Consider the following 57671-nt stretch of genomic DNA (forward strand, 5'->3'; position numbering starts at 1 on the left):
CCACGGTGAAGCTGACCGATCCGCCGCCGGCCAGCAACGTGATGCTGCTCGCCGTGCCCAGCTTCGAGGTGCTGATGCAGGTGTTCGCTGCGTTCCGTGCGCGGCTGCAGCTGCAGGCCTTCGAGTTCTTCACCGCGCAGGCGCTCAGGCATGTGCTGGCCCATGGTGCGCAGGCGCCGTTCGACGAGGTGCATCCGTATTACGTGGTGACCGAATTCGCCGCCGGGGACGAAGCGCAGGAGGCGGCGGCGATGGCGGCGTTCGAAGACTGCATGGGCAATGGCTGGGTCATCGACGGCGTGATCAGTGCCAGTGACGCCCAGGCCGCGCAGTTGTGGCGCCTGCGCGAGGGCATCACCGAGGCGGTCGCACGTTACAAGCCGTACAAGAACGACGTATCGGTGCGGATCTCGGCGATGCCGGCGTTCCTCGCTGAGACCCAGGCGCTGATCACCCAGGCTTACCCGCAGTTCGACGTCGTGTGGTTCGGCCACATCGGCGATGGCAACCTGCACATCAACGTGCTCAAGCCCGATGACACCGGCGATGCGGAGTTCCTGCAGCAGTGTGAGCAGGTAACCAAGCTGCTGGCGCAGGTGCTGGCACGTTTCGATGGCAGCATTTCCGCCGAGCACGGCATCGGGCTGGTCAAGAAAGCCTACCTGGACAGCACCCGCGGGCCGGCCGAAATCGGCTTGATGAAGGCGGTCAAGCGCGCGTTTGATCCGCAAGCCCGGCTGAATCCCGGCAAGGTCTTTGATCTCTGAGCTGCCGTTTGCGTCAGGGGTCGGGTACGCTCTGCACGATCCCTTCACGAGTAGACCGATGATGACCCGACTGCCTTCGCTGCTGGTTCCCTTCGCGCTGTCCCTGCTGGCGCTGCCGCTGGCTGCCGGTGCTTCCAGCTTCGCCGGAACTTCGGCGGGCTCGGCCTCCGGTGCCTCGTCCAATTCGTCGGGCAGCAGCTCCGGCGATGACAAGGTGATCCTGGCTGCGCGCGATGATGCAGCCGCCTTCGTTGCCAGCGATGGCCAGATCCGTGGCGCCCGCCTGCAGGCGGCGCTGGTCCATCTACGTGAGCAGGATGCGGCGGCCCGCGCAACCAGCGACCTCGCGCTGGCCCAGGCGCTGCTCGCGCGCTGATGACGATGCGCCGCCACGCGTGGTTGGCGTGGTGGCTGCTGTGCCTGGCACCTGCCGCGCAGGGGTTCGAGCTGGTACCTGACCTGCACGGGCTGGACGCTGACGAACGCGCCCGTGCCGAGCGCGCCGTGGATGCCGTGGCCCAGCGCCTGCCTGGCACGCTGCGCGCGGCGCTGCCACCGCAGGTGCCGGTGCGCTGGGTCGATACGCTACCTACGCATGTTGCCGGCCGCGCGTTCGCCGGCGACATACAGCTGCAGCGATCTCTGCTTGATGGCCATGGAGACGCGGCTGGCCGTGTGCTGCAGGCCGCGCTGATCCACGAACTGGTGCACGTGGCTGATCGCGCGCAGGCCGGTGGATGGTCGGGCCAGGCGCGCTTGCGCGAACTGGCCGGATGGCAGCGCCGTCCCTGGAAACTGGGGCGCAGCGCGAATCGTTTCAGTGACCGCAGCCCGGACGACTACGAGCGCAAGAGTGCCGCCGAATACCTGGCGGTCAATGCAGAGCACTGGTTGCTGGATGCGGACTTCGGTTGCCGCCGTCCGGCGCTGGCGACCTGGCTTTCCGCGACGCTGGGCCCGACGCCACGGCAGGCGGACTGCGATGCCGGCGTGCCACTTCTCCAGGCCGGTGCGGAGGAAGGCCTGGTTGAACTGATGCGATTGGATCCGGCGCGCGTTTACGCGGTGGATTACCTGTTCGCCGAGAGCGGCGACGTACCGATGAGCCGCTGGGGCCACAGCATGCTGCGGCTGGTGATCTGCCGCGAGGGCAGGGTGCCCGGACCGGCCTGCCGGCTGGACCTGGACCAGCACCGGGTGCTGTCGTTCCGCGCGTTCGTGGGTGATGTCGAGCTGTCCAGCTGGCGTGGCCTGACCGGTGGCTACCCCTCACGCCTGTTCGTGCTGCCGCTGCAGCAGGTAGTGGATGAGTACACCAAGGTGGAACTGCGCGGCCTTGCCTCGCTGCCGTTGCAGCTCTCCGCGCAGGAGATTGCCGGCCTGCTCGAGCGCAGCGCGCAGGTGCACTGGAGCTACGACGGTCGCTATTACTTCATCGGCAACAACTGCGCGGTGGAAACGGCCAAGCTGCTGCAGGCGGGCGTGCCTGCGCTGCAGGAGGCCGGCATCGAACGCATCAGCCCACGCGGGCTCCGGCGCAGGCTGGCGCGGCTGGGCAGGCTGGATGAAAGCGTGCTGGATGACCGCGCCGCGGCGATCCGCGAGGGCTACTACTTCGAATCCAGCGACCAGCACTACGACCTGCTGTTCGCGGCGGCGCGCGAGGAACTGTTGCTGCCGGCGCGTGATGCGCAGGCATGGCTGAAGCTGGACGCCGCAACGCGTACGCCGTGGCTGCAACGTGGCGGGCTGCGCGCCACTGCCGGCCTGCTGCTGCTGGAGCAGGCCGCGTCCGCACGCGCCGAGCTGCGTGCGCGCGACACATTGAAGCGTGCCCTGCTGTCAGAACGTGACAGCGACGGGGCGCGGCAGTTGCAGACGTTGCTGGAGCAGGCAGGGCAATGGCTGCAGCCCGGCGCGTTGCTGGGTGGGCCGGGGTATGGACTGCCGCAGGCCGATGAGCTCGCCGCGTTGCAGCCACGGCTGCTGGCAGCATCGACGCAGGCACCGCAGGCCTGGAAGCAGTTGCGACAGCAGATGCGCGTGCAGCTGCCAGTGCAGCAGCGGCAGGAGCTGGACACGTTGGATGCCAACCTGCATGCACTCCGGACGCATCTGCGTGCGCAGGCCGCCACGCCGGCTCCGGCGGGAATCTGAACGCCACGCCTGGCGTTTCCCCTCGCGTTGACGGTGCGGATGTTAGCGTGGTGTGCTGTTGAATGATGTCGAGGAGCGCACATGCGTCCATCTTTTTTCCTGCTGCCCACCGTGCTGGTGGTTGCCTTGGCCGTCGCCTGCCAGCCTGCGGCGGATCCAGAACCGAACCGCGAGGCCGCCGCTGCTGGGCCTTCCGATGCGCCGGCGGCGGTTGTTGCTCCGGCCGCTGAGGGGCGTTCCTCCGACGCCTTCCGCGCGACCGGCAACGAGCCGGGCTGGTTGGCTGAAGTCGCCGCAGGTGGTGCTTCGGCGCTGCGCGTGGAAGTGGATTACGGCCAGACACGGTACGAGGTGGTTGCCCCCACACATGGCCCGGACGGCTGGGCCGGCGCGGCTGCCGATGGCACGCCGATCAAGTTGAGCGTGCAGCGGGTGCCGTGCCAGGACGATATGAGTGGCAAGACCTTCGATGCGAAGGCGATGCTGACCGTGGGCACGCGCCAGCTGCACGGCTGCGGGAGTTTCAGCGCGGCGCAGTGAGCTGCGCGCAGGGTAGCGCCGAGCCATGCTCGGCGGCTCCTTGCTGACGCGGTCTGATGGATTCCGCCGAGCATGGCTCGGCGCTACAGCTTTTTTTCTCCCCCACCCTCGGCTGGCGCCACCGGAACCTGTCCGGCCCAGTCCACGCACGCCACCGCGAAAATAACTATCTCGACACTCAGTCGGCGCGGCCGCCGAATTCGCCGGTGGCGGTGTTGACCAGCACGCGTTCGCCGTTGGCGATGTACTCCGGCACCATGATTTCCAGGCCGGTGCTCAGCTTGGCCGGCTTCGGTCGCTTGGTGGCGGTGCCGCCCTTCATCTCCGGTGGGGTCTCGACCACTTCCAGCACGACGCTGGTCGGCAGCTGGATCGCCACGGGCTGATCGTCGATCACCTGCACGTAGATGCCGGCCAGGCCGTCGGTGATGTAGCCGGCGTCATCGCCGATCACGTCTGCATCCAGGGTGTAGGGAGTGTAATCCTCGTCGTCCATGAACACGAACGCTTCGCCATCTTTGTACGAGTAGGTCGACAGGCGGCGCAGCAGTTCCACTTCCGGCAGGTTGTCATCGGAATCGAAGCTGGCGTCGAGCTTGTTGCCGCCCGGCACGCTGTACATGATGAAACGGAAGCGGACATTGCCGCCGCGGCCCTGCGGCGAGCTGCGTTCGATGTCGCGGATCTGGTACACGCCGTTGTTGTATTCGACGACGTTGCCCTTCTTGATATCGCTGGCTTTCATGGTGGTGTAGGTCGGTTGGGGGAGGGCGCCGTCCCGGCGCCCGGGGGAATCACTTCGGAGCGAGCCGGGTGGCGCCGTCCAGGCGGATGGTCTCGCCGTTGATATAGGTATTGCCGAGAATGTAAGCGACCAGGCTGGCAAAGTCTTCCGGCTTGCCCAGTCGCGACGGGAACGGGATCGAGGCGGCCAGCGATTCCTGCACGGCCGGCGGCATGCCGTCGACCATCGGCGTCCAGAACACGCCGGGGGCGATGGTGTTGACGCGGATGCCGAAGCGCGAGAGTTCGCGGGCCATCGGCAGGGTCATCGAGACCACGCCGCCCTTGGAGGCGGCATACGCGGCCTGCCCGATCTGCCCTTCATAGGCGGCGATGCTGGCGGTGTTGATGATCACCCCGCGCTCGCCGTCCGGACCGGCGTCGTTGTGCTGGATGCGGTTGGCCGCGGCCTTGGCGAGGTTGAAGCTGCCGACCAGATTGACCATCACCGTACCCTGGAAACCGGCCAGCGGCATCGGGCCTTCCTTGCCCAGCACGCGGCCGGCGCCGAGGATGCCGGCGCAGTTCACTGCCACGTTGAGTCCGCCGAGGAAGGCGTGGGCCTGTTCGATGGCTTCGGCCACGGCGGCCTCGTCGCTGACGTTGACCTGCTGGTAGGACGCGTTCGCCTGTCCCAGGGCAGCGACGGCGGCGGCGCCTTTTTCATCGTTGAGGTCGAACAGCGCGACCTTGCCGCCGTGGGCGACGAGGTGTTCGGCCACGGCCAGGCCGAGGCCGGAAACACCACCGGTGATGACGGCACGTACGTTGGACAACTGCATTGCACGGTCCTGCTGGTTCAAGAGTCCGCGATTCTAGCGGAAGGCGCGTGCGGGGCCGTTGTGCAGTGCGTTGGGATGGGGGTATGGATGCCGGGCTTGCAGCCCGGCGCCTGCGTTCTGGAGCAACGGCTAACGTCAAAAGCCGCGGGGCTGTGTGTTGGCGGGGCGGGGTGGGTTGGCGGGGGACGGCAAAGACTGCATCCATGCGGGCCTTGTTTCGCGCCATCCATGGCGCTCAACACCCCCGCCAACCCACCCCGCCCCACCTTCGACAGGTTCACGGCGGCCCTGGTAGCGCCGACCCATGGTCGGCGGATGGTGGGGGGGATGGGCTCTGATGGGTTCCGCCGACCATGGGTCGGCGCTACCGCTCTTCTTTTTTCCCCCGTGCGGTGGCGGCGCACGACAACTGCCCGGCCCAGCCAACAAATCCCGCCTCTGCTCCACCACCGCAAAAAAACCTACTTCAACTTCCTCACGAACTCTTCCGGCGTCAGCCCCGGGGCGAACAGGAAACCTTGGCCGACATTGACCCCCAACCCCATCAGATAGCGGCGCTGGGCTTCGGATTCGATGCCTTCGGCCACCACGCCCAGCCCCAGGCTGCGTGCAATCCCGCAGATGGCTTCGCATACCGCCATGTCCGAACGGTCACCGGGCACGCCCTCCACGAACAACTGGCTGAGCTTGAGCCCGTGGATCGGCAGCCGGCGCAGGTAATTCAACGCGCTGTAGCCCTCGCCGAAATCATCGATGGCCAGCATCACGCCCATCTCGCGCAGCCGGGCGAAGGTGCGCAGGGTGTCCGGGGCGTCCTCGATCAGCACGCGCTCGGTGAACTCCAGCTCCAGTGCGGTGCCGGGAAGATGGAACTCATCCAGCGCCTGGCGCACCTTCAGTGCCAGGTCGTCGCCGGTGAACTGGCGGTAGGACACATTGACCGCCACCCGCACCAGGCCGAGGCCTTCGTCCTGCCATTGGCGGACCTGGCGGCAGGCCTCGCGCAGCGCCCATTGGCCGATCCGCACGATGTCACCAGTGCTCTCTGCGTGGGCGATGAACAGGTCCGGGCGCATCTCGCCCAGCTGCTCGTTCTGCCAGCGGATCAGCGCCTCGGCGGCGATCACCTCGCCGGTGCGCAGATTGACCTGCGGCTGATACACCAGGCGGAATTCATCGGCTTCCAGTGCGCGGTGCAGCCGGCTTTCGATCTGCAGCCGGTCGTGCTGGGCCTGCGCCAGCGCGGGTGAAAACACCTGCCAGCCGTTGCGGCTGCGGCGCTTGCAGTCATACATCGCGGTGTCGGCGTTCTGGATCAGCTGTTGCGGGCGCAGGCCGTCGCGCGGCGCGCACGCGATGCCGATGCTGGCAGTGACCACGAACTCGTCGTTGCCGAATGCAAACGCAGGTTCGAACGCAGCGGTGATGCGCTGGGCCAGCCGTTCGGGCTGGTCGGGCTGGTCGCGGGTATCGCAGATGACCAGGAACTCATCACCACCAAAGCGCGCCAGCAGCCCTTCGGTGCCGATTGCGTGGGCGATCCGGCGGGTGGCCTCCACCAGCAGTTCATCGCCTGCGCTGTGGCCCAGCAGATCGTTGACCGTCTTGAAACGGTCCAGGTCGATGTACAGCACCGCAACCTTGCAGTGGGTCGGATTGGACAGCCGCACCCCCAGGTCGCTGAGCACCGCATCGCGGTTCATGATGCCGGTCAGCGGATCGGTACGCGCCTGGATGCGCAGGGTTTCCTCGGCCTGCTTGCGCTCGGTGATGTCCTGCACGGTGCCGGCGATGCGCGCGGCGTCCACGTCGCCTTCCGACACCTCGCCGATCATGCGCACCCAGAAGGTGTGGCCATCGGCGCGTTGGCCGCGCAGTTCCAGGGTGAAGCTGCTGCGCGCCTCCACGCTGGCCGCCAGCGCCTGCTGCAGGGCCAGCCGGTCATCGCTGCGCAGGCACTCCATCAGCTCGGGCATGTCATCCAGCGGCAGATCCTGGCCGAGGATCCGGCGCGCTTCGTCGGTCAGGTACAGGCGCGCCAGGCCGCGATCCCACTCCCAGCCGCCGATGTGGGCCAACGACTGGGCGCGGTCGAACAGCGCGTTGTTGCGCTTGAGTTCGGTGATGTCGCTGAACATCGCGAACACATGGTCGGCGTGGTCGCGCCCGTTGCCGAACACCGGCACGTTGGTGATCGACAACCACAGCATGCGGCCGCGCGGTCGGTGGTACAGCCCGACGATGGTGCTGCGGATGACCCGGCCCGCCTGGAAGCAACGGTTGGCCGGCCATTGGTCATGGCCCAGCAGGTGCCCGTGTTCGTCCACCACGATCCAGTCGCGCGGGTCGAGCAGGGTCTGCAGGCTGGAACCGGTGCCGGCCGTGCCCAGGATCCGGTGCGCGGCCGGGTTGGCCGATAGCACGTGCAATTCGCGATCGAACAGGATCACGCCCTTGTCGATGGATTCCATCAACAGGCGATAGCGGGACTCGGCCTGCCAGCGCCCGCTCAGGTCGCGCGCCACCGCCACGATGCACGGTTCGCCCTGCAGTTCGAAGCCGGCCGAGTGCACCTCCACCGGGAACCGGCTGCCGTCACCGCGCATGTTGGTGACTTCGATGACATAGGTGTCGCCGCGTTGCAGGGCGGCCCAGACCGGTTCCAGGTGATCGCTGGGCAGGTCCGGGTTCAACAGTTCGATCGGCTGGCCGACGATGGCCTCGCGCGGGCGGCCGTAGGCGCGCACACCGGCGCGGTTGAGGTCCATCACCACCCCGGTCGAACTGAGGATGCTGACCGGGTCGGGCACCGCATCGAACAGGGCGGCATAGCGCTGCTCGGCGTCCTGCCGCTGCTGCATCGCTTCGTCCAGCGCCTGACGGGCCTGCTGCAGCAGTGCGTGCTGTTCGGCACGATGGGGCTGGGAAAGGGCGTGGTCCAGTGCGGCCCGTGCGTCGCTCTGCGTGGCGGGGTGTCCGCCAGCGGCCAGGTCGTCGCACGGGCCGCGGCGGCTCATGTCGGTGCCATCGCCTTGCCGACGCGGCTGCCGGTGGGCCGGCCCAGCAGCGCCGACAGCCAGCGGCCGATCCCGGCCAGCGGCTCCAGCTCCACGCCGGTCCGCATCCCCATCCCGTGCAGCAGGTACACCGCATCTTCGCTGGCCACGTTGCCGCTGGCGCCCTTCGCATACGGACAGCCACCGGCGCCGGAGACCGCGCTGTCGACCACGCGCACGCCGGCCTCCACGCAGCTGGCGATGTTGGCCACGGCCTGGCCGTAGGTGTCGTGGAAATGCACGGCCAGCGCATGCATCGGCACCTCGGCAGCGACTGCCTGCAGCATGGCCCGCGCCTTGCGCGGCGTGCCCACACCGATGGTGTCGCCGAGCGATATTTCGTAACAGCCCATGCCATGCAGGGCGCGCGCCACGCGCACTACCTCGCTGACTGCAACCTCTCCCTGATAGGGGCAGCCGAGCACGGTGGACACGTAGCCGCGCACGCGCACGCCATCGTCGGCGGCACGCCGCAGGATCGGTTCAAAGCGCGCCAGCGATTCGTCGATGCCGGCATTGGTATTGGTGCGGTTGAACGTTTCCGAAGCGGCGGTGAACACCGCTACTTCCTGCACCCCCGCCGCCAACGCGCGGTCGTAGCCCTGCTCATTGGGAACCAGCACCGGATAGGCCACGCCCGGTGCACGCTGGATGCCGGCGTACACCTCGGCGGCATCGGCCAACTGCGGCACCCAGCGCGGGCTGACGAAGCTGGTGGCTTCGATGCTGCGCAGGCCGGTGGCCGACAACCGGTCGATCAAGGCAATCTTGTCAGCCGTGCTGACCGGCTGTTTCTCGTTCTGCAGGCCGTCACGCGGGCCTACTTCGACGATGCGGACGTAATCAGACATCCCTGCGCCTCCCGTGGGTGGGGCGGGCGGCAGGGCAGGCAAGGGCAGGGCAGCAGGCAACGATCACGGAACGTCCTGTAGATGAAGTGGCGCACGCAGGGGTGGCCACGAGAGAGATATACGCGGGCCGTCGCAGCAACCGGCCAGCCCGCAGCATGAACGGCTTCACCAGACGGGGCGGATGCGCGCAGCATCGGCCCGGCCCAGCCGCCGCGGCGTGAAGGCGTCGGGTCAGGTGAGGGCAGCCCACCCCGGCGGACGCTTGTCGAGGAAGGCGCCCAGTCCTTCCTGGCCCTCAGCCGATACCCGCAGGCGGGCGATCAGCTCGGCATTGGCCTGGTCGCGCGCATCGGCGTCGGGGTTGGCCAGCACATCACGGACCAGTGTCTTGGCGCTTGCGGTGGCGATCGGTCCGGCCGCCAGCAGCAGGTCCAGCTGCTGCTTGACCGCGGCATCCAACTGGTCGCCCGCCACCACGGCGTGGACCAGGCCGATGCGCAGCGCCGTGGCGGCATCGAAGTGCTCGCCGGTGGCAAACCAGCGCCGCGCCTGGCGCGGGCCGATGGCGGCGATGACGTAGGGGGAGATGACCGCCGGCAGCAGGCCCAGCCGGCTTTCGGTCAGCCCGAAGCGTGCGCTGTCGGCGGCAATGGCGATGTCGCAGCAGGCCACCAGGCCCACGCCGCCGCCGAATGCCGCTCCGTGCACCCGTGCGAGCGTCGGTTTGGGCAGTTCGTCCAGGGTGCGCATCAACCGGGCCAGCGCCAGCGCATCCTGACGGTTTTCCGATTCGCTGGCTGCAGCCATGCCGCGCATCCAGTGCAGGTCGGCGCCGGCGGAGAACGAGGCACCTTCGCCGGCCAGCACGACCGCGCGCACCGAAGGGTCGCGTCCGGCCTGCGCCAGCTCACCGGTCAGTTGGGCGATCAGGCCGTCGTCGAAGGCATTGTGCAGCGCCGGGCGGTGCAGGCGCAGGGTAAGCAGGGCGCCAGAGCGCTCGACCAGCAGGGGATCCGTCATAAAGTCCGCAAATACTCGATACCTGTATGGATCATAGCGGCCCAAAGGTCATGGGCCATGACGCGGCGCGGCGATGTTAGAATTGATAACCATTCTTATCACTGGAAAGTGCGCGAGTGACGCTGTCCGATCTGCCCTTGCAAACCAACGCCGTGGTCGAAACCGTCCATGACACGCACGCCAACGACACCATCGCCCGTCGCCTGAGGGAGCTTGGCTTCGTCCAGGGCGAGTCCGTGCGTCTGGTGGCGCGTGGCCCGGTCGGTGGCGAACCCCTGCTGGTGCAGGTCGGCTTCACCCGCTTTGCGCTGCGCCGCAGTGAAGCCGCTCGCGTCCAGGTCAGCGCTGAACAGGGAGTGCCGGCATGAGCGCGGCGAGCCTGCCACTGCGCGTGGCCCTGGTCGGCAATCCGAACAGCGGCAAGACCGCGCTGTTCAACCAGCTGACCGGCAGCCGGCAGAAGGTCGCCAATTACACCGGCGTGACCGTGGAGCGCAAGGAAGGCCGGATGCGCGCGCCATCTGGCCGCGAGTTCGCCATCCTCGACCTGCCGGGCGCCTACAGCCTGCAGCCGGCCAGCCTGGACGAGGCGATCACCCGTGACCTGTGCCGTGGTTTCTACCCCGGCGAGGCGGCACCGGACGTACTGCTGTGCGTGATCGATGCGACCAACCTGCGACTGCACCTGCGCTTCGCGCTGGAACTGCGTGAGCTGGGCAAGCCGATGGTGGTGGCCCTGAACATGGTCGACGCGGCCGAGCGTCGTGGCATCAGGATCGATGTGCCGGCGCTGGAACGTGCGCTCGGCGTGCCCGTGGTGGAAACCGTGGCGGTGCGCAAGCATGGCGCACAGGCACTGGTGGAGCGGCTGGATGCGATGGTGCCGCACCTCGGCGCACCGGTGGCGGCCGTGGAAGGACAGGGCATCGACTACCACGCGCAGGTACGCGGGATCCTCGATGCCGCCGTCAGCATGCCCACCCGCACCGCCAAGATCGATGACGCGCTGGACCGCTGGCTGCTGCATCCGGTGTTCGGCCTGGCCACCCTGGTGGTGGTGATGTTCATGATCTTCCAGGCGGTGTTCGCCTGGGCGACGCCGATGATGGATGGTATCGAGGCGCTGTTCGGCTGGCTCGGCGAGCAGGCCGGCGCGGTGCTGCCGGAAGGTCCGCTGTCCAGCCTGGTCACCGATGGCATCATCGCCGGCTTGGGCGGAGTGGTGGTGTTCCTGCCGCAGATCCTGATCCTGTTCGCCTTCATCCTGGCGCTGGAAGAGTCCGGCTACCTGCCGCGTGCGGCGTTCCTGCTGGACCGGATGATGGCCTCGGCCGGGCTGTCCGGGCGTTCGTTCATCCCGCTGCTGTCCAGCTTCGCCTGCGCGGTGCCCGGCATCATGGCCACGCGCAGCATCCAGGATCCGCGTGATCGCCTGGCGACCATCCTGGTGGCCCCGTTGATGACCTGCTCGGCGCGCCTGCCGGTGTATGCGCTGCTGATCGGCGCGTTCATTCCCGATGGGAAGGTCGGCATCTTCAACCAGCAGGGCCTGGTGCTGTTCGGCCTGTACGTGGCCGGCATCTTCAGCGCGCTGCTGATGTCCTGGGTGATGAAGAAGTGGCGCCGCGACAAGAGCGAGCACCCGCTGATGCTGGAGCTGCCGTCATACCGCATCCCGCACCCGCGCGACCTGGCGGTGGGCCTGTACGAACGCGGCATGATCTTCCTCAAGCGCGTCGGTGGCATCATCCTGTCGCTGACCATCCTGCTGTGGTTCCTGCTTTCCTTCCCCGGTGCGCCCGCCAATGCGACGATGCCGGCCATCGACTACAGCTACGCTGGCCAGCTCGGCCATGCGATGACGGCCATCTTCGCCCCGCTCGGCTTCAACTGGCAGATCTGCATCGCGCTGATCCCGGGCATGGGCGCGCGCGAAGTGGCGGTGTCCTCGTTGGCGACCATCTATGCGCTGTCGGCGCCGGACGACGATGCGGCGATCTCGGCGCTGACCCCGATCGTCAGTGACGGTTGGTCGCTGGCCACCGGCCTGTCGCTGCTGGTGTGGTTCATCTACGCCCCGATGTGCATCTCCACGCTGGCCACGATCAAGCGCGAAACCAATTCGTGGAAGCAGGTCGGCTTTGCCACCGTGTATCTGTTCGCCGCGGCCTATATCGCAGCTCTGGTCACCTACCAGGTGACCGTGGCGCTGGGAGGCGGTTGATGGAGGCCGGCCTGCTGCTGCAGTACCTGATCGTCGCGGTGGCGGTGCTGGCCAGTGCGTGGGTGGTGCTGAAGAAGCAGTTCCCCGGGACGGTACGCAAGGCGCGTGGCGCGTTGGCGCTGAGCCTGCTGCGCTCCGGCCGGCCGGGTTGGCGGCAGTCGCTGGGCCGACGCATCGCACCGCCAGCCAGTGGCGGCGCGGGTGCCTGTGGTGGGTGTGACAGCTGCGGGCCGACGCCGCCGAAGGCGCACTGAGCGGGTCGGGCGTGTGACGGCCGGCGGCCGTCACTACTGGTGCGATGAACCGTGCCGTGCCGTGCCGTGCCGTGCCGTGGTAGCGCCGAGCCATGCTCGGCGAGCGCAGCGGTAGAGGCATCCACCGCGAGCGATGGGCCCGTGCCCCCTGTGCAAATGCATGGCCAGCCGCTAGCCTTCCCGGATGAACCAGACTCCCCTGCGATTGCTCATCCATGGCGCTTCCGGGCGCATGGGCCAGGCCCTGCTGCGGCTGGCCGCCGAACATACCGATACGCTGATCGTGGTGGGGGCCTACACCGGCCGCGCGCCTGCGCAGCGGGTGGTGGACGGCATCCCGCATTTCGCCGCCAAGGAACTGCACGGCGCTCCGCCGTTCGATGTGGCCATCGACTTCAGCCTGCCCGAAGGCTTCGATGCGATCCTGGCGCTGTGCGTGGAGCGCGGCGCGGGGCTGGTTTCCGGCACCACCGGCATCAGCCAGGCGCAGCGCGATGCACTGGATGCGGCGGCCAAGGCGATACCGCTGGTGTGGGCGTCCAATTTCAGCCTGGGCGTGGCGGTGCTGGATGAACTGGTCGAGCGCGCCGCACAGGCATTGGCTGGATGGGATTGCGACATCGTCGAATCGCACCACACCCGCAAGCTGGATGCGCCTTCGGGCACCGCGCTGACGCTGGGGGCTGCGGCCGGGCGTGGCGGGGCTACGCCGCAGTATGCCAGCCTGCGCGCCGGCGACATCGTCGGTGAGCACCTCGTTCAGTTCACCGGGCTGGGCGAGCGGATCGAGCTGGTGCACCGGGCGACCAACCGCGACATCTTCGCCCGCGGCGCGCTGTTTGCTGCGCGGCAGCTGGCTGAACGGGCACCGGGGAGCTATCGGGTGCGGGATCTGCTGAACGGCTGAACGGGGTGCTCGGGGGGCACTGCGCGAAGGGCCCGCTGCGCTCGCCGACCATGGGTCGGCGCTACCGGTCAGGGGCTGCTGCACGCGCCGGGGTGCGCTCGCCGACCATGGGTCGGCGTTACCTGCAACGTGGTGCTGGCGCCGGACCCCGCATGCGTCTACAATTCGCACTCGCCGAAACACGATAGCCGGACCGGTCCTGAACCGTACGTCCGCGCTTTTTTGCAACCGGTTTTTACCGTGAGCGCAGGCGTGACCTTCGGTACCCCATCGGTAGCCAAAGTGAGATTTCCGTGACCCAAGCCGCAATCCTCGTCCTCGAAGACGGCACCGTATTCGAGGGCGAATCCGTAGGCGCGCCCGGCCTGTCCGTCGGTGAAGTGGTGTTCAACACCGCCATGACCGGTTACCAGGAAGTGCTGACTGATCCGTCCTACGCCCGGCAGATGGTCACGCTGACCTACCCGCATATCGGCAACACCGGCATGACCGACCAGGACAATGAAGCGTCCAAGGTGTGGTCGGCCGGCCTGATCGTGCGCGACGTGCCGCGCCGCCCGAGCAGCTGGCGCAGCCAGGTTTCCCTGCAGGACTGGCTGTTGCAGCGTGGCGTGGTGGCCATCTCGGGCATCGATACCCGCAAGCTGACGCGCATCCTGCGCGAGAAGGGCGCACAGAACGGTGCGCTGATGGCAGGCGAGGGCATCAGCGTGGAGAAGGCACTGGAGGCGGCACGTAGCTTCCCCGGCCTGAAGGGCATGGACCTGGCCAAGGTCGTGTCGACCGAAACCACCTACCAGTGGAACGAAGGCCAGCTCGACCTGGATGCCAACGCGTTCGTCAGCGTGCCCTCGCAGTACAAGGTCGTGGCCTACGACTACGGTGTGAAGACCAACATCCTGCGCATGCTGGCCGAGCGCGGCTGCGATGTGACCGTGGTGCCGGCGCAGACCCCTGCGGCCGACGTGCTGGCGCTGAAGCCGGACGGCGTGTTCCTGTCCAACGGCCCGGGTGACCCGGAGCCGTGTGACTACGCGATCAGCGCGATCAGGACCGTGCTTGAGGCCAAGGTGCCGACCTTCGGCATCTGCCTGGGCCACCAGCTGCTGGCACTGGCCTCCGGCGCGAAGACGCTGAAGATGGGCCATGGCCATCACGGCGCCAACCATCCGGTGCAGGACCTGGACAGCGGCCGGGTGATGATCACCTCGCAGAACCACGGATTCGCGGTGGATGAAGCGACCCTGCCGGCTACCTTGCGGGTGACCCACCGCTCGCTGTTCGACGGCACCAACCAGGGCATCGCGCGCACCGACGTGCCGGCGTTCTCCTTCCAGGGCCACCCCGAAGCCTCGCCCGGACCGACCGACGTCGGCCCGTTGTTTGATCGTTTCGTGACCTTGATGGCCGAGGCCCGCGCCTGATGCGCGTTAGCGCACTGCTGGCCGGGCTGTTGTTGGCCGGTACCGCAAGCGCCCAGCCGGCCACGCCGGCCGAGGTGGCGGTGATCATGCACCAGCTCGGCATGCACGGGCTGGGCAAGAGCAGCGCCGAAGTGCTGTTCAGCATCTCCCCGACGCTGAAGGCGCTGGACCAGGGCGGGCGTGATTGTGCGTCCACCCAGATCGGCAAGCTGCTCGACGCCCACTTCCAGCAGCAGATCGCCGGCAATCTCGGTGAAGACGGGGCGGTGCTGGTCGGCGAATGGAAGCAGTTCATGGCCACGCCGGCCGGTGCCGACATGGTCCGCACCTTCCAGGCCAGCGCGGCGGCCCAGCAGGGCATGGCCAGCGAGGGACCCGAGGTGAGCGAAGCGAACAAGGTGGAGATTGCCCGGTTCATGGGCACCCCCGCGTTCCAGCGCTTCATCGACGGCCTGGCTGCCGACGGCGGGATGCCGGAAAACATAGGCGAAACGATGTCCGCCGCGCTCAAGCGCGAATGCCGCATCGACTTCGACGCGGAACAGATTTCCTGATCGTCAGCGTGCGATCACTCCCCCTTGTCACGCTGTACCGACCTAGAGAAGAAAATGGCAAAGCGTACTGACCTGAAAACCATCCTCATCATCGGTGCTGGCCCGATCGTCATCGGCCAGGCCTGTGAGTTCGACTACTCTGGCGCGCAGGCCTGCAAGGCACTGCGCGACGAGGGGTACCGCGTGGTGCTGGTCAACAGCAATCCGGCCACCATCATGACCGACCCCGAGATGGCCGACGCCGTCTACATCGAGCCGATCAACTGGCAGACGGTCGAGAAGATCATCGCCAAGGAGAAGCCCGACGCGCTGCTGCCGACGATGGGCGGCCAGACCGCGCTGAACTGCGCACTGGACCTGGCCGACAACGGCGTGCTGGAGAAGTACAACGTCGAGCTGATCGGCGCCAAGCGCGAAGCGATCCGCATGGCCGAAGACCGCGAGCTGTTCCGCGTGGCGATGGGCGAGATCGGCCTGGAATGCCCGTCTGCCGCTGTCGCGCACACGCTGGAAGAAGCGCTGGATATCCAGACCCGCGTCGGCTACCCGACCATCATCCGCCCGAGCTTCACCCTGGGCGGCAGCGGCGGCGGCATCGCCTACAACCGCGAAGAGCTGATCGACATCGTCACCCGTGGCCTGGAACTGTCGCCGACCACCGAAGTGCTGGTGGAAGAATCGGTGCTGGGCTGGAAGGAATTCGAAATGGAAGTGGTCCGCGATACCGCGGACAACTGCATCATCGTGTGTTCCATCGAGAACCTGGACCCGATGGGCGTGCACACCGGTGACTCGATCACCGTGGCCCCGGCGCAGACCCTGACCGACAAGGAATACCAGCGCCTGCGCGATGCCTCCATCGCCGTGCTGCGCAAGATCGGCGTGGATACCGGTGGTTCGAACGTGCAGTTCGGCATCAATCCGCACACCGGCCGCGTGGTGGTGATCGAGATGAACCCGCGCGTTTCGCGTTCCTCGGCGCTGGCCTCCAAGGCCACCGGCTTCCCGATCGCCAAGGTCGCCGCCAAGCTGGCCGTGGGTTACACCCTGGACGAACTGAAGAACGAGATCACCGGCGGCCTGACCCCGGCCTCGTTCGAGCCGTCGATCGACTATGTCGTCACCAAGATCCCGCGCTTCGCCTTCGAGAAGTTCCCGGCCGCCGATGCCCGCCTGACCACCCAGATGAAGTCGGTGGGCGAGGTGATGGCGATGGGGCGCACCTTCCAGGAATCGATGCAGAAGGCGCTGCGTGGCCTGGAAACCGGCAAAGTGGGCTTCGACCCGACCGAGCTGGACCTGGGCAACGAGGACGACATGCAGACCCTGCGCCGCGAGCTGAAGGCTCCCGGCCCGGAGCGTCTGTTCTACGTGGCTGACGGCTTCCGCGCTGGCATGAGCGTGGAAGAAATCCATGCGCTGTCCTTCATCGATCCGTGGTTCCTGGACCAGATCGAAGAGATCATCACCGCCGAAGGCGAAGTCGCCGCCGGTGGCATCGACACCCTGGATGCGGCGCGCCTGCGCAAGCTCAAGCGTGCCGGCTTCTCCGACGCCCGCCTGGCCCAGCTGACCGGCACCAACGAAGCGGCCGTGCGCGCGCTGCGCCGTGCGCACAAGGTGCGCCCGGTGTACAAGCGCGTGGACTCCTGCGCCGGTGAGTTCGCCACAGGTACCGCCTACCTGTATTCGACCTACGAGGACGAGTGCGAAGCGGCGCCGAGCAACCGCGACAAGATCATGATCCTCGGCGGTGGCCCGAACCGCATCGGCCAGGGCATCGAGTTCGACTACTGCTGTGTGCACGCCGCGCTGGCGCTGCGCGAAGATGGCTATGAAACCATCATGGTCAACTGCAACCCGGAAACCGTGTCCACCGACTACGACACCTCCGACCGCCTGTACTTCGAGCCGCTGACGCTGGAAGACGTGCTGGAGATCGTCGAGCTGGAACAGCCGAAGGGCGTGATCGTGCAGTACGGCGGGCAAACCCCGCTGAAGCTGGCGCGCGCGCTGGAAGCCAACGGCGTGCCGGTGATCGGCACCAGCCCGGACTCCATCGACCTGGCCGAAGACCGCGAGCGCTTCCAGCAGCTGGTGGACAACCTGGGCCTGAAGCAGCCGCCGAACCGCATCGCCCGCAACGACCAGGAAGCGCTGCTGCTGGCGCGCGAGATCGGCTACCCGCTGGTGGTGCGTCCGAGCTACGTGCTGGGCGGCCGTGCAATGGAAATCGTCTACGGTGAGTCCGACCTGGCGCGTTACGTGCGTGATGCGGTCAAGGTCTCCAACGATTCGCCGGTGCTGCTGGACCGCTTCCTCGACAACGCCGTGGAAGTGGACGTGGACATCATTGCCGACAGCCAGGGCAACGTGCTGATCGGCGGCGTGATGGAACACATCGAAGAGGCCGGCGTGCATTCGGGCGATTCGTCCTGCTCGCTGCCGCCGTACTCGCTGTCTGCCGAAACCCAGGCCGAGCTGCGCCGCCAGGTGGTGGAGCTGGCCAAGGCCCTGAACGTGGTCGGCCTGATGAACACCCAGTTCGCCATCCAGGCCGGTGAGAACGGCGAAGACATCGTCTACCTGCTGGAAGTGAACCCGCGTGCCTCGCGCACCGTGCCGTTCGTGTCCAAGGCCACCGGCATGCCGCTGGCCAAGATCGCCGCACGCTGCATGGCCGGCAAGACGCTGGCCGAGCAGGGCGCCACCAAGGAAATCGTGCCGGACTATTACTCGGTGAAGGAAGCGATCTTCCCGTTCGCCAAGTTCCAGGGCGTCGATCCGATCCTCGGGCCGGAGATGCGCTCCACCGGTGAAGTGATGGGCGTCGGCCGCAGCTTCAGCGCCGCCTTCGCGCGTGCGCAGGAAGCCGGTGGCATCAAGGCGCCGCCGGTCGGCAAGGCCTTCGTGTCGGTACGTGATCCGGACAAGCAGCGCGTGCTGCCGGTCGCCGAGGCGCTGCTGGCCAAGGGCTACAGCCTGGTCGCCACCCGTGGCACCGCCGCGTGGCTGCAGCAGCACGGCATGGAATGCGAGATCGTCAACAAGGTTGTCGAGGGTCGTCCGCACATCGTGGACCGCATCAAGAACGGTGAGATCGTCTACATCGTCAACACGACCGAAGGCCGTGCGGCGATCAACGACTCGTTCTCCATCCGTCGTGAAGCGCTGCAGCACCGCGTGACCTATTCGACCACCATCGCCGGTGCCAAGGCACTGGTGCATTCGCTGGAATTCCGCGGTACCGGCCCGGTCTGGTCGCTGCAGGAACTGCACAAGGAACTGAACGCATGAGAGCTCCCATCACGATGAAGGGCGCGCAGCGTCTGCGCGAAGAACTGGACCAGTTGAAGTCGGTCAAGCGCCCGAAGGTGATCGCCGCGATCGCTGAAGCGCGCGAGCACGGCGACCTGAAGGAAAACGCCGAATACCACGCCGCGCGCGAAGAGCAGGGCTTCATCGAAGGCCGCATCAAGCAGCTGGAAGGCGAGCTGTCGCACGCCGAGATCATCGACGTGTCCAAGCTCAATGCCGGCTCCAAGGTGGTGTTCGGCGCGTCGGTGACGCTGGCTGACGTGGAAACCGACGAAGAGAAGAAGTACCAGATCGTCGGTGACCTGGAAGCGGACATCAAGCTCGGCCTAATCGCCATTTCCTCGCCGGTGGCGCGGGCGATGATCGGCAAGCTGGAAGGTGACAGCATCACCATCGATGCACCGGCCGGCCAGCGCGAGTATGAGATCGTCAGCGTCAGCTACGCAGGCTGATCGATGGCCACGGCAACGCTGCTGCTGGCCGCACGCAGTCGATTCGCGGTGGCCGCGTTGCCCGATGAAGTGGCGCGTGCGCTCGGTCGCGCCGAGCGCAGCGAGCACGCGGCCGGGGAGGGGGCGCAGCTGCAGCGTCACTTCCGCGTGCAGGGGGCGCTCGATGCGCTTGATGCCACCGGCGCCGCTACGATGCCGGCCGCGGCGCTGACCCGCCAGCTGGATGCGGGCGATGTGGCCGGCCACGTCTGGCTGCGCGCCGATCCGGCGCACATGGTGCCGGACATGCACGGCGCGCGCATGATGGGCCACGGCGACACGCTGCGCCCCTCGCACGAAGATGCCGTTGCTTTGCTGCCGGACCTGCAGCCGGTGTTCGCCGAACACGGCATCCCTCTTGATGCACCGGTGGCTTCGCGCTGGTACCTGCGCATACCGGATGACATGACCTTGCCCGTGTTCGCCAGCCCGGATGACGTGCTTGGCGATGACCTTTTCAGCCATCTGCCCAGCGGCGTCGAAGGTCGGCGCTGGCGTGCGCTGCTGACCGAAACCCAGGTGGTGCTGCATTCGCACCCGTGGAACGAGCAGCGCATCGCACAGGGGCTGAGTCCGATCAACTCGCTGTGGTTCTGGGGTGCAGGGCGCCTGCCACAGACCGTGTCCACGCCGCATGCGCAGGTGCGCAGCCGGGACGCGCTGTTGCGCGCCCTGGCCACGGCGGCCGGTGTGCAGGTGGATGGAGAGCAGTCGATGGATGCACTGGTCGACCTGCGTCCGCTGCGTTCGCTGGACCAGTTGGCGAACCAGGCGATCATCCCGCTGCTGCTGGCCTTGCGCCGCGGCGAGCTGCAGCGGCTGGTACTGGATTTCGAGGACGGCGTGCAGTTCGGCTTCCAGCGCTCGCAGCGCTGGCGGTTCTGGAAGAAGCCGCGAGAGTTGCACAAGGCTTGAAGCAGCCCCGCCATGGCGGGGTGGCCCTCGGCGGTACAGCGTGCGACCGCTGTGGAGCGACCTAGTCGATCCTGCCGAGGTACGTCGGCAGCTGCCAGTGCCTGTGGCTCGGAGCGACGCAGTCGGCGCCGACGAACTCGGCGCTCATCACCAGGGTCGCTCCGTCCCAGGCCCAATGCCGGGTCCTCCCGCAGGTGTCCGTGCCGGTCGCCATGCCTTCCTCCACGAACACCGCGTGCGGAGGGAGCGGAAACAGCGCCGCGCCGGAGACCAGGGTGGGGGAGAACGGCGGGCGGTCGCGGACCAGCCACGTCCCTGCTGGAACGATGTAGCGCTCGGTCGCACAGCTCAACACGGCCAGGACATGGCTGGCATCCACCCGTTCGACGCGAAGTCGGCGCGAAGACGCCTGGATGCAGGCGTCCTTGGCATCGGCAACGGGTTGCAGCAGCCGGCGCAGGTCCGCGCGCTCGGCCAGCAGGCCGTCTTCTTCGCGTGTTTCGACCAGCAGCGGCGGCGGTTTCAGCGAAGGCGCCGGCACGGCGGAGGGCACCTTCGATTCCGGCTGCACGCCTTTGCGTACCAGCGCACCTGGGGTGTGCAGCCGCCCCTGGAACTCGTCCATCTTCAGCAGCAACGGGCCGGCACCTCGCTCGGACAACGGCCAAGCCTGGCCCGTGCCATCGACCAGCTCGACGCGATCCCCAGCCGCCAGTGCCTCGATCAAGGCCGGCACGTGGCGATCGGGCAAGGCCAGATCCTCCCCTGGGGATTCCATTCGACCGATCTCGCCGAGGTCCTTTCCCTTGGCGCGCAGCCGCAGCGCTCCCCGCGGCACCGCCACCGTGGCAGAGCGCGGCGCATCCCCTGCGCCTTCCGCCATCGCGATGCGTACGGTGACTGCGGTCTGCGGTCCCGCCGCGCGCTCGATCAGCATGCTTAGCATCAGCGGTGCCAACGGACCAAAAGCCGCTATCCGGCAGGTGCCGGTATTGTCGCAGGCCATGAACGCGTCCTGTTCGAAGAATGCAGCACCGCTGGCCGCGGTCGCGTGTGGCATCGATGCGGCGTAAAGGGCAAAGCCGAACAGGGCGGTTGAAACAGGACGGCGCATGCGATGAAATCCAATGCGTGGGGCGGGCAAGCATGGCTGATCGCGCTTGCTCCGCCAATCCCGATGGTGCCGGTGCGCGGTATCATGCGCATGTCTTCCGCAACCCGGCGATGCCGATGTCCCTTGCCGCCGATGCTGCGCAGCCCACTTCTGATGTGCCGATGATCCGCCGTCGCGATGCGGTGCTGCCTGGTGCCTGGCCCGACGGCACGCTGCCGCTGCTGGCGCGCCTGTATGCCGCGCGCGGCGCGCATACACCCGAACTGGCGCTGCCCAAGCTGGGCAGCCTGCATGCCCCTGAGCTGTTGAGCGGCATCGAAGGCGCGGTGCGGCTGCTGGCGGCGGCGATCGCCGCGGACAAGCGCATCGTGGTGGTCGGTGATTTCGACTGCGATGGCGCCACCGCCTGTGCGGTCGGCGTGCGCGGCCTGCGCATGCTTGGCGCACGCCACGTTGCGCACGCGGTGCCCAATCGCATGGTGCACGGCTACGGGCTGTCGCCGGCGCTGGTGGAAGAACTGGCTCTGCTGCAGCCGGACCTTCTGGTCACCGTGGACCACGGCATCGCCTGCCATGCCGGCGTGGCCGCCGCCAAGGCCAAGGGCTGGCAGGTGCTGGTCACCGACCACCATCTACCCGGCCCGCAGCTTCCACCGGCCGATGTCATCGTTGATCCGAACCTGCACGACGATGCCTTCCCCAGCAAATCGCTGGCCGGCGTCGGCGTGATCTTCTACGTGCTGCTGGCCTTGCGTCGGCACCTGCGCGAGTCCGCGGTGTTCGCCGATGGCAAGGGACCGGACCTGGCCACGCTGCTGGATCTGGTCGCGGTGGGCACCGTCGCCGACCTGGTGGCGCTGGATGCCAACAACCGGGCGCTGGTCAGTGCCGGGCTGCGGCGCCTGCGCACGGGGCAGGGCTGCATCGGGCTGAAGGCCTTGATCGAAGCCAGCGGTCGCGACGCGGCGCGCTTGACGGCTACTGATATCGGGTTTGCGCTGGGGCCACGCTTGAATGCCGCCGGTCGGCTGGAGGACATGGCGCTGGGCATCGCGCTGCTGCTGACCGAGGACCCGGCGCAGGCACGCGACATCGCGCAGACGCTGGAGCAGATCAACGCCGAGCGCCGCGCCGTGCAGCAGACCATGACCGACGATGCCGAGAAGGCCGTGGCCAAGGTGGTGCTGGATGACGACGGGCAGCGCCCGATCGCCGCAGTCCTGTTCGACGCCGACTGGCACCCCGGGGTGGTCGGGCTGGTCGCCTCGAAGATGAAGGATCGCCTGCATCGTCCGGTGGTCGCCTTTGCTCCCGCAGAGCCTGGCGGTAATGCGTTGCGGGGTTCGGCGCGTTCGATTCCCGGCCTGCACATCCGTGATGCGCTGGCGCTGGTCGATGCGCAGCAGCCGGGCCTGATCGAGCGCTTCGGTGGCCATGCGATGGCCGCCGGCATGAGCCTGCCGCATGCCCACCTGGCATCGTTCCATGCCGCCTTCGCCGCGGCCGTGCATCAGATGCTGGACCCGGTGATGCTGCAGCAGCAGATCCTCAGTGATGGCGAGCTCGGCGGCGACGAGCTTGACCATCGGCACGCGGACGCGCTGCGGCTTGCCGGCCCCTGGGGCCAGGGCTTCCCGGAGCCGATGTTCGACGGGCATTTCGAGGTGACCAACTGGCGGGTGTTGAAGGAGCGCCACCTCAAGCTGGAACTGCGTCGACCCGGGGTGGCCGGGCTGATCAATGCCATCCAGTTTGGCGGCTGGACCGGCAATGCGCCGGCACGCAACGTGCACCTGGCGTATCGGCTGGCCTGCGATGATTACCGTGGCGGCACTGCGATCCAATTGATCGTGGAACATTGCAGCGCGGCCTGAAGCATCCTGGTAGCGCCGAGCCATGCTCGGCGGAATCCATCAACGTTCGCGGCCCCGCACCCGGCTGACCCTCACTCCTTGACCGTGGTCACCCGCGTCGGCAGGTCCCACGCACCGCCCGCAGCGACCAGTCGACACAGGCCCGTGGTGGTGGCGGAGGTCGCCACGAAGCGGCGCCCGTCCCAGCCCCAGGTGTTCATCGACCAGCAATCACCCAGACCTCGCCCCTTGTGCGATCCACTGATGCTGCGGCCGTCATCATCAGTGCCGAAGTGGGTGACCAGCTGCGGCTCGTAGGGTGCCTGCGCGTTGACCACCCAGTAACCACTGCCTGCGTTGTAGGCCCCGCGCCAGCAGAGGGCCGATACCAGCAGCTTGTCCGCGCTCAGGCGCTGGACCTTCAGCGGCACGACAGGCTCATCCATCGACACGGTCTGGTCGGGCTGCAAGGCCGCGCAGTCATCGGCCGGGGTCGCGGCTACCAGGGCGGCGCGCAACGCATCGGAACCCGCCAGTGCGGCGTCGGACGGGCGCGCTGCTGCAAGCTTCGCCAGCACCACCACCGGCATCGGCAACGCCGCGGGCACCGACGATTCCGCCTGCTTGCCCTTGCGCATCACCGCGCCGGGCGTGCCCAGCCGGCCTTGGAATTCGTCCATCTTCAGCAGCACCGCCGATGCACCGCGCGCCGACAGCTTCCATTGCCGCTGGTCGTCGCCGGTGAAGACGACGCTGCCCGCGCCGGGACCGGTGACCGAGGCCAACAAGGCGGCCACCTGGGCCGCTTCCAACGTCGCCGTCCCTGCGCCCGCGACGTAGTCGAGCGCGCCCTGGTCCTTGCCATTGATCTGCAGCGTCAGCCGATCAGGCAGCACGCTCTCCTCGTACTGGCCGAGCATCAGGCTCGCGCTGATCGGTTGGTCGGGTCCGCCGTGGCGGGTCAGCAGCACTGATACCGGCAGCTGATCTGCCGCTTCGTCGTTCTGGTAGCCGGCTGCGCGGCAGGTCCGGGTGTTGTCGCAGGCCAGCGTCCAGTCGTGGTGACCGAAGTCGATGCCCACCAGCTCGGTTGGCGAAGCGCACAAGGCGGGCAATGGGGCCAGCAGCAGAAGCAGCAACGAGGGCAGGCGCACGGAGATCCAGGTGTATGAAAGAGGCCCGTGCATGGTGGCCGATGCGAGGGCGCAGGCCAAGATGGCAACAAGGCAAACCCCGATAGGCGCCATCATGCGTTCAACGGACTGTCACCCACGCAGGAGCGTCACATGCAAGGTCTGTCTCGCGGTCTGGTCATGTTCGCCATTGCGGCGCTGGGCATCGCGGCCTACAAGGTGGAGGCACAGCGTCCGATCCCACCCCCGCCTGCCGTCAGCGCGTCGGCTGCCGTTACCGCGCCGGTATTGCAGGTAAAAGGCGCGGAAGTGCCGGTGCAGCTGCGCCATGCCAGCCTGCACGGCACGCTGGCCGCCGGTCTTGCCGAGACCCGCATCGAACTGGAGTTCCACAACCCCAACAGCCGCATCCTGGAGGGACAGCTGGAGTTTCCGTTGGCCGATGGCCAGCAGGTGGCAGGCTTCGCACTCGATATCGACGGCGTGCTGCGCGATGCGGTGCCGGTGCCGAAGGCGCAAGGCCGGCAGGTGTTCGAAGCCATAGAGCGGCGGCGGGTCGACCCGGGGCTGCTGGAACAGACCGCCGGGAACCAGTTCCGCCTGCGCATCTACCCGATCCCGGCGCACGGCAGCCGACGCGTGGCGTTGACCCTCCGTCAGATCTTGCCAGTTGACACGCAGGGCCTGCGCTGGACGTTGCCGATGCAGTTCGCGCATGGCGCGCAGCAGGCAAGCGTGCAACTGGACGCCAGTGGCAGCGGCGCGCCGCGTGCCTCGAATGCGATGCCATGGGATTTCCAGTTGCGCGATGGCCGCTATCAGCTGCAGTGGCAGGGCCGCGGCGCGGAGCTGCCGGCGCAGGCGCAATGGATCCTGCCGCAGGTGCGCCAGCGCGACGTGGTCGCCGGCCTGCATGAGGGCCAGCGCTACCTGATGGCGCAGATTCCAGTGCCGGTACAGACCGTGCAGCGTGCCATGCCTACCCGCGTCGGCCTGCTCTGGGATGCCTCCGGATCGGCGGCACAGCGCGACCGTGTGGCCGAGTTCGCCGTGCTGGATCGCTATTTCAAGGCCATCGCCGATGGCCAGGTAGAACTGACGGTGGTGCGCGACCAGCCCGAAGCGACGCGCGGATTCCGCATCCGCGGTGGCGACTGGTCCGCATTGCGCGCTCACCTGCAGGCGCTGCCGTTGGACGGCGCCAGTGCGCTGGGCGCGTGGACGCCGCAGTCGGGGGTGCAGGAATATCTGCTGGTCAGTGATGGACTGTCCAACTACGGCAATCGCAACCAGCCGGCACTCGCTGCAGGCCAGCGTCTGTATGCCTTGAGTGGTGCCGGCGCGCGTACCGACGTGGCACGCCTGCGTGCCTGGACCGCCCCCCACCAGGGCGAAGTGCTGGTGCTGTCCACGCCAGCTGATGTGCCTGCCGCGGCAGCGCGGTTGCTGCAGCAGGGTGCGGCCGTCATATCGCTGGAAGGCGATGGCATCAGCGGCCTGGTGGCCGATGCCGGTGCGGCAGCGCAGGGCTGGTTGCGGGTGATGGGCAGGATCGAAAAGCCGGAAGGCAGCGTGCAGCTGCGCGTGCGACTTCCGGATGGGCGCATCGATGCCCAGCGGGTGAGCGATCGCGAAGCACGGTTGCTGCCTGGCGGCTTGGTGGCGCATGCCTGGGCGAACGGCCAGCTGGCCGACTGGGCGGGTGATCCGGTGGCCCACGCCGCTGCGCGACGCACGCTGTCACAGGCGTTTGGACTGGTCGGTGCGGACACCTCGCTGGTGGTGCTCGAGTCGATCGACGACTATCTGCAGCACGGCATCCGTCCGCCGCCGCCGCTGCGCGCCGAGTACGACCGCCGGCATGCGCTGGCCACCGTCGACGTGGCGCGTGAGCGCAGCGAGCGGCTCGACGACATCGCGCGGCAGTTCGCTGATCGTCAGCGCTGGTGGGAAACCCGCTGGCCCAAGGGCACCCCGCCGCAGGCGAAGGAGGAAAAGTCCAGCCCGGCCGCGGTCGCCATGGCGGCGCCGTCGGCAGCGGTCGAAGCCTTCGAGGCCCGACCAAACGACAGCGTCACCGCGCCGCCGCCGCCGTCGCCCGCACCCGCACCCGCAGCGCCGCAGGTAATGCTGGCGCGCCAAGCCCCGGGCCCGCACGCCGAGCGCGCTGCGTCCGCACCAAGCGCTGCCAACAGCGGCGAGATCACCATCGCGCTCGCGCCATGGGTCCCCGATGCACCGTATGCCACGCGTCTGCGCGCTGCCTCGGCCGACGCGTTGTATCCGCTGTACCTGTCCGAGCGCGCGCAGCATGCGGACAGCAGCGCGTTCTACCTGGACGTGGCCGACCTGCTGCTGGCCAAGGGACAGCGTGCGTTGGCGCTGCGGGTGCTGTCCAACCTGGCCGAAATGCAGATGGAAAACCGCCACGTACTGCGCGTGCTCGGGTATCGGCTGATGCAGGCCGGTGCGCCGGCGCTGGCGGTGCCGGTGTTCCGTGACGTACTGGCGATGGGCGAGGAGGAGCCGCAGAGCTTCCGTGACCTCGGCCTGGCATTGGAAGCCAGCGGCCACTATCCGCAGGCGCTGGAGGCGCTGTACGAAGTGGTCCTGCGTCCGTGGGACGGCCGCTTCAATGGCATCTCGCTGATCGCACTGGATGAGGCCACCACCCTGATGGCACGCGAGGGACTGGATGCTCGCGCCATCGATCCGCGCCTGCGCCGCGCCCTGCCGCTGGACCTGCGCGTGGTGCTGGGCTGGGACAGCGACAACAGCGACATGGACCTGTGGGTGACCGATCCCAACGGTGAGCGCGCGTACTACGGCAATCGGCTGACCTACCAGGGCGGCGCGATGTCGGAAGATTTCACTGGAGGCTATGGGCCGGAGCAGTTCTCGCTGCGTGATGCCAAGCCGGGCACCTACAAGGTGGAGGCCAACTTCTTCGGCAGGCGCGAGCAGCTGGTCACCGGCGCGACCACCTTGAGCCTGCGCCTCAGCACGCAGTGGGGCACGCGCCAGCAGCGCGACCAGACGGTCACGCTGCGCCTGAAGGACCAGGCCGAGAGCGTGCTGGTCGGGGAGTTCACGGTGAAGTAGGCGATGGGTGCGGGGTGCGGGGTGCCGGTCGCCTGGGGTGGCCGGCGTCGGGCCGGCCACGCGGCCCGTCAGGGCTGTTTGGCCCGGTCGGCGCGACCGGCGACCGTGCAGCGGCCAGCAGCCTGTGCTGGTATCATTACCGGTCATATTTCGAACACGAAACCGCCGACATGCTCGAGCTGAATCCTGTCCGCCAGCGAATCACCGATCTCACCGATCGCGTGGTCTCGCTCAGGGGGTATCTTTGACTACGACGTCAAGAAAGAACGCCTGGAAGAAGTAACCCGGGAGCTGGAAAACCCGGATATCTGGAACAAGCCGGAGTACGCCCAGAACCTGGGGCGTGAACGCTCGCTGCTTGAAAAGACCGTGGGCGGCATCGCCAGCATCCTCGATGGCCTGGTGGAATCCACCGACCTGCTGGAACTGGCCGAGAGCGAACAGGACCAGGAAACCGCCGATGCGGTGGTGGCCGACCTGGACAAGTACCTCAAGCACGTGGAGCAGCTGGAATTCCAGCGCATGTTCTCCGGCGAGATGGACAGCTGCAACGCCTTCGTCGACATCCAGGCGGGTGCCGGCGGCACCGAGGCCCAGGACTGGGCCGAAATGATGCTGCGCATGTACCTGCGCTGGTGCGAAGCACGTGGCTGGAAGACTGAACTGATGGAAGTGTCCGGCGGCGATGTGGCCGGCATCAAATCGGCCACCTTCCGCGTGGAAGGTGAGTTCGCCTACGGCTGGCTGAAGACCGAGATCGGCGTGCACCGCCTGGTGCGCAAGTCGCCGTTCGATTCGGACAACCGCCGGCACACCAGCTTCACCTCGGTGTTCGTGTCCCCGGAAGTCGATGACAACATTGAAATCGACATCAACCCGGCCGACCTGCGCACCGATGTGTACCGCTCCTCCGGTGCCGGTGGCCAGCACGTCAACAAGACCGAGTCGGCGGTGCGCATCACGCACATCCCGACCAATACCGTGGTTGCCTGCCAGACCGGCCGTAGCCAGCACCAGAACCGCGACACCGCGATGAAGATGCTGGCCGCCAAGCTGTACGAGCTGGAAGTGCAGAAGCGCAACACCGAGCGCGATGCGCTGGAAGCCACCAAGTCCGATATCGGCTGGGGCAGCCAGATCCGCAACTACGTGCTCGACCAGAGCCGTATCAAGGACCTGCGCACCGGCATCGAGCGCACCGATACGCAGAAAGTGCTGGACGGCGACCTGGATGAGTTCATCGAGGCCAGCCTGAAATCCGGCCTGGAAGCGGGCGCCAAACGCAGCGACGCCTGAGCCTGCGGGTCGCCTGCACGGTGACCCGCCCGGTGGCTGCAGCCGCAGCCACCCCCGGTCCGTCGTATCCTCGGCGGGCGTGAATTCCTGAAGACCCCCCCCACAGACAACGACCGACCAAGCCCATGAACGAGCAGACCGCCGCGCCGCAGCCCCCCGTCGACGAAAACAGCCTGATCGCCGAGCGTCGCGCCAAACTGACCGCGCTGCGGGCCCAGGGCATCGCCTACCCGAACGATTTCCGTCGCGAGGACTTCGCCGGCAGCCTGCAGGCGGATTTCGCCGACGCCGAGAGCTGGACCGCCGAAGTCCTGGAGGCCAGCGAGCGCCGGGTCAGGATGGCCGGCCGGCTGATGGCCAAGCGGGTCATGGGCAAGGCCAGCTTCGCCCAGATCCAGGACGAATCCGGCCGCATCCAGGTATTCCTGCAGGGCAACGTGCTGGGCGATGCCTACACCGCCTTCAAGGGCTGGGACGTGGGGGACATCATCGCGGTGGAAGGCGGCCTGACCCGCACCCGTACCGGCGAGCTGTCGGTGAAGGCCGAAAGCATCCGCCTGCTGACCAAGTCGCTGCGTCCGCTGCCGGACAAGTGGCATGGCCTGGCCGACGTGGAGCAGCGCTACCGCCAGCGCTATGTCGACCTGATCGTGACGCCGGAGTCGCGCGAGGTGTTCATCAAGCGCTCCCGGATCATCCGTGCCATGCGCGCCTGGCTGGACAACCGCGACTTCCTGGAAGTCGAAACGCCGATGATGCATTACATCCCCGGCGGTGCCACGGCCAAGCCGTTCACCACCCACCACAACGCGCTGGACCTGGACCTGTACCTGCGCGTGGCGCCGGAGCTGTACCTGAAGCGCCTGGTCGTGGGCGGGCTGGAGCGCGTCTACGAGATCAACCGCAACTTCCGCAACGAAGGCGTCAGCACCCGCCACAATCCCGAATTCACCATGATGGAGCTGTACGAGGCCTACGCCACGTACACCGAAGTGATGGACCTGACCGAAGGGGTCATCCGTGATGTCGCCCGCCAGGTGCTGGGCACCACCGAAGTGGAGTGGGACGGTGCCCGCATCGACCTGGCCCCGGCCTTCCGCCGCTGGCGCATGGACGAAGCGGTGCGCCACCACAACCCCGAAATCAGCCTGGCCGACTGCACCGACCGCGATGCGCTGGTCGCGCATTGCGAGCGCCTGAAGATCCGCATCAAGCCGTCCTACGGCTGGGGCAAGCTGCTGCTGGAGATCTTCGAGGCCACCGTCGAGCACACCTTGGTCCAGCCGACCTTCATCACCGATCACCCGGTGGAAGTGTCGCCTTTGGCCCGGGCCAACGATGATGCGCCGGGGTACACCGACCGCTTCGAGCTGTTCATCAACGGCAAGGAACTGGCCAACGGCTTCTCCGAGCTGAATGACCCCGAAGACCAGGCGGCGCGCTTCCAGGCACAGGTCGCCGCAAAGGACGGGGGCGACGACGAGGCGATGCATTACGACGCCGACTACATCCGCGCGCTGGAGTACGGCATGGCGCCGACCGGCGGCCTGGGCATCGGCATCGACCGCCTGGTCATGCTGCTGACCGGCAGCAGCTCGATCCGTGACGTCCTGCTGTTCCCCTACATGCGTCCGGAAGCCTGATCCGGATACGCCGGCGCCGCCTGCACGGGCGGTCCGGTGCTACCGTGCGGGCGGGCGCTGGAGTATGGTATCGGCGAGGCCGCTGAGTGGCCGGAATGACCCGATAGCCGGGGGGAGGCGATGGGTCGCGTCCTTTACGCCATCACAATGTGACGGCGATCAAGATCCGGGGAGCGCATGGCAAGTATCGGACAGATGCAGGGTGCGGGCCTACAGAATGGCAGGTTATCCTCGCCAACCCTGATCCCGGGGTGGTCGAACAAGCAGGCAGAAGCAGCGTTGAATATTGTGATCGTCGACGACCAGACGTCCGCGCGGACGATGCTGCGCCATGTCATCGAAGACATTGCGCCGGAACTGAGCGTGCACGACTTCGGCGATCCGCTGGCCGCGCTCAACTGGTGCGAATCGCAGCCGGTGGACCTGCTGCTGCTGGATTACCGCATGCCGGAGATGGATGGGCTGGAGTTCGCCCGCCGTTTCCGCCGCCTGCCCAAGCACCGCGACATCCCGGTGATCCTGATCACCGTGGTCGGCGACGAGCCGATCCGACAGGCAGCGCTCGAAGCGGGAGTGATCGATTTCCTGGTCAAGCCGATCCGTCCGCGTGAACTGCGCGCGCGCTGCTACAACCTGCTGCAGCTGCGTCAGCAATCGGAAAACGTGAAACAGCGTGCGTTGTCGCTGGAGCAGCGGCTGCTTGCCAGCATGCACGAAGTGGAAGAGCGCGAACGCGAAACCCTGTCGCGGCTCGCACGGGCCATCGAATACCGTGATGCCGGCACCAGCGCCTACCTGGAACGCATGTCCCGCGTGGCCGGGCTGATCGCCGAACAGCTGGGGCTTCCCGAAGAGGAGGTCAAGCTGATCGAGATGGCAGCGCCGCTGCATGACATGGGCAAGATCGCCATTCCCGATGCAGTGCTGCTTAAGCCGGGCAAGCTGACCGACGAAGAGCTGGTGATCATGCGTCGCCACCCGCGCATCGGCCATGAGCTGTTGAGCGGCAGCCAGAACCGCTTCATCCAGATCGGCGCGCTGATCGCGCTGCGTCACCACGAGCGCTATGACGGCAGCGGGTATCCGGACGGCCTGGTAGGCGATGCGATTCCACTGGAAGCCCGCATCGTGGCGGTAGCGGACGTGTTCGATGCGCTGATTTCGCCGCGTCCGTACAAGGAAGCATGGACCTTCGATGCGACCCTGGCCTACCTGTACGCGCAACGTGGCCGGCTGTTCGATCCGCGCGTGGTCGATGCCCTGCTGCGCGGACGCCCGCAGCTGGAGCAGATCTGCGCCGAACACTCCACCGCCTCGGCGCGCCCCGGGTTGTGAGCATGCGCGCGCTGCTGCCCCGGCTGCGCCAACGCCTGGCCCAGCGCCAGGATTCCGAGCACGGGCAGCAGATCGTCCGCATCGTACTGATCAGCCTGATCCTGGCCTATGTGCTGATGCCGGGAGTGCGCAACGACCTTCCGCACGACCAGTACGTGGGCGTGCTGGCGATCGTGCTGGGCGGGCTGGGGCTGTCCCTGCTGGCCTTCGGCTGGCTGCTGTGGCGTCCGCAACGCTCCGACCCGCGACGCATCCTGGGCATGCTGGCCGACTACGGCCTGATTGCCGCGGGCATGATCCAGATGGGCGAGCCGCTGTCGTGGGTCTACATCGTGGTGATGTGGGTCACGGTGGGCAACGGCATGCGCTTCGGCAACAACTACCTCTACCTCGCCGTGGCGATGGCGATGATCAGCTTTGGCTGTACCGCGCTGTACACCGACTATTGGGTGGACAATGCGCGGCTCGCGTTCGGGCTGTGGCTGGGCCTGGCTGCGGTGCCGCTGTACTTTTCCACGCTGCTGCGCCAGCTCACCGAAGCGATGGCTGAAGCACGCCGCGCCAGCGAGGCCAAGAGCCGCTTCCTGGCCAACATGAGCCACGAATTCCGCACGCCCTTGAACGGGCTGGCGGGCATGACCGAAGTGCTGGCCACTACCGAGCTGGATGAAGAGCAGCGCGAGTGCCTCAATACCATCCAGGCCTCCTCGCGCAGCCTGCTGGCGCTGGTGGAGGAAGTCCTCGATATTTCGGCCATCGAAGCGGGCAAGCTGCGCGTGGTCGCCGAAGATTTCGCCCTCGGTGACGTGGTGCAGGCCATCGGCCTGATCCTGCTGCCGCAGGCCAAGGCCAAACGGCTGGACTACCGCGTCCGGCTGGATGAAGCCGTGCCGCCCCGCCTGCGTGGCGATACCGGCCACCTGCGCCAGGTGCTGCTGAACCTGGCCGGCAATGCGGTGAAGTTCACCGACCACGGCAGGGTGGAGATCCGCATCGACGTGGTCAGCGCCGTGGCCGATGGTGGCGTCCGCCTGCGCTTTGAAATCATCGACACCGGCATCGGCGTGGCCGTGCCGATGCGTCCGCGGCTGTTCGAAGCGTTCGAGCAGGCCGATGTCAGCATGGCGCGGCGTCACGAAGGCACCGGCCTGGGAACCACCATCGCCAAGGGCCTGGTCGAAGCGATGGGCGGTGAGATCGGCTACCAGGAGAACCTGCCGCAGGGCAGCCGCTTCTGGTTCGAAGTGCCGTTCGCCCCGCCACTGCCGGAGCGCGTGGGCATCACCCCGGCGCTGGTCGGCAACCCGCTGGACAGCAGCAACGGCAACGTCATCGCCTTCGCCGATCCGTTCCTGCGCCACCGCGCGCGGGTGCGCAGCATGAGCATCCTGGTGGCCGACGACCACGAGGCCAACCGCATGGTGCTGCAGCGCCTTCTGCAGAAGGCCGGGCACCGCGTGCTGTGCGTCAACGGGGGCGAAGCGGTGCTGGATGCCATGGCCGAGAGTGATTTCGATGCGGCCATCGTCGACCTGCACATGCCGGGCATGAGCGGGCTGGACATGCTGAAGGAGCTGCGGGTGATGCAGGCCGGCGGCGCGCCGCGCACGCCGGTGCTGGTGCTCAGCGCCGACGTCACCCCGGAGGCCATCCAGCGCTGCCAGCAGGCCGGTGCGCATACGTTCCTGGCCAAGCCGGTGGTGGCGGTGCGGCTGCTGGATACGCTGGCGGAGATCGCCTCCAACCGCGACCTCAAACCTTCCGCGCCGATCGTGGTGCGCACGCTGACCGGCGGCACCGACGGCGTGCTGGATTCGGGCGTGCTGGATGAACTGGCTTCACTCGGCATGGGCGACGGCTTTGAAAGAGAGTTCGTCCGCCAGTGCCTGGGCGATGCGGAAAGCTGCATGCGCAAGGCCCATGCGGAAGGCGAGGCGATGGACTGGGTGCAGTTCCGCGAGCAGGCCCACGCGATCAAGGGCGTGGCCAGCAATCTTGGACTGGTGCGGGTGTCCAACCGCGCCGGTGAGCTGATGCGGATGGCGGACTGGCAGCTCAAGGCCGAATGGCGCCAGCGCCTGTCGGTGCTGGCAGGCGCGCTCAAGGAAGGTCGGCTGGCGCTGGCCGCCCGCGCCGCGCACCGCAACCAGCCCGGCGTGGACGAGGCGGACCCGCGCTGACCCGAAGCCCGGTCGACGTTGCGGAAAACGTGCCGGCGGGCCGCCGGCACGTGTCGGTTCACTTGGTGGGGGAGGGCACTGCTCAGGCCGCGTCAAGACCGGCACGACGGGTCTGTGCCTTGATCAGCCGATCCATCGTGCGCAGCGAGCGATCGCCCAGTGCCAATGCCGAATCCACCCAGACCTTGGTGATTTCCAGCAGTTCGTCATAGCTGACGGCCTGGGCCAGGTTGCGCGCGGCATTCATCGCCAGGTAGGACTGCGGAATGCGCTGGTGCTGGCGGATCAGGTCCTGCACGGCCTTGGGGCCTTCACCCTTGCGGACCAGTACGTCGACCACGCCCATCGCATGCATTTCCTCGGCACTGTAGACGCGGCCATCCAGGATGATCTTCTCGGCCAGCTGCGGCGCCACGCGGCGGCACAGGAACGAGTAGGCGCCCATGCCCGGGAACAGGCCGAACAGCACTTCAGGCAGGCCCATGCCTGCGCCCTCTTCGGCGACGATGGTGTGGCAGGCCAGGGCCATTTCCAGTCCGCCGCCCAGCGCATCGCCCTGGATCAGCGCGATCGAACGCACGTCACCGCCAAACCCGGTATGCAGGTGATGCACGCCTTCCACGCAGCGCTGTGCGTAGGCCAGCAGGCGGTCGCGATTGCCTTCGCGGATCAGCCGGGTGAACAGGTCCAGGTCGCCGCCCAGGTTGTAGGCGGTGGCGTCGGAGGCCAGCACGAAATGGCGCAGGCGGCCGTCATGGCGGCTGGCCGGCCCCCGGGTGACGGCGCTCATGTAGCTCCACATTTCATCGAGCATGTCCTTGCGGCAGCAGGGACGGATACCGGTGGATGCATCGGCGTGCATGAACAGCCAATGGGCGGCGCCGTCGGCGCTGTCTTCGGTGCGGATGGTGGTGTAGGGGCGGTTTACGGGCAGCTTTTCGATGGTGCTCATGGCAGGTTCCTCGGCATGGCGGGCCCGCGGGGAAATCGGTGGTCGGCGGGCCGAACGGGTCCACTCGCGGGGATGCTACACCGGGCCAGTCGCCCCAAATGCAAAAGCCCGGGGCGTTTCCACCCCGGGCTTTTCACTTTTCGCTCATCCGCGTCTCGGTAGTGACGGCCGCTGGCCGTCAGGCCCTTACCGCTGCGCTCGCCGAGCACGGCGCGGCGCTACCTGCCTCAGGCCGGCGGCGCGTCGCGCAGCTCGCGGCGCAGGATCTTGCCGACGTTGGTCTTCGGCAGCTCCTTGCGGAACTCGACGATCCTGGGATGCTTGTAACCGGTCAGGTTGGCCCGCGCGTGTTCCTTTACCTGTTCGGCGGTGAGGTTCGGGTCCTTCTTGACGATCACCACCTTGACGATCTCGCCGGACTTCTCGTCCGGTACGCCGACCGCCGCCACTTCCAGCACGCCGGGCATCATCGCGATGACGTCCTCTACCTCGTTGGGATAGACGTTGAAGCCGGACACCAGGATCATGTCCTTCTTGCGATCGACGATGTAGCAGAAACCCTGCGCATCCATCTTCGCCATGTCGCCGGTGTGCAGCCAGCCGTCGGCATCGATCGCTGCGGCGGTGTCTTCCGGACGCTGCCAGTAGCCCTTCATGACCTGCGGGCCCTTGATGCACAGCTCGCCCACTTCATCCAGGCCCAGCAGGTTGCCGTTGTCGTCCTTGATGCAGGCATCGGTGGACGGAATCGGCAGGCCGATCGACCCGTTGTACTCAGCCAGGGTCAGCGGGTTGATGCAGGCCGCCGGCGAGGTTTCGGTCAGGCCGTAAGCCTCCACCAGGGTGACGCCGGTGGTTTTCTTCCAGCGCTCGGCGACCGATCGCTGTACCGCCATGCCGCCGCCCAGGGTGACCTTCAACGTGGAGAAATCCACTTCATCGAAACCGGGCGTGTTGAGCAGGCCATTGAACAACGTGTTGACGCCGGTGATGGCGGTGAAGCGCACGCCCTTGAGCTCCTTGACGAAGCCTTTCATGTCGCGCGGATTGGTGATCAGGTGGTTGCAGCCGCCGAACTTCATGAAGACCAGGCCGTTCGCGGTCAACGCGAAGATGTGGTACAGCGGCAGGGCAGTGATGATCCACTCCTTGCCCGGCTCGACGCCCGACGCGCCGATCCATGCCGACGCCTGCTGCATGTTGGCGACCAGGTTGCGGTTGGTCAGCATCGCGCCCTTGGCCACGCCGGTGGTGCCACCGGTGTACTGCAGGAAGGCGATGTCGTCGTGGTCGATCTCCACCTTCGGCAGGTCGTGGCGGCGGCCCAGCTTCAACGCCTGGGTGAAGCGCACCGCGCCCTTCAGGGTGTAGTTGGGGACCATCTTCTTGATGTACTTCAGCACGAAGTTGACGATCACGCCCTTGGCGCCGAGCAGGTCGCCGAGCCCGGTGGTGATGACGTGCTTGACCTGCGTGTCGGCGATGACGGCCTGCACGGTGTCGCCGAAGTTGTCCACCACCACCAGGGCGGTGACCCCGGCGTCGACCAGTTGGTGCTTCAGCTCGCGCGCGGTGTACAGCGGGTTTACGTTGACTACGGTGAGGCCGGCGCGCAGCACGCCGAAGGTGGCGATCGGGTACTGCAGGCAGTTGGGCATCATCAGGGCGACGCGGTCACCCTTCTTCAGCTGCAGTTCGCCGAGCAGGTAGGCGGCGAACTGCTCGACCAGTGCATCGGTCTCGCCATAGGTGAGCACCTTGCCGAAGCTGGAGTAGGCGGGACGATCCCGGTACTTGGCCACCGAGGCGTCGAAGACGGAGGAGACCGAGTGGAACTCGTTGATGTCGATCTCGGCGGGCACGCCTTGCGGGTAACTCTGCAACCAGGGACGTTCCAGGCTCATCTTTCCCCCTCCAGGAAACTGTGATGTTTGGGTTGGTTCTGTAGCCAGTATCGGTCAGATCCAGCCGTGGCAGCATACCGTCCCGGATGGAAAACGCGAAGAGGCCCGCCGATGGCGGGCCTCTGCACTGATGATCGGTAGCGCCGAGCCATGCTCGGCGAGCGCAGCGGCGCGGCTTTAGAGCGTGACGACCAACGGTCGTCACCCACCAGGCCAGGTCGTCAACCACCAGGCCAGTGGCCGTCGCTACCTTACTTTTTGCGGGCCGGGGCGCCGTTGGCCTGGAAGTACGGAGCGGTGCTGCGCGGCAGCGGGGCGCGCCCGCGCAGCACGTCGGCCAGCTTCTCGGCCATCATGATGGTCGGGGCGTTGAGGTTGCCGGTCACCACCTGCGGCATGATCGAGGCGTCGATGATGCGCAGGCCTTCCATGCCATGCACGCGGCCGTGGCCGTCCACCACCGCCATCGGATCGGCGGCACTGCCCATCTTGTTCGAGCACGACGGATGGTAGGCGGTTTCGGCATGTTCGCGGACGAATGCGTCAATCTCCGCATCGGTGCGCAACTGGCTGCCCGGCGAGATCTCGCGGCCGGTGTACGGCGCCAACGCCGGCTGGCCGAAGATCTCGCGGGTGATGCGGATGCCATCGCGGAACTCGCGCCAGTCCTGTTCATGGGACATGTAGTTGAACAGGATGCTCGGATGCACGCGCGGATCGGTCGAACGCACGTGGATGCGGCCCCGGCTGGGCGAGCGCATCGACCCCACGTGCATCTGGAAGCTGTGTTCCTTGATCGGGTTGGAGCCGTTGTAATTGATCGCCACCGGCAGGAAGTGGTACTGCAGGTTGGGCCAGGCGAATTCTTCGTTGCTGCGGATGAAACCGCCACCTTCGAACTGGTTGCTGGCGCCGGTGCCTGTCCCGTTGAACAGCCATTCCGCGCCGATCGCCGGCTGGTTGTACAGCTTGAGTGCCGGGGCCAGCGAAACCGGCTTCTTGCACTCGTACTGCAGGTACATTTCCAGATGGTCCTGCAGGTTGGCGCCGACGCCGGGCAGGTCATGTACCACCTCGATGCCGAGCCCGCGCAGCAGGTCGGCCGGGCCCACGCCGGACCGCTGCAGGACCTGCGGGGAGGCGATGGCGCCGCCGCACAGCAGCACTTCGCGACGCGCACGCGCCTTCTGCGGTTCGTCGTTGCGCAGCCACGCCACGCCCACCGCACGCTTGCCGGAGAACAGGATGCGGTCGGTCAGCGCGTGGGTGACGATGGTCAGGTTCGGTCGCCCGCGCGCCTGGTCCAGGTAACCGCGCGCGGTACTCGAACGACGGCCGCGCGGGGTCACGGTGCGGTCCATCGGACCGAAGCCTTCCTGCTGGTAGCCGTTGAGGTCATCGGTGCGCGGGTAGCCAGCCTGCACGCCGGCTTCGATCATCGCCGCGAACAGTTCGTTGTTGCCGGCCTTCGGCGTGGTGACCTGCAGCGGGCCATCGTTGCCGTGGTAGTCGTTGCCCCCGATGTCGCGGGTTTCGGCCTTGCGGAAGTACGGCAGGCAGTCGGCGTAGGTCCAGTCTTCCAGGCCCGGCATGCTGGCCCAGTTGTCATAGTCCATCGCGTTGCCGCGGATGTAGCACATGCCGTTGATCAGCGAGGAGCCGCCGAGTCCTTTGCCGCGTCCGCAGTCCATCCGCCGGTTGTTCATATGCGGCTCGGGATCGGTTTTGTAGGCCCAGTTGTAGCGCTTGCCCTGCAGCGGGAAGGCCAGCGCGGCCGGCATCTGGGTGCGGAAGTCCAGACGGTAATCCGGTCCGCCGGCCTCCAGCAGCAGCACGCTGACGTCGGCATCTTCGGTGAGGCGCGTGGCCAGCACGTTGCCGGCCGAACCGGCGCCGATGATGATGTAGTCGTACTCGTTGGGGGTGCTCATGGTCTTTGCTCCTGCAGGCCGGGCGGCGCGCGGTCGCGCCAGCTGGCGGTGTGTAGGGTGGCCGGGCGTGGGGGGAGGGACACGCCCGGCCGGAACGACGGCCGCAAGGCCGCTGCGTTCGGATCAGAAAATGCTGGTGTAGTCGCCCAGTTCCACCTGCACCGACTTGATGCGGGTGTAGTGGGCGAGGGTGGAGATGCCGTTCTCGCGACCCACGCCGGACTGCTTGTAACCGCCCACCGGCATTTCCGCCGGCGATTCGCCCCAAGTGTTGATCCAGCAGATGCCGGCTTCCAGGCGATGGATGATGCGGTGCGCACGGGCGATGTCATTGCTGACCACGCCGGCGGCGAGGCCGAAGTGGGTATCGTTGGCGCGGGCGATGACTTCTTCCTCATCGTCGTAGGCGAGGATGCTCATCACCGGCCCGAAGATCTCTTCGCGCACGATGGTCATGTCATCACGGCAGTCGGAGAACACGGTCGGCAGGACGTAGGCACCCTTGGCCAACGCACCGTCGGTGGCACGCGCGCCGCCGGTCAGCAGGCGGGCACCTTCGCCCTTGCCGGTCTCGATCAGGCGCAGCACGTTGTCCATGTGCGCAAAGCTGGTCATCGGGCCGAAGTTGGTCTGCGCATCCTGCGGATCGCCGATGCGGATGCGCTTGACGCGCTCCACGACGGCCGCTTCGAACGCCGCCAGCATGGCGCGCGGCACGAACACGCGGGTGCCGTTGGTGCATACCTGGCCGGAGCTGAAGAAGTTGGCCATCACCGCGATGTCTGCGGCGCGTTCCAGCGCGGCGTCGTCACAGATCACCAGCGGCGACTTGCCGCCCAGTTCCATGGTGACTTCCTTCAGCGAGGACGAGGCAGCCGATGCCATCACCTTCTTGCCGGTTTGCACGCCGCCGGTGAAGGAGATCTTCTCGATCAGCGGATGTTCGGTCAGCCACTGGCCCACTTCACGGCCCGGGCCCTGCACCACGTTGAACACACCGTCCGGCACGCCGGCTTCGGTGTAGATCTTCGCCAGTTCGATGACGGTCAGTGGGGTCACTTCGGACGGCTTGAACACCATCGCATTGCCGGCCGCCAGCGCCGGAGCGGACTTCCACAGCGCGATCTGCACCGGGTAGTTCCATGCGCCGATACCGGCGACCACGCCCAGCGGCTCACGGCGGGTATAGAAGAAGCTGGATTCGCGCAGCGGCACCTGGTTGCCTTCAATGGCGGTGGCCAGGCCGGCGTAGTACTCCAGCACGTCGGCACCGGTGACGATGTCCACCGTGGTGGTCTCGCTGAGCGCCTTGCCGGTGTCCAGGGTTTCCAGCTGCGCCAGCGCGTCGTTGCGTTCGCGCAGGATGTCCACGGCGCGGCGCAGGATGCGCGAACGCTCCATCGCGGTCATCGCCGCCCACACCTTCTGGCCTTCTGCGGCGCTGGCCACGGCGCGCTCGACGTCGGCCTGGTTGGCGATCTGTACCTCGGCGATCACCTCGCCGTTGGCCGGGTTGATGCTCTGGAAGGTCTTGCCGCTGGTGGCGTCGACCAGCTTGCCGTGGATGTAGAGCTGCTGCAGGGGCAGGGTGGACATGGGAACTCCTGGAAGGGGAAGGGGGAGAGGAGGGGAGCAGGCGTTCAAGCGCTTATAGCGCGTTTGCCTGTAACTGGAAGTCGATGTACGCGTAGGCGATGCGGCGCGCGTTGTCGGCGTTGAAGTCACCGCCGACCAGGCTGCCGCGCAGCCACAGGCCATCGACCATGGCGGCCAGCCCGCGGGCGGCCAGGGTGGCCTGTTCGCCAGGCAGTACGCGTTTGAACTGGTGGCACAGGTTCGAATACAGACGCTGGTCGTTGGCGCGCTGCAGGCGGGCCAGTTCCGGCTGGTGCATGCTCGCAGCCCAGAAAGTCAGCCACACGCGCATGGCGGTGCCGTTGGTCTGGCTGTCATCGAAATTGCCATCGACGATGGCACGCAGCTGCGCGCGGGGATCGTCGGCGCAGGTGTCGCGGAAGCGCGCCACGGCGCTCTTCAACTCACGCAGGATCTGCCGCATGGCCGCGTTGAGCAGGCCGTCCTTGTCGCCGAAGTAGTGCGCCACGATGCCCGTGGACAGTCCGGCCTTGCGCGCGATGGTGGCCACCGTCGCGTCGGCCAGGCCGATCTCGTCGATGGTCTGGAAGGTGGCGCGGATCAGCTGTTCGCGGCGGACCGGCTCGATGTCTTTCTTCGGCATTGTCTCTCCATGCACTGCGACCGAGGTGTCCCGTGATCGCGACTACTATACTTTTTATTGATTGAACGTTCAATCAATAAAGGCGTAGGATGCGTTCGCGTCCCCACGCCTTGGTTCCGGTCGCTTCGATCCGGCCGGACCTGCGCCCCCAGGATCGATGAGACAACACCATGTCTTCCAAGCCTTCCTCCGCGTCATCGCCACTGCGACTGAACGGTTTCGTCTTCTTCAGCTCGGCTCTGTCCATCGGCGTGCTGGGCCTGCTCACCGTGCTCAACCCGCAGGCCAGCGAGCACTGGCTGCAGGTCGCGCAGGCGCAGGTGTCCGCTGCGTTCGGCTGGTGGTACATGCTGCTGATCGTGGCCTGCCTGGGCTTCGTGCTGTGGCTGGCGTTCTCCCGCTACGGCAGCATCCGGCTGGGCCACAACGAAGAATCGCCTGCCTTCGCCTACGTGCCCTGGGTGTCGATGCTGTTTTCGGCCGGCATCGGCATCGCGTTGTTGTATTACGGCGCCTATGAGCCGCTGGACCACTTCCTGACCCCGCCGGGACAGCAGGGCGGCACGGTCGCGGCCAGTCGCGAGGCGATGGTGCTGACCTTCCTGCATTGGGGCCTGCACGGCTGGGCGTTGTACGCGCTGGTGGGTGTCGCTTTGGGCTACTTCGCCTACCGGCGGAACCTGCCTCTGGCCCTGCGCTCGGCGTTGTACCCGATCTTCGGTGAACGCATCCATGGCCAGATCGGCGACATGGTGGACGGGTTCGGCATCCTGGCGACGCTGGTGTCGATGGTGACCAACCTGGGCATCGGGGCGCTGGTGGTGCAGTCCGGGTTGAGCTACCTGTTCAAGGTGCCCGACACGCCGCAGACCCTGGTGATGATCGTGCTGGTGATGATGGTGGTGGCCACCATTGGCGTGGTCGCCGGGGTGGAGAAGGGCATCGCCTGGTTGTCCAACCTCAACGTGCGCCTGCTGTGCCTGCTGCTGCTGTTCGTGCTGGTGACCGGGCCGACCCTGCACCTGCTCGATGGGCTGGTGCAGAACACCGGCGATTACCTGGCCTCGTTCGTGCGCAAGAGTTTCGACATCTACCTCAACCAGCCGGACGGCCGCGACTGGCTGGGCAGCTGGACGCTGTTCTACTGGGCCTGGTGGATCGCCTGGGCGCCGTTCGTGGGCTTGTTCGTGGCGCGCATTTCGCGCGGGCGTACCATCCGCGAAGTGATCCTGGGCGTGCTGCTGATCCCGCTGGGCTTCACCCTGGCGTGGCTGTCGATCTTCGGCAACACCGCCATCGACCTGGTGCTGAACCATGGCCAGGCGGTGCTGGGCGAGGTCGCCAAGGCCGACGCGGCGATGACGTTGTTCAAGCTGCTGGAGTACCTGCCGTGGGCCCCGTACGTGGCCGGTGCAGCGGTGGTGATCGGCTTCGTGCTGTTCCTGACCCCGGTGGATTCGGGCACGTTGATGATCGCCAACCTGTGCACGCGGCGGGTGGACGGTGGCGTGGAAGATGGCCATGACGCGCCGATCTGGCTGCGGGTGTTCTGGGCGGTGGTGATCACCGTGGTCAGCATCGGCCTGCTGCTGGCGGGCAACTTCCGGGCCATGCAGACCGCGGTGGTGCTGTGCGGCCTGCCGTTCTCGTTCACCCTGGCGTTCTACATGGTGGGCCTGCTGCGCGCCCTGCGCACCGACCCGGACGCGCCGCACCGGCACTGAAGCCGACAACCGGCAGGGTCCTGCCCTGGTAGCGCCGAGCCATGCTCGGCGGCTCCTGGGGTCCGGGGTCAGAGTCAGGACTCTGACCCCTTTTCAGGAAGCTGATCGCAACGCCGCTTCCACCAGCGGCACGGCCCAGTCCGGCGTCTGCCGCAGCTGCGCCAGGTCTTCGGCAGATGGCCATTCCAGCTGGCCACCTTCCATCTGCAGCACCAGGCGTGGATCCGGCACCGCTTCGCCGGGCGCGGCCTCTGCGCTGTTGTCATACACCTGCAGCGCGGCCAGCACCGGCATCAGGCCGATCAGATTCTGCTGCGCCAAGGGCCAGCGGCGCCGGATGTCGGCTTCGTTGATCGGGTGGCCGCCGGCCTGCACGCGCGCCTTCACCCGCGCGATGTGCTGCTCCGGACTGGACAACCCGCAGAACCACATCAGCACATCATGCGTGCGGGTGGCTTCGTGGAGCATTGCGGTGATCGAAGTGCCGCCCAGGGTGGTTTCGAAGGCATGGTTGCTGCCCCCGGCCAAGGCGGCCTGCAGGCGGCTGACGCCTTCCTGCCAGGCCTGTCCATTGGCCTCGGCCTGCCCTATACCCAATTGGCGCACCAGCGCACGGGCATAGGTGTCCGGATTGAACCAGTCCAGTCCCGCCTCGCGCAGCAGATGGCCACCGATGGAGCTCTTGCCGGCGCCGTTGACCCCGGCCAGCACGTACAGGAACGGGCGCGCCATCAGAAGCCGGAGCCGGCCTTGACCTTGCCGCCGAGGCGGGCAGGGCGACGCAGCAGGTCGCGTGCGCGCTGGCCGGCCTGGGCTTGCTGCAGCACGGCCAGGCGTTCGTCGAAGCCCTTGCGCAGTTCAGTCAGGGCGGGGGTCTGGTTGCGCAGTTCATCCAGCGATTGTTCCAGCGCTTCGACCTTGGCCTGCAGCGCGCGGTACTGGTCGGCGGAGATGATCACCGCCTGCGGTTCGTTGTGGTTGGTGACCACGACCATGCGCTGTTCGCGGACTTCCTGCATGACCTTGCGCCAGTGTTCCTTGACCGAGGAGGCGGTGGTGCGGGTGAGTTCGGTGATCGGTTCGAAGGTGATCGGGGCGTGCAGCATGGTGGACTCCACAGGGTGTGCCTTGGGGTCGAGAGTACTCCTGTTTCGTCCTTTTTATATGAATTGTCTAAAATGGGAATTAATCATTTTTTCCGGGTGGCGCCTTTTTGCTGCGAGGGAGGGCGGTTGAAGCCCTTGCGCAGGACACGTCGTAAACCCATCCATGGGGCCTGCTTTCCGCCCATCCAGGGCTCCAAGCGTCCTGCGCAAGGGCTTCAACCGCCCTCCCGGCCGGCATCGCTGCGCCAGCGGAGGGAGGGGCAGGGGCAAAGCAAAAGCAAAAAGAAAAGGCGGGTGGCGGGCATCGCCCGTCACCCGCCTTTTTCTTCTTCATACGCGGCTGATGGCCACCGGAAACTTTCAGGGCGACGGGTGGGTGGAGGGGGCGGGGGCGTTGAGCGCCAGGGATGGCGCGAAACGAGGCCCGCAGGAGCGGCTTTTGCCGTCCCCCGGACCCTCCACCCACCCGTCGCCACCCCCGCAAGCCAGCGGCAACACCATCAGCCGCGAGGGGGCCCAGCCCGTTCGACCAAGCCCCGAAACCCTCAGCGCCCCGGCCAACTGCTGCAGTATGAATTTTCTAAAATGGAAATTAATCATTTTTCCGGGTGGCGCCTCTCGGCTGCGAAGGAGGGCGGACGGTGGCGCTGGTCAGGACACGCCGCAAGTACGTCCATGTAGGCTCGTTTCCGCCCATCCAGGGCTCCAACGGTCCTGCCCACCGCCACCGCCCGCCCTCCCGGCCGGCATCGTTGCGCCAGCGGCGGGTGGGAGGGAGCAAAAGCAAGAGCAAAAAGCAAAGGCGGATGACGGGCATCGCCCGTCACCCGCCTTTTTCTTTTTCATACGCGGCTGATGGCCACCGGAAACCGTCAGGGCGGGGGGTGGGGGGGGCTGCGTGGGACCGTCGTGAGGCAGGAGCCGAACGCGAGCTTACAGGGACGTACTTGCAGCGTGTCCCACGCAGCCCCACCCACCCGTCGCCAACCCCGCAAGCCAGCGGCAACACCATCAGCCGCGAGGGGGCCCGGCCCGTTCGACCAAGCCCGAACCCTCACCGCCCTCCCGGCCGGCATCGCCGCGTCAGCGGAGGAAGGGCAGCAGCAAAAGCAAAGGCGGGTGGCGGGCATCGCCCGTCACCCGCCTTTTATTATTCATACGCGGCTGATGGCCACCGGAAACCGTCAGGGCGACGGGTGGGTGGGGCTGCGTGGGACCGTCGTGAGGCAGGAGCCGAACGCGAGCTTACAGGGACGTACTTGCAGCGTGTCCCACGCAGCCCCACCCACCCGTCGCCAACCCCGCAAGCCAGCGGCAACACCATCAGCCGCGAGGGGGCCCGGCCCGTTCGACCAAGCCCGAACCCTCACCGCCCTCCCGGCCGGCATCGCCGCGTCAGCGGAGGAAGGGCAGCAGCAAAAGCAAAGGCGGGTGGCGGGCATCGCCCGTCACCCGCCTTTTATTATTCATACGCGGCTGATGGCCACCGGAAACCGTCAGGGCGACGGGTGGGTGGGGCTGCGTGGGACCGTCGTGAGGCAGGAGCCGAACGCGAGCTTACAGGGACGTACTTGCAGCGTGTCCCACGCAGCCGCACCCACCCGTCGCCAACCCCGCAAGCCAGCGGCAACACCATCAGCCGCGAGGGGGCCCGGCCCGTTCGACCAAGCCCGAACCCTCACCGCCCTCCCGGCCGGCATCGCCGCGTCAGCGGAGGAAGGGCAGCAGCAAAAGCAAAGGCGGGTGGCGGGCATCGCCCGTCACCCGCCTTTTATTATTCATACGCGGCTGATGGCCACCGGAAACCGTCAGGGCGACGGGTGGGTGGGGCTGCGTGGGACCGTCGTGAGGCAGGAGCCGAACGCGAGCTTACAGGGACGTACTTGCAGCGTGTCCCACGCAGCCGCACCCATCCGGCGCCAACCCCGCAAGCCAGCGGCAACACCATCAGCCGCGAGGGGGCCCAGCCCGTTCGACCAGACCCCGAAACCCTCAGCGCCCGGCCAACTGCCGCAACACGTACTGCAGCAACCCACCGTGGCGGAAGTACTCCACTTCCTTCGGCGTCAACAACATCACCGAAGCCTCGAAGCTGACGACCGTGCCATCGGCCTTCTTCGCGCTGACCATCGCACGCTTGCTGGCGCCATCCTGCAGGCCGGTGATGTCGAACACCTCCGACCCATCCAGGCCCAGCGACTGCGCGTTCTCACCGTTACGGAACTGCAGCGGCAGCACGCCCATGCCGACCAGGTTCGAACGATGGATGCGCTCGAAGCTTTCGGCGATGACCGCCTTCACCCCCAGCAGCAGGGTGCCCTTGGCGGCCCAGTCACGCGAAGAACCGGTGCCGTATTCCTTGCCGGCCAGCACCACCAGCGGCACGCCGTCGGCCTTGTACTTGATGGCCGCGTCGTAGATCGCCAGCTTCTCCGGTTCGCCGCCGCCGGCTGGGTAGTACAGCGTGTTGCCGCCCTCTTCGCCACCGAACATCAGGTTCTTGATGCGGATGTTGGCGAAGGTGCCGCGGACCATCACGTCATCGTTGCCACGACGGCTGCCGTAACTGTTGAAGTCGGCCGGCTGCACGCCGCGCTCCTGCAGGAAGCGGCCCGCCGGGGATTCTTTCTTGATGTTGCCGGCCGGCGAGATATGGTCGGTGGTGATCGAATCACCGAACAGGCCCATCACCCGCGCCCCGTGCACGTCCTCGATGCTGCCGACCTTCATGGTCATGCCATCGAAGTAGGGCGGGTTCTTGATGTAGGTGGAGCCATCGTCCCACTCGTACAGGTCGCCGTCGGGCGAGGCGATGGTGTTCCAGCGCGAGTCACCCTTGAACACGTCGGCGTAGTTCTGCTTGAACATCTCCGGCCCCAGGGTCGCGGCGATCACATCGCCGATCTCCTTGTTGCTCGGCCAGATGTCGCGCAGGAACACCGGCTGTCCATCGCTGCCGGTACCCAGCGGTTCGGTGGTCAGGTCGATGTCGGTGGTGCCGGCGATCGCGTAGGCCACCACCAGCGGCGGGCTGGCCAGGTAGTTCATCTTTACTTCGGGATGCACGCGGCCTTCGAAGTTGCGGTTGCCCGACAGCACCGAGGTCACCACCAGGTCGCCCTGCGCGATGCCGGCGCTGACTTCTGCCGGCAGCGGGCCGGAGTTGCCGATGCAGGTGGTGCAGCCGTAACCCACCACGTAGAAGCCGAGCTTCTCCAGTTCGGTCAGTACGCCGGCCTTCTCCAGGTAATCGGTGACCACGCGCGAGCCCGGGCCGAGCGAGGTTTTCACCCACGGCTGCCGGTTGAGGCCGCGCGCGGCCGCGTTGCGGGCCAGCAGGCCGGCACCGATCATCACCGCCGGATTGGACGTGTTGGTACACGAGGTGATGGCTGCGATCACCACCGCGCCGTCCTTCAGCCGGAACGCCTTGCCGTCCAGTTCCACGTCGGCCTGGCCCTTGGCCAGTTGTTCGTTGCCCACCGCCGTGCCGCCGCCTTCGTTGAGAAAGGTGGAGACGTCCACGTCCTTCTTGTCACGGTTGGTGGTCAGCCCGACCAGTGCTTCGCGGTAATTGGCCTGCACGTCTTCCAGCAGCACGCGGTCCTGCGGACGCTTCGGCCCGGCCAGCGACGGCTTGACCGTGCCCATGTCCAGTTCCAGCGTGGCGCTGTACTGGGCGTGCGCGGTATCGGCGTCGTGCCACAGGCCCTGCGCCTTGGCATAGGCTTCCACCAGCGCGATCTGCTCTTCCGGGCGACCGGACAGGCGCAGGTAGTTCAATGATTCGTGATCGATCGGGAAGATGCCGCAGGTCGCGCCGTACTCCGGCGCCATGTTGCCGATCGTCGCACGGTCAGCCAGCGGCAGGTGCTGCAGGCCGTCGCCGAAGAACTCGACGAATTTGCCGACCACGCCGTGCCTGCGCAGCATCTGGGTGACGGTCAGCACCAGGTCGGTGGCGGTGGCCCCTTCGGGCATCTGGCCGGTCAGCTTGAAACCGACCACCTGCGGGATCAGCATCGAAGAGGGCTGGCCGAGCATCGCCGCCTCCGCCTCGATACCGCCCACGCCCCAGCCCAGCACGCCGATACCATTGATCATGGTGGTGTGGCTGTCGGTGCCGAACACGGTATCCGGATAAGCAACCTGGATGCCGTCCTTGTCCACGGCCATCACCACGCGGGCCAGGTTTTCCAGGTTCACCTGGTGGACGATGCCGGTATTGGGCGGCACCACCTTGAAGTTGTCGAACGCTTTCTGGCCCCAGCGCAGGAAGCCGTAGCGTTCCTGGTTGCGCTGGAATTCGATCTTGCCGTTGAGGTCCAGCGCGTCGGGCTTGCCGAACACATCCACCTGCACCGAATGGTCGATGACCAGCTCGGAGGGGATCTGCGGATTGATCTGCTCCGGGCTGCCGCCGAGCTTGACCACCGCATCGCGCATCGCCGCCAGGTCGACCACGCAGGGCACGCCGGTGAAGTCCTGCAGCACCACGCGCGCGGGCATGAAGGCGATCTCGGTTTCCGGCTCGGCCTTCGGGTCCCAGGTCGCTACCGCTTCGATGTGGTCCTTGCCCACGGTGACGCCGCCATCCTCGTGCCGGAGCAGGTTCTCCAGCAGGATCTTCATCGAATAGGGCAGGCGGGAAATATCGAAGCGCTGGCCCAGCTTGGGCAGGCTGAAGTAATCGTAGCGCTTGCCGCCGACATCCAGCTGGCTGCGCGTGGAGAACGAATCACTCATTGCAGATGACTCCTTTGCGAATTGGCTTGCAACGGCCGCGCACCGGGCGCGCCTGCTTGCTCAGCGTGAAATCTTACACATTCAGATGTAGCGCCGATGTCATCACGCCCCAAAAAGGGGACGGAGGGGATTAAGGCGTTTTCAGCCCCCTTGGAGCCAAGAACGACTTAATCCCCTCCGTCCCCTTTTTGAAAAGTATGTATAATTCGTACATACCGAAGAGGGCCTACCCATGGAAGCCACCGTTGCTGAACGCGGCCAGATCACCTTGCCCAAGGCGGTTCGCGATGCGCTGGGTCTGACCAAGGGCACTCAGCTGACCGTGGAACTGGAAGGCGGCCGGATCATCCTGCGCAAGAGCGTGGATGACGCCATCTCCCGCGCCCGCGGCAAGTTCGCACTGGATGGCTTCGACTCCACCGATGCGGCTGTGAAGGCCATCCGTGACGAGCAGTAAGCCGGCCATGATCGCCGTGGATTCCCCGGTCCTGATCGAGCTGCTCAGCAACGGCCCGCAGGCCGATGCGGTGGAGGCCTGCCTGCGGCAGAGCCTGGTCGGCGGCCGCGTGGTGGTCTGCGGAGCGACCCTCGCCGAAGTCTGCGCCGCGCTGCGCGGCGGGGCCGAGGTGCTGGAGGCGCTGGAAGAAATGGGCGTGCATTTCAACGCGATGGAAGCCAAATCGGCCCTGCGCGCCGGTGAGATGCAACGCCGCCACCGCCAGCGCGGCAGCGAACGCCGCAGCCTGGACGGCTTCATGGTCGGTGCCCACGCGCTGTTGCAGTGCGACGGCCTGATCACCTGGAACGACACGTTCTATCGGGATTATTTCAAGGGCCTGAAGCTGATCGTGCCGCAGGCCTGAGCCTTACCGTTTTACCGCTTCATCCAATCGTTGTATTCACCGCATTACCCGGGAGTTGTCATGTTGGAAGCCTACCGCCACCACGTCGCCGAGCGCGCTGCGCTTGGCATCCCGCCCCTGCCGCTGACCGCGCAGCAGACGGCCGATGTCATTGAACTGCTGAAGAACCCGCCTGCCGGCGAAGCCGAGTTCCTGCTGGACCTGCTGACCCACCGCGTGCCGGCCGGCGTGGATGATGCCGCCAAGGTCAAGGCCTCCTACCTGGCCGCCATTGCCTTCGGCAGCGAGCAGAACCCGCTGATCAGCCGCGAGCGCGCCACCGAACTGCTGGGCACCATGCTCGGCGGTTACAACGTCGCCCCGCTGGTCCAGCTGCTGGATGACGCCAGCGTCGGCGTGATCGCCGCGACCGCCCTGAAGAACACCCTGCTGGTGTTCGATGCGTTCCACGATGTGCAGGAAAAGGCCAAGGCCGGCAACGCCAACGCGCAGTCCGTGCTGCAGAGCTGGGCCGATGCCGAATGGTTCACCAGCCGTCCGGAAGTAGCCCAGAGCATGACCCTGACCGTGTTCAAGGTGCCGGGCGAAACCAACACCGACGACCTGTCGCCGGCGCCGGACGCCACCACCCGCCCGGACATCCCGCTGCACGCGCTGGCGATGCTGAAGAACAAGCGTCCCGACGCAGCGTTCGTGCCGGAAGAAGATGGCAAGCGCGGCCCGATCCAGGAAATCCTGTCGCTGAAGGACAAGGGCCATCTGGTCGCCTACGTGGGCGACGTGGTCGGTACCGGTTCCTCGCGCAAGTCGGCGACCAACAGCGTGCTGTGGTTCACCGGCGAAGATATTCCGTTCATCCCGAACAAGCGTTTCGGTGGTGTCTGCCTGGGCTCGAAGATCGCCCCGATCTTCTACAACACCATGGAAGATGCCGGCGCGCTGCCGATCGAGCTGGACGTCACGCAGATGGAGCACGGTGATGTCATCGAGCTGCGTCCGTACGACGGCAAGGCGCTGAAGAACGGCGAAGTGATCGCCGAATTCCAGGTCAAGTCGGATGTGCTGTTCGACGAAGTGCGCGCCGGTGGCCGCATCCCGCTGATCGTCGGCCGCGGCCTGACCGCCAAGGCGCGCGAAGCGCTGGGCATGCCGGTCACCGACCTGTTCCGCCTGCCGGTGCAGCCGGCCGACACCGGCAAGGGCTTCTCGCTGGCGCAGAAGATGGTCGGCCGCGCCTGTGGCCTGCCGGAAGGCCAGGGCATGCGCCCGGGCACCTACTGCGAACCAAAGATGACCTCGGTCGGCTCGCAGGACACCACCGGTCCGATGACCCGTGACGAACTGAAGGACCTGGCCTGCCTGGGCTTCTCGGCCGACCTGGTGATGCAGTCGTTCTGCCACACCGCGGCCTACCCGAAGCCGGTCGACGTCAAGACCCACCACACCCTGCCGGAGTTCATCTCCACCCGTGGCGGCATCTCGCTGCGTCCGGGCGATGGCGTGATCCACAGCTGGCTCAACCGCATGCTGCTGCCGGATACGGTCGGCACCGGCGGTGACTCGCACACCCGTTTCCCGGTGGGCATTTCGTTCCCGGCCGGTTCGGGCCTGGTGGCCTTTGCTGCAGCCACCGGCGTGATGCCGCTGGACATGCCGGAATCGGTGCTGGTGCGCTTCAAGGGCAAGATGCAGCCGGGCGTGACCCTGCGCGACCTGGTCAACGCGATCCCGCTGTACGCGATCAAGGCCGGTCTGCTGACCGTGGCCAAGGCCGGCAAGAAGAACATCTTCTCCGGTCGCATCCTGGAAATCGAAGGCCTGCCGGACCTGAAGGTCGAACAGGCGTTCGAGCTGTCCGACGCCTCCGCCGAGCGTTCCGCTGCCGGCTGCTCGGTGCACCTGGACAAGGCGCCGATCATTGAATACCTGACCAGCAACATTACCCTGCTGCAGTGGATGATTGCCGAGGGGTACCAGGATCCGCGTTCGCTGCAGCGTCGCATCGACAAGATGAAGGAATGGCTGGCTGATCCGCAGCTGTTGGCACCGGATGCCGATGCTGAGTACGCCGCGGTGATCGAGATCGACCTGGCCGACATCCACGAGCCGATCGTGGCCTGCCCGAATGATCCGGATGACGTGAAGATGCTGTCCGAAGTCGCCGGTGCCAAGATCGACGAAGTGTTCATCGGTTCATGCATGACCAACATCGGTCACTTCCGTGCGGCGGCCAAGCTGCTGGAAGGCAAGCGGGACATCCCGACCAAGCTGTGGGTGGCTCCGCCGACCAAGATGGATGCCTCCGAGCTGACCCGCGAGGGCCACTACGGCACCTTCGGCAGCGCCGGTGCCCGCATGGAGATGCCGGGCTGCTCGCTGTGCATGGGCAACCAGGCGCAGGTGCGCGAGGGCGCGACGGTGTTCTCGACCTCCACCCGCAACTTCCCGAACCGCCTGGGCCGCAATTCGAACGTGTACCTGGGTTCGGCGGAGCTGGCGGCGATCTGCTCGCGCCTGGGCCGCATTCCGACCAAGGAAGAGTACATGGCCGACGTGGGCGTGCTGGAAGCCAGCGGTGCGGAGATCTACCGTTACATGAACTTCGATCAGATCGAGGAGTATCAGGAAGCGGGCAAGCCGGTCGCCGCCTGATCTATCTGCTTTCGTAGTGTCGACTTTGGTCGGCAGCTCGTGAGATCCCAAACCCCTCTGGTGTGAGCCAGGGGGGTTTTTGTTTTGGGGGTGGGGGGCGGGCGGGTGGGGTCTGCAGGACACGCCGCAAGTACGTCCTTGTAGGCTGCATCGCCGCATCCATGCGGCTCAGCGTCCTGCAGACCCCACCCGCCCGGCCCTCGGACAGATCCCGGTGGCCACCTGCCAAGGTAGAGCGCCTGGGTGGGTGCCTCGGTAGTGACGGCCGCTGGCCGTCTGCTTCCGCTGTCGGTGGATGACGCGCATTGAGCGCCTCAATTACAACTTGGCCCATGTACGCTGCGTCGCTACCTGTCCACGCTGGACGTGCTGGGGCGATATCGCACCGGCCGGGATTGCCGTCCTGGAAAACGCTCTCAAACAGCGCTGTCGTGCCCTCGGGCGTGGCGGACAATGCATTGCTCTGCCAGTCACATGGCGGGTGATGTGTGGGGATCCTTGGATCCGCCGGTTTTGAGAGCGTAATCCGGTACGGCAACCCGCATCGCCCGCCGCCTTGCGCTTCGGCGCAGGTGGCTTTCAAGCAATGGGAGGTCTATCGATGGATATCGAATCCGCAGCTCCGCCGTGCACCGGTGCGGTCGTCATGGATGAGCTCAACGCACGACTGCGTGCCACGCCGGTGGATGCCGATTGCCTGGTGGCGGCGCTGTTGCTGTTGGTGGAGCAGCGCGGGATCAGTGGCGTCGCGCGTAGTTGTGGCATGACCAACGCGACCTTCCGCCGGCAGTTCCGCAACGCGCGGGATATGCCTTTGGCGACGCTGCTGCGCGTGCTGCAGGCATTCGGAATGCAGCTGCGCGTGGAGGCCCGGTAGCGCCGAGCCGTGCTCGGCGAGCGCAGCGGGAAGCAGAAGCGTGACGACCAACGGTCGTCACCTACCAGAGCGATGATGCCCCGGCGATGACGGCCAGCGGCCGTCACTACCGTCCCGCAGCCCGGTAGCGCCGAGCCGTGCTCGGCGGAATGCATCAGCGCGCGGTGGGCAGAAAGCCGCCGACCATGGGGCGGCGCTACCACGGCGATGACGGCCAGCGGCCGTCACTACCGTCCCGCAGCCCGGTAGCGCCGAGCCGTGCTCGGCGGAATGCATCAGCGCGCGGTGGGCAGAAATCCGCCGACCATGGGTCGGCGCTACCAAGGCGATGACGGCCAGCGGCCGTCACTACCATTACGCGACCCGGTGGCGCCGAGCCGTGCTCGGCGAGCGCAGCGGAAAGCAGGAGCGTGACGGCCAGCGGCCGTCACTACCGGATCAGCTACGCGACAGCGCCAGCAGGCGCTCGGCGATCTTCTCCAGCGGCAGCTGCTCTTCGGCCGCGCCGAGCTTGAACGCGGCGCCCGGCATGCCCCATACCACCGAAGTAGCTTCATCCTGCACCAGCGTGGGGGCGCCAGCCTGGCGCAACTGCAGCAGCCCCCGTGCGCCGTCATCGCCCATGCCGGTCAGGATCACGCCGATCGCGTTGGCGCCCGCGCTCTGCGCGACCGACTGGAACAGCACGTCCACCGCCGGCTTGTGCCGGTTCACCGGCGGCCCGTCGTCGATCCGGCAGCGCCAGCGCGCACCATCGCGGATCACCCGCAGGTGCTTGCCACCCGGCGGCAGGTAGGCATGGCCAGGCAGTACTGCTTCGCCATCGCTGGCCTCGCGCACGGCCATCGCCGAATGGCGGTCCAGGCGTTCGGCGAATGCGGTGCTGAAGGTCGCCGGCAGATGCTGGGTCATCACCACGGCGGGCGCGTCGGCGGGCAGGCCTTCCAGGACCACGCGCAGCGCTTCGGTACCACCGGCCGAAGCGCCGATGGCGATCAGGCGGTCAGTGGTGCGGAACTGCGAAGGCCGTGGCGCGGTCGCCGCGCCGGGCGATGCCAGCGTGACCTTGGGTGCCACGGGCGCGCGCACCAGTGCACGCACGCGCGAGCGGGCGGCGGTCTTCACCTTCTCGATGATCTCATCGGCGTAGCCCTGCAGGCCGCGGGTCACATCCAGTTTCGGCTTGGACACGAAATCCACCGCGCCCAGTGCCAGGGCCTGCAGCGTGGTGTCCGCGCCGCGCTCGGTCAGCGATGAAATCATCACCACCGGCAGCGGATGCAGGCGCATCAGGTTCTCCAGGAAGGCCAGGCCATCCATGCGCGGCATTTCCACGTCCAACGTGATCACATCCGGTGCCAGCCGCTTGATCTTCTCGCGGGCCAGCAGCGGATCGGCGGCGGTGCCGACCACTTCTATGCCCGGATCGCTGGCCAGAATCTCGCTGAGGATCTGCCGGACGACGGCGGAGTCGTCCACGATCAGTACGCGACAGGGTTGTTCCAGGCTCATTCGAACAGCTCCACGCCGCCGGTGACCGGCGCTTTGGACAGACGGGCACGTACGGCCGATTCGGTCGCGGCCACTTCGGCTTCGTGCGCGTGCGGCAGGCGGTTGACCACCACGCGGCCGCTGTCGGCGAAGAACCAGATCTTGCGCGGATGGATCCCGCACAGGTCCTCGGCGACGATGGGAATGTGCTCGGCCTGCAGGTACTGGCGCACGAACTCGGCGTTGCGCGTACCCACCGGGTTGCTGGTGAAGCCCTTCAGCACGTTGGCGCCGCCGAACACCTTGGCTTCCAGGCGCTTGCGGTTGGCGCCGCGCTTGAGCAGGTCGTTGATCAGCAGTTCCATCGCGTAGCTGCCATAGCGCGCAGGTGCACCATCGCCGACGTTGCCCTCCGGCAGCAGGAAGTGGTTCATGCCACCGATGCGCAGCACCGGATCACGCAGGCAGGCGGCCACGCAGGAACCGAGGATGGTGGTCAGCGCGGTGTCATCGTCCACCACCAGGTACTGGGTGGGCAGCAGCTTTGCCGCAGTGACCTTGAAGCGGCTGTCGTAGTAGCGCATGACATCGTCTTCGCGCAGGGCGGCACTCACGTCGGTGCTCCCGGTGCACGGCGGTACAGCGTCCGGCCACACGGCTGGATCAGGTCGGCGGCATGCAGGTAGTTCTCGGAGTGCCCGGTATAGAGCATGCCGTCGTCGGCCAGGTGGCGGACCAGCCGGCCGAGGATGTCGCGCTGGGTCGGCTTGTCGAAGTAGATCATCACGTTGCGGCAGAACAGGGCGGTGAACGGGCCGCCGATGTCGAAGCGCGGTGCGAGCAGGTTGAGCGGGCGGTAGTCGATCAGTTCACGCAGCGCGGGCACCACCCGGCACTGGCCGTCATTGGGGCCGGTGCCGCGCTGGAAATAGCGACGTTTCAGATCCGTTTCCAGCGAGGCCACGCGCTCCAGTGCATAAACGCCGCGTGCAGCGGTGGCCAGCACCTGCGTATCCACGTCGGTGGCCACGATCCGTACCGGCGGCTTCAGCGTGCCGAAGGCTTCGCAGGCGGTGATCGCGATGGAGTAGGGCTCCTCGCCGGTGGACGCAGCGCATGACCACAGCAGCAGCGGATTTGCGCTGGTGGCGGTGGCGGCGCGTGCCTGCAGTTCCTCGCGCAGCTTGTCAAAATGGTGCGGCTCGCGGAAGAACGCGGTTAGGTTGGTGGTCAGCGCATTGGTGAACGCCTGCCATTCGTCATCGCCGCCGTTTTCCAGGTGGTCCAGGTACTGCTGGAAGCTGCGCATGCCCAGCGCACGCAGGCGCCGCGACAGACGGCCATACACCATGTCCCGCTTGGCCGGCGCCAGGGCGATGCCGGCGCGTTGGTGGATGAGTTCGCAGACGCGGCGGAAATCGCGGTCGGCGAAGTCGAATTCGCGGTTGTCGATGCGGACGATCGGGGAGGCAGGCAGGGTCACAGGGGGTGTCCAGTGCGGGAACGAAGGCGCGGGCAGCTAGCCGCGCCGTTGCGGATCAGAATTCCTGCCAGTTGCCGTCGTCGGGCGTCTGCAGCACGCGCGGCGTGAGGGCTGGGCGTGCCGCTGCACGCGCCGTGGTCGCGGCGACGACCGTCGGGCGTTCAATGCGGGCCGCGACCGCGCGTACCGCGGCATCGACCTGGTTGTCCAGGCGGAAAATCGCCACGGCATCGGCAAGCTGGGTCGCCTGTTCTTCCATCGCGCGCGCGGCGGCGGTGGCTTCTTCCACCAGTGCGGCGTTCTGCTGGGTGGTTTCGTCCATCTGCACCACGGTCTGGTTGACCTGTTCGATGCCGGCAGACTGTTCCTGCGAAGCGGCGGAGATCTCGGCCATGATGTCGGTCACGCGCTGCACCGAAGCGACGATCTCGCCCATGGTGGCGCCGGCCTGGTGCACCAGTGCGGAGCCATCGGACACCTTGCTGACCGACTCGTCGATCAGGCTCTTGATCTCCTTGGCCGCTGCGGCCGAACGCTGCGCCAGCGTGCGCACTTCGCTGGCAACCACGGCGAAACCGCGGCCCTGTTCGCCGGCACGCGCGGCTTCCACTGCGGCATTCAGCGCCAGGATGTTGGTCTGGAAGGCGATGCCGTCGATCACCGAGATGATGTCGGCGATCTTCTTCGACGAGGCTTCGATGGAGGTCATGGTGGTGACCACCTGGCCGACCACCTCGCCGCCCTGCGAGGCCACGCCGGCCGCACCGATCGCCAGCTGGTTGGCCTGGCGCGCATGCTCGGCGTTCTGGCGCACGGTGGAGGTCAGTTCCTCCATCGATGCGGCGGTTTCTTCCAGGTTGGCCGCCTGCTGTTCGGTGCGGCGCGACAGGTCATTGTTGCCGCTGGCGATTTCACCGGCGGCCAGGGTGATGCTGCTGGTCGCGCCCTGGATCTGGCCGACGATCCGGGTGAGCTGGATGACCGTTGCGTTGGCATCGTCCCGCATGCGGGCGAACACGCCCTGGAACTCGCCATGCATGCGTGCGGTCAGGTTGCCTTCGGCGATGGCCGAGAGCAGCGCCGACAGCTTGCCGAGGTTGTCATCGCTGACGGCCATCATCGCGTTGAGGTTTTCCACCATCGCGCGGAAATCGTGTTCGAACGTGGCGGCGTCGCCGCGCTGGCTGAAGTCGCCGGCCGCGGCCGAGGCGGCCAGCCGCTTGATCTCGGCATTGATGCGCCCCAGGTTGGCCTTCACCGCATCGACGGTGGTGGTGATGGCCGCCTTGTCGCCCGGGTAGCGGGCGATGTCGGCGCGCAGATCGCCGATGGCGTACTGCTGCACTACGGCCAGCACGTCATGCAGGGTCTGCACATGGCTGCCAACCAGCGCGTTGGTGTCACGCACCATCTGGCCGTACTCGCCCGGCACGCTGCCGGCGTCGATCCGGTAGTCCAGTTCGCCGGCTTCGTGGCGGCGTGCCATCTCGCGCTGTCCGCCGATCACGGTGTGCAGCTGGTCCTGCATGCGGCCCATGCTGTGCAGCAGGCGCCCGGGTTCGTCGTGTGGCTGTTCGCCGATGGCGTTGTCCAGCTTGCCGGCGGCGATGCCTTCGGCGACCAGGGTGGCCTTGCGCAGCGGGGTGGCGATGCGGCTGCCGATGACCCAGCTGAGCGCCAGCACGACCAGCACGACGAGGCCGCCGGTCAGCGCCATGATCAGGGTGAACGTCCACGCCTGGGCCTGCACGTCGTCCATGTACACGCCGCTGGTCACCACCCACTGCCACGGCGCGAACATGTGCGCGTAGGTGACCTTGTCGATCGGCTCTTCGGCGCCGGGCTTGTTGGTCTGGTAGTAGGTGAAGCCACCGCCGATGCGCGCCATGCCCACCTGCAGGTAGTACAGCGGCACGCCGTCAACGGAGGTGTAGTCCTTCTGCACGCTGCCCACTCGCTCGGGCTTGAACGGGTGCATCAGCAGCACGTAGTTCGTGTCCAGCA

At 66.9% G+C, this 57671-nt stretch carries 43 protein-coding genes (2 of these 43 cut by a window edge); 24 read left to right on the forward strand and 19 right to left on the reverse strand.

Annotated elements, in window-relative coordinates:
- The 4 genes from IFT63_RS04960 to IFT63_RS04975 form a co-directional block, all read left to right on the forward strand.
- Window positions 1-767 carry the 3' portion of an FAD-binding oxidoreductase gene (locus tag IFT63_RS04960; RefSeq protein ID WP_192083409.1) on the forward strand. The gene continues 622 nt to the left of window position 1, outside the view, so the window shows 767 of its 1389 coding nt (coding positions 623-1389); its start codon lies off the left edge, out of view; it ends in the stop codon at window positions 765-767.
- 70 nt (window positions 768-837) lie between these two features.
- Entirely contained in the window at window positions 838-1143 is a 306-nt protein-coding gene (locus IFT63_RS04965; RefSeq protein WP_192084141.1) for a DUF2388 domain-containing protein, read from the forward strand.
- Window positions 1143-2924: a DUF4105 domain-containing protein gene (locus tag IFT63_RS04970; protein ID WP_192083410.1), complete on the forward strand. Its 1782-nt coding sequence runs from the start codon at window positions 1143-1145 to the stop codon at window positions 2922-2924. Before IFT63_RS04965 ends, IFT63_RS04970 begins: the two co-directional genes overlap by 1 nt.
- Window positions 2925-3005: 81 nt before the next feature.
- Entirely contained in the window at window positions 3006-3464 is a 459-nt protein-coding gene (locus IFT63_RS04975; protein ID WP_052811970.1) for a hypothetical protein, read from the forward strand.
- Window positions 3465-3642: 178 nt separating this feature from the next.
- On the opposite strand, the gene yeiP is transcribed toward IFT63_RS04975, so the two are convergent.
- From yeiP to IFT63_RS05000, 5 genes are all read right to left on the reverse strand, one after another.
- Window positions 3643-4209 carry an elongation factor P-like protein YeiP gene (gene yeiP, locus IFT63_RS04980; RefSeq protein ID WP_042613949.1) on the reverse strand — a complete coding sequence of 189 codons (567 nt, stop codon included), beginning with the start codon at window positions 4207-4209 and terminating at the stop codon, window positions 3643-3645.
- A gap of 49 nt (window positions 4210-4258) precedes the next feature.
- Window positions 4259-5029, reverse strand: coding sequence for an SDR family oxidoreductase (locus IFT63_RS04985; RefSeq protein ID WP_042613948.1), 771 nt, complete (start codon window positions 5027-5029; stop codon window positions 4259-4261).
- 461 nt (window positions 5030-5490) lie between these two features.
- On the reverse strand, window positions 5491-8046 hold the full coding sequence (locus tag IFT63_RS04990; protein WP_192083411.1) for an EAL domain-containing protein: 2556 nt from the start codon (window positions 8044-8046) through the stop codon (window positions 5491-5493).
- Window positions 8043-8936, reverse strand: coding sequence for a hydroxymethylglutaryl-CoA lyase (locus tag IFT63_RS04995; RefSeq protein WP_192083412.1), 894 nt, complete (start codon window positions 8934-8936; stop codon window positions 8043-8045). Before IFT63_RS04995 ends, IFT63_RS04990 begins: the two co-directional genes overlap by 4 nt.
- Before the next feature lie 231 nt (window positions 8937-9167).
- Complete coding sequence (locus tag IFT63_RS05000) at window positions 9168-9956, reverse strand: enoyl-CoA hydratase-related protein (protein WP_192083413.1); 789 nt, start codon at window positions 9954-9956, stop codon at window positions 9168-9170.
- Between the two features lie 116 nt (window positions 9957-10072).
- Between IFT63_RS05000 and IFT63_RS05005 the strand changes: the two genes are divergently transcribed.
- The 9 genes from IFT63_RS05005 to IFT63_RS05045 all read left to right on the forward strand — a co-directional run bounded on the left by IFT63_RS05005 (window position 10073) and on the right by IFT63_RS05045 (window position 20043).
- On the forward strand, window positions 10073-10324 hold the full coding sequence (locus tag IFT63_RS05005; RefSeq protein WP_042612821.1) for a FeoA family protein: 252 nt from the start codon (window positions 10073-10075) through the stop codon (window positions 10322-10324).
- Entirely contained in the window at window positions 10321-12180 is a 1860-nt protein-coding gene (locus IFT63_RS05010) for a ferrous iron transporter B (protein WP_192083414.1), read from the forward strand. Before IFT63_RS05005 ends, IFT63_RS05010 begins: the two co-directional genes overlap by 4 nt.
- Window positions 12180-12434, forward strand: a complete 255-nt coding sequence (locus IFT63_RS05015; RefSeq protein WP_192083415.1) for a DUF6587 family protein — start codon at window positions 12180-12182, stop codon at window positions 12432-12434. The genes IFT63_RS05010 and IFT63_RS05015 overlap by 1 nt, the downstream gene beginning before the upstream one ends.
- Window positions 12435-12618: 184 nt before the next feature.
- A complete protein-coding gene (gene dapB / locus IFT63_RS05020) occupies window positions 12619-13341 on the forward strand; it encodes a 4-hydroxy-tetrahydrodipicolinate reductase (protein ID WP_080335061.1) in 723 nt (240 codons plus the stop codon).
- 293 nt (window positions 13342-13634) lie between these two features.
- Window positions 13635-14765 carry a glutamine-hydrolyzing carbamoyl-phosphate synthase small subunit gene (gene carA / locus IFT63_RS05025; RefSeq protein WP_192083416.1) on the forward strand — a complete coding sequence of 377 codons (1131 nt, stop codon included), beginning with the start codon at window positions 13635-13637 and terminating at the stop codon, window positions 14763-14765.
- Window positions 14765-15319 (forward strand): hypothetical protein, encoded by a 555-nt coding sequence (locus IFT63_RS05030; RefSeq protein WP_192083417.1) that lies wholly within the window; start codon window positions 14765-14767, stop codon window positions 15317-15319. The genes carA and IFT63_RS05030 overlap by 1 nt, the downstream gene beginning before the upstream one ends.
- A 54-nt stretch (window positions 15320-15373) precedes the next feature.
- Window positions 15374-18616 (forward strand): carbamoyl-phosphate synthase large subunit, encoded by a 3243-nt coding sequence (carB, locus tag IFT63_RS05035; RefSeq protein ID WP_042612815.1) that lies wholly within the window; start codon window positions 15374-15376, stop codon window positions 18614-18616.
- A gap of 8 nt (window positions 18617-18624) precedes the next feature.
- Window positions 18625-19089 carry a transcription elongation factor GreA gene (greA, locus tag IFT63_RS05040; protein ID WP_185000279.1) on the forward strand — a complete coding sequence of 155 codons (465 nt, stop codon included), beginning with the start codon at window positions 18625-18627 and terminating at the stop codon, window positions 19087-19089.
- Between the two features lie 3 nt (window positions 19090-19092).
- Window positions 19093-20043 (forward strand): phosphoglycerate mutase, encoded by a 951-nt coding sequence (locus IFT63_RS05045; protein ID WP_192083418.1) that lies wholly within the window; start codon window positions 19093-19095, stop codon window positions 20041-20043.
- 61 nt (window positions 20044-20104) lie between these two features.
- Here the strand turns inward: IFT63_RS05045 and IFT63_RS05050 are convergent, their stop codons facing one another.
- Window positions 20105-21157, reverse strand: coding sequence for a DUF1176 domain-containing protein (locus IFT63_RS05050; protein WP_042612812.1), 1053 nt, complete (start codon window positions 21155-21157; stop codon window positions 20105-20107).
- A 116-nt stretch (window positions 21158-21273) separates the two neighbouring features.
- Here IFT63_RS05050 and recJ point away from each other — a divergent pair, with 116 nt between their 5' ends.
- Complete coding sequence (recJ, locus tag IFT63_RS05055) at window positions 21274-23031, forward strand: single-stranded-DNA-specific exonuclease RecJ (RefSeq protein WP_042612830.1); 1758 nt, start codon at window positions 21274-21276, stop codon at window positions 23029-23031.
- Window positions 23032-23102: 71 nt separating this feature from the next.
- On the opposite strand, the gene IFT63_RS05060 is transcribed toward recJ, so the two are convergent.
- Window positions 23103-24164, reverse strand: coding sequence for a DUF1176 domain-containing protein (locus IFT63_RS05060; RefSeq protein WP_342450465.1), 1062 nt, complete (start codon window positions 24162-24164; stop codon window positions 23103-23105).
- Window positions 24165-24296: 132 nt separating this feature from the next.
- Between IFT63_RS05060 and IFT63_RS05065 the strand changes: the two genes are divergently transcribed.
- The 5 genes from IFT63_RS05065 (at window position 24297) to IFT63_RS05085 (ending at window position 33699) form a co-directional block, all read left to right on the forward strand.
- Entirely contained in the window at window positions 24297-27245 is a 2949-nt protein-coding gene (locus IFT63_RS05065) for a VIT domain-containing protein (RefSeq protein WP_249404332.1), read from the forward strand.
- A 170-nt stretch (window positions 27246-27415) separates the two neighbouring features.
- Window positions 27416-28541 (forward strand): peptide chain release factor 2 gene (gene prfB / locus IFT63_RS05070; protein WP_101099674.1). Its coding sequence is split into 2 segments (ribosomal slippage): window positions 27416-27490 and window positions 27492-28541, totalling 1125 coding nucleotides; the frame shifts between segments, so codons are not numbered across the junction.
- A gap of 125 nt (window positions 28542-28666) precedes the next feature.
- Window positions 28667-30184 carry a lysine--tRNA ligase gene (lysS, locus tag IFT63_RS05075; protein ID WP_192083419.1) on the forward strand — a complete coding sequence of 506 codons (1518 nt, stop codon included), beginning with the start codon at window positions 28667-28669 and terminating at the stop codon, window positions 30182-30184.
- 195 nt (window positions 30185-30379) lie between these two features.
- Window positions 30380-31519: a two-component system response regulator gene (locus IFT63_RS05080; RefSeq protein ID WP_042612809.1), complete on the forward strand. Its 1140-nt coding sequence runs from the start codon at window positions 30380-30382 to the stop codon at window positions 31517-31519.
- Window positions 31520-31521: 2 nt separating this feature from the next.
- Window positions 31522-33699, forward strand: coding sequence for an ATP-binding protein (locus IFT63_RS05085; protein ID WP_192083420.1), 2178 nt, complete (start codon window positions 31522-31524; stop codon window positions 33697-33699).
- Between the two features lie 82 nt (window positions 33700-33781).
- On the opposite strand, the gene IFT63_RS05090 is transcribed toward IFT63_RS05085, so the two are convergent.
- The 5 genes from IFT63_RS05090 to betI all read right to left on the reverse strand — a co-directional run bounded on the left by IFT63_RS05090 (window position 33782) and on the right by betI (window position 40725).
- Window positions 33782-34651 (reverse strand): crotonase/enoyl-CoA hydratase family protein, encoded by an 870-nt coding sequence (locus IFT63_RS05090; protein ID WP_042612805.1) that lies wholly within the window; start codon window positions 34649-34651, stop codon window positions 33782-33784.
- 227 nt (window positions 34652-34878) lie between these two features.
- Window positions 34879-36555 (reverse strand): long-chain fatty acid--CoA ligase, encoded by a 1677-nt coding sequence (locus IFT63_RS05095; RefSeq protein ID WP_101099678.1) that lies wholly within the window; start codon window positions 36553-36555, stop codon window positions 34879-34881.
- Window positions 36556-36806: 251 nt separating this feature from the next.
- Window positions 36807-38486 carry a choline dehydrogenase gene (gene betA / locus IFT63_RS05100; protein WP_192083421.1) on the reverse strand — a complete coding sequence of 560 codons (1680 nt, stop codon included), beginning with the start codon at window positions 38484-38486 and terminating at the stop codon, window positions 36807-36809.
- Between the two features lie 123 nt (window positions 38487-38609).
- The gene (gene betB, locus IFT63_RS05105) at window positions 38610-40082 is read right to left on the reverse strand and encodes a betaine-aldehyde dehydrogenase (RefSeq protein WP_192083422.1); all 1473 of its coding nucleotides are present in this window, start codon (window positions 40080-40082) and stop codon (window positions 38610-38612) included.
- 52 nt (window positions 40083-40134) lie between these two features.
- Window positions 40135-40725 (reverse strand): transcriptional regulator BetI, encoded by a 591-nt coding sequence (betI, locus tag IFT63_RS05110; protein ID WP_192083423.1) that lies wholly within the window; start codon window positions 40723-40725, stop codon window positions 40135-40137.
- A 170-nt stretch (window positions 40726-40895) separates the two neighbouring features.
- Here betI and IFT63_RS05115 point away from each other — a divergent pair, with 170 nt between their 5' ends.
- Window positions 40896-42449 carry a BCCT family transporter gene (locus IFT63_RS05115; protein WP_192083424.1) on the forward strand — a complete coding sequence of 518 codons (1554 nt, stop codon included), beginning with the start codon at window positions 40896-40898 and terminating at the stop codon, window positions 42447-42449.
- Window positions 42450-42542: 93 nt separating this feature from the next.
- Here IFT63_RS05115 and IFT63_RS05120 read toward each other — a convergent pair whose 3' ends face one another.
- From IFT63_RS05120 to acnA, 3 genes are all read right to left on the reverse strand, one after another.
- Window positions 42543-43181, reverse strand: a complete 639-nt coding sequence (locus IFT63_RS05120) for a hypothetical protein (RefSeq protein WP_192083425.1) — start codon at window positions 43179-43181, stop codon at window positions 42543-42545.
- Entirely contained in the window at window positions 43181-43555 is a 375-nt protein-coding gene (locus tag IFT63_RS05125; protein ID WP_042612825.1) for a type II toxin-antitoxin system Phd/YefM family antitoxin, read from the reverse strand. Before IFT63_RS05125 ends, IFT63_RS05120 begins: the two co-directional genes overlap by 1 nt.
- Window positions 43556-45547: 1992 nt before the next feature.
- On the reverse strand, window positions 45548-48301 hold the full coding sequence (gene acnA, locus IFT63_RS05130) for an aconitate hydratase AcnA (protein ID WP_192083426.1): 2754 nt from the start codon (window positions 48299-48301) through the stop codon (window positions 45548-45550).
- Window positions 48302-48533: 232 nt separating this feature from the next.
- Between acnA and IFT63_RS05135 the strand changes: the two genes are divergently transcribed.
- The 4 genes from IFT63_RS05135 (at window position 48534) to IFT63_RS05150 (ending at window position 52693) form a co-directional block, all read left to right on the forward strand.
- Entirely contained in the window at window positions 48534-48758 is a 225-nt protein-coding gene (locus IFT63_RS05135) for an AbrB/MazE/SpoVT family DNA-binding domain-containing protein (protein ID WP_042612797.1), read from the forward strand.
- A 7-nt stretch (window positions 48759-48765) separates the two neighbouring features.
- A complete protein-coding gene (locus IFT63_RS05140) occupies window positions 48766-49164 on the forward strand; it encodes a type II toxin-antitoxin system VapC family toxin (protein WP_042612796.1) in 399 nt (132 codons plus the stop codon).
- Window positions 49165-49224: 60 nt separating this feature from the next.
- Window positions 49225-51816, forward strand: a complete 2592-nt coding sequence (gene acnB / locus IFT63_RS05145; RefSeq protein ID WP_192083427.1) for a bifunctional aconitate hydratase 2/2-methylisocitrate dehydratase — start codon at window positions 49225-49227, stop codon at window positions 51814-51816.
- A gap of 601 nt (window positions 51817-52417) precedes the next feature.
- Window positions 52418-52693 (forward strand): hypothetical protein, encoded by a 276-nt coding sequence (locus IFT63_RS05150; RefSeq protein ID WP_042615416.1) that lies wholly within the window; start codon window positions 52418-52420, stop codon window positions 52691-52693.
- Between the two features lie 438 nt (window positions 52694-53131).
- Here IFT63_RS05150 and IFT63_RS05155 read toward each other — a convergent pair whose 3' ends face one another.
- The 4 genes in view from IFT63_RS05155 to IFT63_RS05170 are tightly spaced (at most 55 nt apart) and all read right to left on the reverse strand, a layout consistent with a single transcriptional unit that may run on beyond the window.
- Complete coding sequence (locus IFT63_RS05155; protein WP_042611984.1) at window positions 53132-54205, reverse strand: chemotaxis response regulator protein-glutamate methylesterase; 1074 nt, start codon at window positions 54203-54205, stop codon at window positions 53132-53134.
- Window positions 54202-54798: a chemoreceptor glutamine deamidase CheD gene (gene cheD, locus IFT63_RS05160; protein ID WP_042611992.1), complete on the reverse strand. Its 597-nt coding sequence runs from the start codon at window positions 54796-54798 to the stop codon at window positions 54202-54204. Before cheD ends, IFT63_RS05155 begins: the two co-directional genes overlap by 4 nt.
- Window positions 54795-55667 carry a CheR family methyltransferase gene (locus IFT63_RS05165; RefSeq protein ID WP_042611985.1) on the reverse strand — a complete coding sequence of 291 codons (873 nt, stop codon included), beginning with the start codon at window positions 55665-55667 and terminating at the stop codon, window positions 54795-54797. Before IFT63_RS05165 ends, cheD begins: the two co-directional genes overlap by 4 nt.
- Before the next feature lie 55 nt (window positions 55668-55722).
- Window positions 55723-57671: the 3' portion of a methyl-accepting chemotaxis protein gene (locus tag IFT63_RS05170; RefSeq protein WP_042611986.1), read on the reverse strand. The gene runs 310 nt beyond the window's last position; the window shows 1949 of its 2259 coding nt (coding positions 311-2259); the start codon falls outside the window, past its right edge; the stop codon is at window positions 55723-55725.

Origin of the sequence: Stenotrophomonas sp. CFBP 13724 (genome assembly GCF_014841975.1) — a bacterium.
In the GTDB taxonomy this organism is placed as follows: Bacteria; Pseudomonadota; Gammaproteobacteria; order Xanthomonadales; family Xanthomonadaceae; genus Stenotrophomonas; species Stenotrophomonas lacuserhaii.

Bases quoted from the DNA above. Each gene is read 5' to 3' on its own strand.
- IFT63_RS05150 (WP_042615416.1), top strand. From the start codon at position 52,418: ATGGATATCGAATCCGCAGCTCCGCCGTGCACCGGTGCGGTCGTCATG.
- IFT63_RS04985 (WP_042613948.1), bottom strand. From the start codon at position 5,029: ATGCAGTTGTCCAACGTACGTGCCGTCATCACCGGTGGTGTTTCCGGC.
- IFT63_RS05045 (WP_192083418.1), top strand. From the start codon at position 19,093: ATGGCCACGGCAACGCTGCTGCTGGCCGCACGCAGTCGATTCGCGGTG.
- acnA (WP_192083426.1), bottom strand. From the start codon at position 48,301: ATGAGTGATTCGTTCTCCACGCGCAGCCAGCTGGATGTCGGCGGCAAG.
- betI (WP_192083423.1), bottom strand. From the start codon at position 40,725: ATGCCGAAGAAAGACATCGAGCCGGTCCGCCGCGAACAGCTGATCCGC.
- IFT63_RS05155 (WP_042611984.1), bottom strand. From the start codon at position 54,205: ATGAGCCTGGAACAACCCTGTCGCGTACTGATCGTGGACGACTCCGCC.
- IFT63_RS05080 (WP_042612809.1), top strand. From the start codon at position 30,380: ATGCAGGGTGCGGGCCTACAGAATGGCAGGTTATCCTCGCCAACCCTG.
- acnB (WP_192083427.1), top strand. From the start codon at position 49,225: ATGTTGGAAGCCTACCGCCACCACGTCGCCGAGCGCGCTGCGCTTGGC.
- IFT63_RS05090 (WP_042612805.1), bottom strand. From the start codon at position 34,651: ATGAGCACCATCGAAAAGCTGCCCGTAAACCGCCCCTACACCACCATC.
- IFT63_RS04970 (WP_192083410.1), top strand. From the start codon at position 1,143: ATGACGATGCGCCGCCACGCGTGGTTGGCGTGGTGGCTGCTGTGCCTG.
- IFT63_RS05065 (WP_249404332.1), top strand. From the start codon at position 24,297: ATGCAAGGTCTGTCTCGCGGTCTGGTCATGTTCGCCATTGCGGCGCTG.
- betA (WP_192083421.1), bottom strand. From the start codon at position 38,486: ATGAGCACCCCCAACGAGTACGACTACATCATCATCGGCGCCGGTTCG.
- IFT63_RS05085 (WP_192083420.1), top strand. From the start codon at position 31,522: ATGCGCGCGCTGCTGCCCCGGCTGCGCCAACGCCTGGCCCAGCGCCAG.
- IFT63_RS05010 (WP_192083414.1), top strand. From the start codon at position 10,321: ATGAGCGCGGCGAGCCTGCCACTGCGCGTGGCCCTGGTCGGCAATCCG.
- IFT63_RS05115 (WP_192083424.1), top strand. From the start codon at position 40,896: ATGTCTTCCAAGCCTTCCTCCGCGTCATCGCCACTGCGACTGAACGGT.
- IFT63_RS04990 (WP_192083411.1), bottom strand. From the start codon at position 8,046: ATGAGCCGCCGCGGCCCGTGCGACGACCTGGCCGCTGGCGGACACCCC.
- IFT63_RS04995 (WP_192083412.1), bottom strand. From the start codon at position 8,936: ATGTCTGATTACGTCCGCATCGTCGAAGTAGGCCCGCGTGACGGCCTG.
- IFT63_RS05050 (WP_042612812.1), bottom strand. From the start codon at position 21,157: ATGCGCCGTCCTGTTTCAACCGCCCTGTTCGGCTTTGCCCTTTACGCC.
- IFT63_RS05030 (WP_192083417.1), top strand. From the start codon at position 14,765: ATGCGCGTTAGCGCACTGCTGGCCGGGCTGTTGTTGGCCGGTACCGCA.
- IFT63_RS05015 (WP_192083415.1), top strand. From the start codon at position 12,180: ATGGAGGCCGGCCTGCTGCTGCAGTACCTGATCGTCGCGGTGGCGGTG.
- betB (WP_192083422.1), bottom strand. From the start codon at position 40,082: ATGTCCACCCTGCCCCTGCAGCAGCTCTACATCCACGGCAAGCTGGTC.
- IFT63_RS05135 (WP_042612797.1), top strand. From the start codon at position 48,534: ATGGAAGCCACCGTTGCTGAACGCGGCCAGATCACCTTGCCCAAGGCG.
- dapB (WP_080335061.1), top strand. From the start codon at position 12,619: ATGAACCAGACTCCCCTGCGATTGCTCATCCATGGCGCTTCCGGGCGC.
- lysS (WP_192083419.1), top strand. From the start codon at position 28,667: ATGAACGAGCAGACCGCCGCGCCGCAGCCCCCCGTCGACGAAAACAGC.
- IFT63_RS05000 (WP_192083413.1), bottom strand. From the start codon at position 9,956: ATGACGGATCCCCTGCTGGTCGAGCGCTCTGGCGCCCTGCTTACCCTG.
- IFT63_RS05140 (WP_042612796.1), top strand. From the start codon at position 48,766: ATGATCGCCGTGGATTCCCCGGTCCTGATCGAGCTGCTCAGCAACGGC.
- recJ (WP_042612830.1), top strand. From the start codon at position 21,274: ATGTCCCTTGCCGCCGATGCTGCGCAGCCCACTTCTGATGTGCCGATG.
- carB (WP_042612815.1), top strand. From the start codon at position 15,374: ATGGCAAAGCGTACTGACCTGAAAACCATCCTCATCATCGGTGCTGGC.
- yeiP (WP_042613949.1), bottom strand. From the start codon at position 4,209: ATGAAAGCCAGCGATATCAAGAAGGGCAACGTCGTCGAATACAACAAC.
- IFT63_RS05120 (WP_192083425.1), bottom strand. From the start codon at position 43,181: ATGGCGCGCCCGTTCCTGTACGTGCTGGCCGGGGTCAACGGCGCCGGC.
- IFT63_RS05125 (WP_042612825.1), bottom strand. From the start codon at position 43,555: ATGCTGCACGCCCCGATCACCTTCGAACCGATCACCGAACTCACCCGC.
- IFT63_RS05095 (WP_101099678.1), bottom strand. From the start codon at position 36,555: ATGAGCCTGGAACGTCCCTGGTTGCAGAGTTACCCGCAAGGCGTGCCC.
- IFT63_RS04975 (WP_052811970.1), top strand. From the start codon at position 3,006: ATGCGTCCATCTTTTTTCCTGCTGCCCACCGTGCTGGTGGTTGCCTTG.